The following is a 56655-nucleotide window of genomic DNA, read 5'->3' on the forward strand; positions in this document are numbered from 1 at the left end:
CGCGACGGCCGCAACCTCAGGGACGAATGGGGCTCGGACGATCCGCGGTCCTATCTCGGGGTGACATTGCCCGGCTACCCCAATTACTTCCTGACCGTCGGGCCCAACAGTGCGCCGAACCATGCTGCGGGCCAGAACCTCGTCTCCGAGGTCCAGATCAACTACATCATCGAGTGCCTGGACTGGACGATATCCAGCAAGAAGAAGGCAATCGAGCCGCGCCGGGACGCCTTCGATGCCTGGAATGCCCAGATCGACAAGCGCATGGAGCAGATGATCTGGAGCCATCCCAAGGCCAAGAACAATTACAAGAACGCGCGCGGCCGCGTGTTCCGGTCATGGCCATATCGCCTGGTTGATTACTGGAACGAGATGCGCGGGCCAAGAAAAGAGCATTTTGACCTGCTCTAAAACAGCCCGGTCCGGGGCCGGGGTGCAAGACAAGAACAACAGGGCTAAGCGGGAGTATCAAGAATGGGTCGCTTGGAAGGCAAGGTTGCCGTCGTCACGGGGGCAGGGCGGATCGGCAATATCGGGCTTGCAATCTGCGAGGCTTTTTTGCGCGAAGGCGCCAAGGCGGTTGTCGGCACCGATTTCCGGCGCGACGAGGCCGACGCGATCGTATCGCGTGTTGAAAGCGCTTATGGGGCCGGGCGTTTCCGGCTGGCCGAGCATGACGTCACCAGCGAAGAGGACTGGCGGCGCGTGATCGATGAGACGATCGGCGACTGGGGCGGCATTGATGTGCTCGTCAATAATGCCGGGATCTCCGTGCATGCCGGGATTGCCGATACGTCGCTTGAAGACCTGCGCAAGGTCATGGCGGTCAATCACGATGCCCTGTTTCTCGGCATGAAACTCTGTGCACCTGCGCTGGCGGAGGCGGCAGGGCGCTTTGCTGGCGGTGGTGCGATCATCAATAACCTCTCGATGGCGTCCTACATGCCCAATGCCAACAATATCGGCTATCATGTCTCCAAGGCGGCGGGGCGCATGCTGACGCTCTGCGGCGCGATCGAGTTCGGGCCGAGGAAGATCCGCGTCAATTCGGTCCATCCTGGACTGACGATGACACCTCTCATTTATGAGGGCCTCAATGATTATGTCGCTGCTGGCCTCTGGGAGACGCCCGAGGCCGCCGAGGCGGCCATTGCCGGAATGGGGCCGCTCAAAATTTCAAGCCAGCCTGAAGACACCGCACACGCCTTTGTCTACCTGGCATCGGAGGAAGCACGCTTCGTCACCGGTGCCTCCCTCTACCATGACGGCGGTATCGGTCAGCGGTACTGAATGAGCGTTTAGCAGAACCATGCGGGCTGCCTTGCCAACAGCCCGCAACTGGCACGGCTGATGCCAGCCCTGGGGCGGACTGAGCGAGCGGCCCCGCCCGGCAGGCATTTCATCTGTTTGCCCCCCCTATGGCGTCACCTGCGGGGGAGCAGAGGGCGCGCGTCCTGCCTGTCAGCGACGAGGACAGGGCTCGGCCGCATGACTTGAGAGCGCATGTGCCCGCCGGCAAGAGCGGATTGCACCGGACTGGTCACCCGCACCTCATGCGAAGGCCATCGGCGAAACCGGCCAGATTGGGTTGCCTTCGGCTGAGGGTTTTGCCTGTGCGCTCAAGCGGCCTGACCCCGCCAAGCCTCCTTCACCTAGTCAATTTGAATGTATTGCAGGGCTTTGGGGTACGCTAGCCTGCCCGCGTCGCTGTGCATACAGGACGAAGTGTCTGTGGTTTTGGATAGGGTAGCTGCGTGAAATCGTTTCGGCGCGACAGCGAACGACAGGGGCGTGCCACATGGCGGCATCCTGCCGTCCCGGTCACTCGGCGACTTCCACCAAATTTCACCTCAACCAAGATGGCGCATCCTCACCGGGGTGGCGCCCTGCGGTTGGCAGCGCCCTGAACCGACAGATGACAAGAACCCGCCCGAGACGCGGGCTTTGATAAGAAAACATTGGGGGAGAAACAAATGAAGATGATCAAGGCAAGCCTGCTGGCAACAATATCCCTTGCCGCTGGCGGAGCCCATGGACAAACGGTGACACCGGCTGGCGAGACCAGCGCCGTCCAGACACAGGCAACGCGCGGCCTCGAGGAGATCGTCGTGACTGCCCAGAAGCGAGCTGAGAATCTCCAGGATACGCCGATCGCGATCAGCGCCTTTACCAGTGACTCGCTTGCAAAGATGGGCGTGACCAACGTTGCAACCCTGGCGCAGAGCTCGCCAAGCCTTTACTCGGCGCCTTACCCCAGCTCTTCCAATACGGTGACGCTTTACATCCGCGGCCTTGGCGTCAACGACCCGATGCAGATCACCAAGGACGGCTCGGTCGGCATTTATCTTGATGGCTTCTACCTGTCGCGTCCGCAGACCTCGACGGTCGACCTGGCGGATGTCGAGCGCGTCGAAATCCTGCGCGGCCCGCAAGGAACGCTCTACGGCCGCAACACCACGGGCGGCGCTGTCAACGTGGTCAGCCGCAAGCCATCCGGCGAGTTCGATTTGCGTCAACAGCTGACGCTTGGAAACCGTGACCGGGTCCGCAGCATGACCAACGTCGATCTTCCGGCATTTGGCGACTTTGCCGTCAAGTTTACGGTCCTTGCCTCCAATCACAACGGCTGGGTCAAGAACGAGGGCGGCAACAGCTACGACAAGGAAGAGCAGCTGGCCGGCCGTGCAGCGGTGCGCTGGACGCCGTCCGATACCGTCACCGTGGACTACGCCTACGATCGCGGCCGGGTCGAGAGCACGCCCATCTACTACGTCAATCCGTCCCTCGTGGGCGTCATCCCCGGTTACAATGCCAATCCGCGCAAGACCTGGCGCCCGGTCGACCTGCCCGAGAGCATCACGGAGTTTGATGGTCACTCGCTCACGATCGAATGGGAAGCCTCCGATAGCCTGACGCTGCGCTCGCTCTCCGGGATGCGGGATTTGAAATTCAAGGCTTATCAGGACTATGCCGAGAACTTCGGCGTCGGTTTCGTCACCCTAGATGACATCGACAGTCGGCAGTATACGCAGGAATTCCAGGCCGTCGGTTCGATCGGCAACCGGATCGAGTATGTGGCAGGTTTGTTCTATTTCCGTGAAAAGGCAAGCCATGATCAGGTGAACGACATCGACCTGCTCGGCGCTGGCACGGTTGCCAACAACCGTCAGGTGGATGCGCTTTCCAAGTCCAAGGCAGCCTATGCGCAGGTGACCTGGACACCGGCCGTTCTCGAGGACCGCCTCGATCTGACCGTCGGCGCGCGCTACACCGATGACAGCCGCAAGGCGACCCGCAGCCTGACTTCGATCTTCACTGTGGCGCCCGGCATCTCCTTTAATGCCCGGCCGCCCGAGGCCGGCATCAGCAACGAGCAGGATTTCAGCCGTTTCAACCCATCGTTCACGGCAAACTACAAGGTGACGGATGATGTCACCGTCTACGGCAAGGTCGCGACTGGCTACCGCGCCGGCGGCTCGAACGAGTCCGGCCTCAATTTCACCCGGACCTTCTCGCCGGAGAAGGTGACGAGCTACGAAGTCGGCCTCAAGTCGGACTGGCTGGACCGCAGGCTCCGGGTCAACGTTGCCGGCTTCAGCATGGACTACAAGGACCTGCAACTCGACACGTCGCCGGTGGAAACGGATCGCTCGATCACCGATACGGTCAATGCCGGCAAGGCGCGAGTCAACGGTGCCGAAGCTGATATCACCCTGGCGGCAACCGATGATCTGACGCTGACCGCCTCCTACGCCTATCTGCATCAGAAGCTGAGCGGCATCCGCGTCGAGGCTGGCAGCGAGTTCGACCCCAACCTGAGCCCGCTTGCCGCCCAGCTTGGCTATACGATCGGCCAGGACATCTCCGGGCGCTATGTGTTGCCGTTCTCGCCCAAGCACAGCGTTTCCCTGTCCGCAGACTGGACCTTCCTGCGCTTTGACAATGGCAATCTGGCCGCCCATGTGGCCTACCAGTGGAAAGACAAGGCTTATATGACAGCCGGTGCCGGACCGGATGTTGCAGGCCGCGACTTCTACGTCCTGCCGTCCCGGGATCTGCTTGATGCGCGCCTGACCTACACCCGCGAGTTGGCAAACGATCGCGAGATCCGCTTTGCCCTTTGGGGGCGCAACATCACCGACAATCGGTACAAGGCCCATCTCATCGGCAACGGCGATATCGTGCAGGGCTATTTTAGCCAGAGCTACGCGATCGGCGAGCCGGCAAGCTACGGGATCGAGATCAGCCTCGACTTCTGATCCTTCTTCTGCCGCCAACAGGAGGCCAGGCCAGCCTGGCCTCCTGACCGGCAGGCCGGGCACCCTCGGCCGCCTTGGCTTGATCCGGGCTCACAGGTTCAAAAGCCATAGGCTTCAGGGCTGGGATTGGTGCGCGTCAGGACATTCCCGCTGCGCCGCCGATAAGCATTATCCGTCATCTCGGGATGCGTGATGATCCGGAACTGTTTTGCGTCGATACCAGCAAAGGCCAGCCGCGCGAGCCCATCGGGCGAGATCCCTGTGCCGATCGTGTAGTCCCGCATCCGACCCACGGTCGTCATGCTGTCGGCGTCGCCCGACATCGAGAGGGTTTCTTGGTAAATCTCCATTCTGACAGGTCAAGGGCGGAGAACGGATGCGGCATTTGGGGAGGATGCCACCGATAACGGCTGCTGATCGGCAGGATACCCGAACGGCTGTTCTCCAGAAGGCGACCGCTGCGTCTCCTGGCGGTGCAGGCAAAGCCTGCATCTGTTCCGCTCGCAGAGCAGAGGTCGGGAGCCTTGGCTGCTGCCGGCGCGTTAGTGAGCTGTTGTTTTCCGCCTCAGCCCGTGCTGGCGATGGAACGACCTGCAAACGGCCAGATTTGCGAAGCGGGAATAGAACTGTTGGAACGGACCGAACTCATGCCCCGGATGCCGCGCGACAGCCTTCTGGATTCAACGTTGGCACTTTATCAGGATCCCTACCGTTTTATTATGCAGCGATGCCGCCGCTTCGGGTCTGATCTGTTCGAGGCAAGGCTTCTTCTCGGGAAGACCATCTGCATGACCGGTCCGGCTGCGGCCCGGCTCTTCTATGACGCTGACCGCTTCATGCGCTTGGGGGCAATGCCCGAGCCGATCATGAGCACCCTGATCGGCCATGGAGGCGTACAGGGGCTTGACGACGAGGCGCACCGCCATCGCAAGCACATCTTCCTGTCGCTGATGCTGCCCGGGCGGTTCGAAGGATTGCTGGAGCGCCTGGCCGCGCAGTGGAACGCCAGCATAGAGGATTGGGCGAAACAGCAGGAGGTGACGCTCTACTTCGGACTTCACGATCTTCTGGCGCGCGGCGTGTGTGCCTGGGTGGGCGTTCCGCTTGAGGGCAGGGATGCACCGATGCGCATTCGGGAAATTGTCGCCCTGTTCGATCATGCGGGATCGGCAGGCATTAGACATTTGTGGTCGCGGTTTTCGCGTAAGCGGGCCGAGCGCTGGATGGCCGGCATTGTCGCCGACATCCGCAGCGGAACACTCCGGCCGCCCGAAGAGTCGATCGTCTGCGCTATTGCACGGCATCGGGACCTGGATGGACAACTGCTCCCTCCCCGCGTGGCCGCAGTGGAACTGCTGAATGTCATAAGGCCGGTCGTGGCGGTTTCGGTTTATATTCTCTTCATCGCCCATGCTCTGCACGAGAACCCGGTCGTAAGGGAGACGCTGCGAAGTGCAGCTCCAGAATATAAGGACGCCTTCGTTCAGGAAGTACGCAGATATTATCCCTTCTTCCCGGCCGTGGCAGCGCGGGCCCGGCACGCGTTCAAGTGGCGCGGCTACCGGTTCCCGGCCGGCCGACGGGTGATCCTGGATCTGCATGGAACCAACCATGATCCGCGCACCTGGGAGCGGCCTGATGACTTCGAGCCCGCGCGGTTTCTGCAGTCGGATGGTGATTTGTTTAACCTTATCCCGCAAGGGGGCGGACATCACGCCAGCGGTCACCGTTGCGCCGGTGAATGGATTACCTTGGCGATCATGAAGCAGGGGCTCGACATGCTCGTGCATCGGATCCGCTATGACGTGCCCGAACAGGATTTACGCATAGACTGGTCGCGACTTCCAGCCTTGCCGCGCAGTCGGTTCGTCGTCAGGAACGTCAGGCCAGCCTGACCGGCCCCGAGCCGGTGCCGCACGGAAGATTGGCTCGGAGCAGCCAGGGCAGGCAAGCGCTCAGGGGGCTGGAATGCGCACACGGCCCCGCAGCCTTTTCGTCGACCGGCAGCGGGCAGCAAATCCTGCGATCCTGCGTTTCCCTCCATAGCCCCAAGGGGCCTCCCGCCGTCCCGAACGGAGCGGGGGACCATGCAAGTCAAGGTGCCTGCGGCCATGAATGCCACTGGCAATGCGCGCTCCTGCTGAAATGCTGCGCTGTCCGGCATGGTGCATTCGGGCTGCTTTCCAAAGAAGCGAACCACAGCGGACCCTGATATGAACAAGGAGACCTGGGAATGACAGACGAGAAGAAAACGCAACAGCCAGCAGGCGCAGGCGATGCTTCATCGGGCGATACCACCAGACATACCGGCCGTGCCGATCCGAACCAGGCCGCCGATATGATGAAGGATAAAGACCAGAGAAAGGAAGATAAGAACAACATGACCGGCGCAAGCCCTGCGGAGGGTGCAGATACCGATGGAGCGGGAAGCGGCGGCATGGTCGAAGGCCAGGATGCAGGTGGCGGTCCTGCCGGTGCCGGCGGGTCGAGCGGCTCGGCTGGCTGAACCCGCTGGCAGATCGCCAGCAAACAGCGACCCGAGGCGGGTGAAAGCCGGGCCGATTATCTGATCGGCTGCAGGCCGGTGCGATTGGACAGGCCATGCTGAAGGTATGTCATGGACAGCCATCTGCCGCCAAGCACAGGGCACCTTAACATTGCGGGAAGCTATGGGGACTATCGGTGCTGTGCCAGGCGATGCGCCCTATCTACAGGGCTGTGGCGGATCCGAAGCGCTGTAGTCGGGCCAGCTTGTTGGGGACATGTCGCCCCAAGGTACGGATTTATTTGCCGTGCTGGGGGTGCCTGGGAGACCTTTGCAGCCCTTGAGCGCGGCGTATTCAGGGGAAGACGGAGCCCTGCCGCGTAGCCTGGCAGGCGGACGAGTGTCGCCTCAGCAATATTTTTCAAAAAATACTCCTGCCGATTGTCACGGGTGCAGGCGTATCTCACCATGATCGCCGCGCTGCAGCGGCGAGGGCAACCAGTCCGCCTTCGCTGTGTCCCAGCAGCCAGACGCAGCGAGCGCCCGTGCGTTGCCGGACAGCGGCGATCCAGGTCTGTGTATCGGGGGCGTAATCGTCCATGGTCACAGCGTTCGGGTCGGGGCTGGCTGCAGCACTTGCGAACATACCTCTTTTGTCGATCCGAACGCTGGCGATCCCCCGATCCGCCGATCCGCCAGGCCACTGGCGAGCAGTCTGTAGGGGGCGGCCCTCACGCCGAGCGGGTTGTTGCCGTCGCGGTCCGTCGAGCCGGAGCTGGGAATGATCAGGACAACGGGCCGATCCGGAGCCATGGGTCCGGCGAGCGTTCCCTTGAGCGCGCCATTTGGCCCTGGCGCCTCGATGTCGATCAGCTGGGGCTGGGCGGGTGCGGCGCCACTAACGGCCAGGGTGAGAAGCGCGGCAAGCAGAACCATTCAGAGCTTCCGGGGCAGGACTATAGGCGACGGGGTGGCCCAGGCATCCAGACATGTGCGCAGCACCTCCGGTCCGAGGCCGCTTTGATGATCTCAAACCGATCCCGACTTTGCGTCAACCGGTTCGGGCGGAGCCCGAATGCCGGAGATGTCGCGGGGGCGGCTCAGACGTGCTGAGCTGCCTCCGGTCAGGGCATGTTACTTCGCGCCGGTGCCGGGCTGTGCCTTTTCAGCCGTTGCGGTGCGCTTCAGCTCATCCCCGATAAAGCGGCGGATCTCCGCCTCCAGAACCGGCAGCGGCACCGAGCCGAGTGCAAGAATGGTATCGTGGAAGCGGCGCTGGTCGAAGTTGCGGCTGAGCTTTTCCTCAGCCTCGGTGCGCAGGCGCCGGATGGTCAGCTCGCCAAGCTTGTAGGCCAGCGCCTGGCCGGGCCAGCTGATGTAACGGTCGACTTCGGTCTCGACCTCGTGCCGCGACAGCGCGGTATGTCCGGCCAGATACTCGATCGCCTTGTCCCGCGACCAACCGTAGTGGTGAATGCCGGTGTCGATGACCAGGCGCGCGGCCCGCCACATCTCGTAGGACAGCCGGCCGAAATGTTCATAGGGCGTGCGGTAGATGCCCATCCCTATGCCGAGCCACTCGGTGTAGAGACCCCAGCCTTCGCCGTAGCCCGAGAAGTAGGTATTGCGCCGGAAGGCCGGACGCTCGGGCTGCTCCTCGGCCAGTGCCGCCTGGAGACTGTGGCCGGGCGCGCATTCGTGCAGCGTCAGCGCCGGGATGTTGTAGAGCGGCCGGCTTGGCAGGTTGTAGGTGTTCATCTGGCAGCTCCCGAGCCCGCCGCGCCCGGCAGTATAGAAGGGCGCGAGCGCGTCCGGCACCGGTATGATGGTGAAGCGGCGGCGCGGCAGGAAGCCGATTGTATCCCCGATCTTGCCGTCGACCCGCTTGGCAACCCAGGCCGAGAAGCTCAGCAGCTCGTCGGGCGTCTTGGCGTAGAACTGCGGATCGGTGCGCAGGAATACCAGAAACTCCTCGAAGCTGCCCTTGAAGCCGCTGTCCTTCATGACCTGACGCATCTCGGCATTGATGCGGGCGACTTCCTTGAGGCCGATTTCGTGGATCTGCTCAGCGGTGAGGTCGAGTGTGGTGTATTTCTTGATCTGTGCTGCGTAGAAGGCCTCACCGTCCGGCATAGCGGTGGCTGCAAGCGTGGCGCGGGCCTTGGGCAGGTACTCGTCGCGGAAGAACGTGCGCAAAGTGGAATAGGCCGGAATGACGGCATCGCGGATGGCCGCCTTCGCCTCCTCTCGCAGGGCTGCCTGCTCGTCCGCCGGAATGGTGCCCGGCATCGATGCGAATGCAGCGTAGAACGGGTTCGCCTCGACGTTCGCCTCGGCGTAGGTTGCGATCGACTGCTCGCGTCCGTCCAGGGTTGCGCGCGGCACCGAGAAGCCCCGGGCGAGGCCTGAGCGCATGTTCTGGATATGCTCGCCAAAATAGCGGGGAAGGTCCCGCATCCGGGAAATGTAACGACGGTATTCCTCTGCCGTGCGGAACGGGCGGCGGGCGTCGAGGTACGTCCAGAAGGAGCTGTCGCTGTTGAAGGGCATCTCCCATTCGCGGAAGCGCGCATCAGTGAGAGCGTGTTCGAGATTGGTGCGGAACACTGCTGCGTTCACCCGCTCTTCATCCGAAAGCTTGGCGAGCGGAACCCGCTCGAGCGCTGCCAGCATTTCCCGCCAGTGCGCGGCGCGGCGTTTCTGCGTGGCAGCATCGACCCGCGGCAGGCGGTCGGCACTGGTAAATCCTCCCTCGCCGTCTTCAATCCAGGCGTTCTCGCGCATGCTCCAGGCCCAGTCGGCCTCGTAGAGCGTGCGCAGGCTCTGGTCCGCCGAAACATCCGTTGCGGCCGCCGTGGCGGGAAGGTTGATGGAGGCCAGGCAGAGCGCCATTGAAAGGAAACTGATGCACCACCGTTTCATTGGGCAGCTAATCCTTATTCGACGGTTTATATGGAATACATGGGTGACAGGCCTTCGAAGCGGCGCGTGCCGGGGCCGGCGATCGGCGCTGGAATGCCACCGCTTCTGTCTCACCAGCCAGGACGCTGCGGCTTTCTCGAAGCGCTGCCCTGCGATGGGCTGCCGGCCAGAATTTTCAGGATAACCTGCATTTTCAAGGTCGCCCCCGTAGTCGCCCGCATGGTTCAGGGTTCATCGTCTGGAAAGACATTTATGGCGTCCGGGAAAACGGACCGTCAATGAAATACTGAGGTACTTGAAAGTGAGCAATTCAGTGCCGTCACGTCGGAGAGCCGGCAGACTGGTTGGTAGGAAAGCCTGCGCACGGCGGACATTGCCCGGCATGGCGCGGCCTGCACCATCTTCTGCGCAGGGGCGCACGACCTATGGCTGCGGTGTCCGGTGGGGCTCGCCGGTGATATTGGGATCAATGCGGGCAGCAGCTGGCGCAATCGCCCGGTAGAGCATACCGCCCAGGACGGCGCCGAGGATCGGCGCCACCCAGAACAGCCAGAGCTGTTGGAGGGCAAGGCCGCCTGCAATCACCGCCGGACCGGTGCTGCGCGCCGGATTGACCGAGGTATTGGTCACAGGAATGCTGATAAGATGGATCAGGGTGAGGGCGAGGCCGATCGCAATCGGCGCAAAGCCCTGAGGCGCACGGGTGTCTGTCGAGCCCAGGATGATGACCACAAACCCCAGAGTCAGGATGACCTCGATCAAAAAACCCGATACCAGGGAATAACCGCCCGGCGAGCCTTCGCCGTACCCGTTGGTTGCAAGGCCGTCCGTGCCCAGATCATAGGCCGGCTGGCCACTGGCGATCAGGTACAGTATCCAGGCGGCCAATATGGCCCCCAGAACCTGCGCGATGATGTAGGGCAGAATATCGCGAGCGGGAAAACGCCCGCCGACAAACAGCCCGATGGTCACGGCCGGATTGAAATGGCTCCCCGAGATATGGCCCACCGAATAGGCCATGGTCAGCACGGATAGGCCAAAGGCGAGCGCGACGCCGAGAAAGCCGATGCCAAGGTCAGGAAAGGCGGCGGCCAGGACGGCACTGCCGCAGCCGCCAAACACCAGCCAGAAGGTTCCCACAAGCTCAGCGGCGGCCCGTCGCAGCATGATCATCTGATCCTCCGTATCCGAGTGTTGGCTGTATGCTCAATCAGCGCAAATGACACATCGGCTGCGGCACGGCAGAGACCAGGCGGAACCTTGAGCGGGAAACGCAGGACCCCTGGGATCGTTGCAGCCCCCCTTGCTGCATGCGAGATCGCAGTCAGGTCGGCCCTATCAGGACTGAGGGGGACGCCAAGGCGCACAGGCAAGGTCCGGCGACGACCCGGCGTTGGCTGGGGCGCTGGCTGCTCGCCCGAGAGAGCCCGTCTGCTCAAGACAGGCCAGACGATACGCGGGCAACGCAAATTTCTGCAAGAAAAGCAGGAATTTTGTCGACAAAAACGAATTGATTAATTTTTTTGTAGGGTTTTGTCGGCTATCCGGAGGGCGGAGCGGCACGTATTAGTGCTGCGCCTTCTAGAGCCTGTCCCGAAGGGGCCGGGATCGTTGTGTAGGCTGTTCGGGGGATTTGAGCGTGCAGTGGGTTAATAAGGCGCCGTGCTCGCCGGCAGGACTTGAGGCGGACTCCCGTCCATGACGCGCTATCATTTCATCTCCGGCCTGCCGCGCTCCGGGTCGACGCTTCTATCAGCCCTTCTGCGACAGAACCCGGCCTTTTACGCCAATATTTCGGGGCCGCTGGGCTCGCTGTTCCACTCCACCCGCAATGCCATGGGCACCTGGAACGAGACGTCCGTCATGCTGACGGATGCGCATCGAGAACGCATCCTCAAGGGGCTGTTCGATTCCTACTATGCTGATCAGAGCGACAAGAGCGTGGTGTTTGACACCAACCGCGCCTGGTGCGCCCGCCTGCCGGCCCTGATGCGGCTGTTCCCCGAAGCCAAGGTGATCTGCTGCGTCCGCAGCGTTGCCTGGATCATGGACAGTATCGAACGCCTGATCCGCAAGCATCCCTTTCAGAAAAGCCGCCTGTCCAACAGCGACACCGAGCGCTCAACGGTCTTCACCCGTGTCGAGACCTTGGCGCAGCAGGATCGCTTCGTCGGCTTTGCCTGGTCGGCCCTCAAAGAGGCGGTCTACGGCGAGCATGCTGATCGGCTGCTTCTGGTGGACTTTGATCTGCTGACGGCGGCCCCCGAGCGGGTGCTGCGTCTAATCTACGAGTTCGTCGGCGAACCCTGGTTCGAGCACGACTTTGAGAATGTCGTCTTCGATGCACCGGAATTCGACCAGCAGCTTGGCCTTCCCGGTCTGCATCGGGTTCAGCCCAAGGTGCAGCCTGTCCGGCGGCAGACCGTCCTGCCGCCTGATCTCTTCGAGCGTCTGGATGCCTTGTCGTTCTGGCGAGACCTGAGCAACAGCCGCGCGCGCATGATTGTCGCGAAGCGGGAGCCGCATGCTGCGGCGGCAGAATAAGAAAACGGATTAAGCACATGGCCAAGAAGTCTCGCTCCCGCAGCTCCGCTGAACTGCCCGCAGCTAAGGACAAGCAGGGTCAGGAACGCCAGCCGCGTTTCATGATGCTGGCCCTCGAGCAGCGTTTCATGTTCGACGGCGCGGCCGCTGCAACTGCGGCCGCAGATGTCTCGACCGGCTCCGGTGATACCGGCTGGCATGACACCGGCAGGGATGTCGCTCCTGATGCCGCGGTCGAGCCAGTGCCGCCGGTCATGCAGGCCGCCCCCCGCGACCGGACCGAGATCGTCTTTGTCGACAAGCGGGTGCCAGACTATCAGGCACTTATCGACGCCGTAAACCCAGGTGCCGAGATCATTCTCCTGGGTGGCGATCAGGACGGCGTCGCCCAGATGGCTCAGGCCCTGGGGGGCCGGTCTGATGTGGATGCGATCCATATCATCAGCCATGGCGGTAACGGTGTGCTGCATCTGGGCAAAGGATCGCTCAATGCGGCTAACATGGATGCACAGTCTGAGGCGCTGGCAACCATCGGCAAGGCGCTGACGCAGGAGGGAGACATTCAACTCTGGGGCTGCGACGTTGGAGCGGACGCCAAGGGCATGGAGTTCCTGAACAAGCTGGCCGCACTGACTGGTGCCGATATCGCGGCTTCCACCGACAGTACCGGGGCAGAGCGCCTTGGGGGCAACTGGGCTCTCGAAGCCTACAGCGGCGACATTGCCGTCTCGACTGCTCTCGATATCGATCGACTCAACGAGACATACGATTATCTGCTGAGCATTCCGGACGGGACGCAGACGTTTATAGGCATTTCGATTTCGAACAACGTTGGCATTACAGCCGACGGTTATTTCAGACTGACCCGCTTTGATGGCAGCGGAGGAAATAGCAACCTCTCAGCCGATGGGTTTGGCGCTTATATTGCCGACAGCAATCCTGCTAGCAGTTCGTACATCTCCTATCTCGAGGTGACCGTCGCCTCCACTGGCAGTTTTAATATTACAACGGCAACGATTGGTGAGTATGACGACAGCTCCGACGCCAGTTTCACCGATGTCTACGTGGTCGGATTTGCAAATGGCGAGATTGTAGCGAAGACGACGCCAATCGATGACGGGCCGGGCGTCAATCCCGAATATCCAATTGACTATACACCGTTCCAGGATGTTCTGATCGACACCTTCAGGATCTATTACACGGTCTCTGTTGGCACCTCCCAAACCGCCTTCAACCTCGTCGATTTTACGGTTTCCGGTGCAACAACGGACCCGGTTCCTCCCGCCAACACCGCGCCGACGGCGACAAACCTGACTCAGCATTTGCGCGGAAATCCAGTTGGAGCTTATAGCCGCACCGAGCTTGGCGATATTGTCGTCACCGATCCGGATAGCGACGAAGTCGTGACTGCGACACTGACGATGAGCAACCCGGCGGCAGGTTCGCTCAGCACCGGTACGCACGGCTCGGCCACATCCACCTTCAATCCCGGCACCGGCGTATGGGCGGTGACGGGCTCGGTGGCGGACGTGAACGCGGCTCTGGCGGAGGTGGCGTTCGTGATGGCGGGCAGCTGGACCGGCGATGTCTTCATCACCACGCAAGTTGTTGACTCGGCGGGGGCCAGCGCAGGTAACGGCGAGATCCACCTCGACTTCACGCCGCCGGCCGCGCCGTCGACGCCGGATCTGGTTGCCGGGAGTGATAGTGGTAGTTCGCCAACGGACAATCTGACCAACGATACGACGCCGACGTTCACAGGCACGGCCGAGGCGAACAGCACTGTTACGCTCTATGATGGAAACGGCAATGCTCGCGGCTCTGTCTTGGCCGATTCAACTGGAAACTGGTCCATCACAACCTCGGCGCTTTCAGAGGGCAGCCATTCAATTGTTGTGCGCGCCGTGGATGAAGTTGGCAATGAAAGCGCGATCTCTGCTGCGACCGTTATCACGATCGACACGACTGGTCCTGTCGTCAGCCCGCCGAACATGCAGGCAGAAAGCGATAGCGGATCATCGAATACCGACAATCTGACGAATGTGGTCCGCCCCGGTTTCAGCGGAACGGCGGAGGCCGGCGCGATCATTCAGTTGTTCATCGACAATGCCGGGAACGGCGACCCCAGTGATCCTTTAAACTGGCACCTGGGCAATGCCATTGCCAATCAGAGCGGCGAGTGGTCGATCACCCCGACCTCCGATCTGCCGGAGGGTAACTGGACCATCAAGGCCCGCGGGCGCGATGCCGCCGGAAACTTCGGTATTGCATCGCCTGGGCTGAGTGTCACGATCGACACCACGCCGCCCGCTGCGCCTTCGACGCCAGACCTGAGCGCCGCAAGCGATACCGGTATTTCCAACGCCGACAATATTACAAATGACACGAACCCCACCTTCACCGGCACGGCCGGGGCCGGCAGCACGGTCGAGCTGTTCAATGACGCCAACGGCAATGGTGTCGTCGATGCGGGCGAAAGCCTGGGAACTGCGACGGCCAACGGAGCAGGCGTCTGGTCCATCACTGCAACGCTTGGCAATGGCGTGCATTTCATCAAGGCGGCTGCTCGAGACGCGGCAGGCAACGCATCTGCATCGAGCGCCCTATCGCTGCATGTCGACACCACAGCACCGGCCGCCCCTTCGATACCGGACCTGACGGCGGGCAGCGACACCGGCCTATCTGACACAGATAACCTGACCAACGATGCAACGCCGACCTTCAGTGGTACCGCCGAAGCGTATGCGCAGATGGAAATCTATGCCAACGGAACTCTGATTGGCACGACGACGGCAGCGTCGGACGGTAGTTGGCAATTTACAGCTACTGCGCTGGGCAATGGCACCTATAACATTACCGCACGCGCCATCGATAATGCAGGCAATGTAAGCGCGCAGTCTGCGCCGCTCGCCATCACGATAGACACGACCGCGCCTACTCTTGACACTGCCGCATCAGCGCCGGCGGCTAATGCCGTAGGCGTCGACCCCGACAGCGATATCTCCTTGCGCTTTGATGAGCTGGCCATAATGCCGGCCAGCGGCGGGTTCATTACCCTGTACAACGTGACCGACGGCGCGGTTTTCGAGACGATTGCGTTTGCCTCTCCCGCCATCAGCGGCTGGGGCACTGATACGATCGTGATCAGCCCATCGACAAGCCTTCCCCTTGGTAAGACGATCGCCGTCCGGTGGGATGGCACGGTATTCAGCGACACCGCCGGCAATGTCGCTGCCGCCAACACCAGCGACAGCTTCTATGCTTTCACTGTCCGCGCCAATCCTTTGCTGACAGGGGGCGGAACTGTCTCCTGGACGGAGGGCGGCGCGCCGGTGGTGATTGCGCCGGCTCTGTCGGTTACGGACATCGACAGCACAAATGTCGCGGGCGCGACCGTGCAGATTTCGGACGTTCGCGTCGGAGACACGCTGGCGCTTGGCGTGCCTGGCCCGTTCACTGCCAGCTATGATGCCGCAACCGGGCTGCTGACTTTGACAGGCCCCGGCACCCTGGCTGAAATGCAGGCTGCCCTCCGCTCGATAACCTACAGCTCCAGCAGTGACGCCCCCTCAGGTGGCGGGGCCACCCCAACGCGTGCCATTACGTTCACCGTGTTTGACGAGAGCAGCGGCGGTGCGTCCAACAGCGTGACCACCGCGGTCACCGTGGTTGACGTTAACGACGCGCCGGTGCTGGCAGATACCGATCTGACGCTGGATCCGGTCGTGGAAGACGGCGGTGCACCGGTAAACGGGGTTGCGTCAGGCACGCTGGTGTCGGAGCTGGTCGGAGGTATTTCTGACGCGGATCTGACCTTGCCGCGCGGCATCGCCATTGTCGGGGCGGACGCCAGCCACGGTACCTGGTGGTTCACCACGAATGGGGGTGCAAGCTGGTCGGCGCTCGGCACGCCCGCTGAAGCGGCGGCACGCCTGCTGGCAGCCGACGCCAACACCCGGCTGCACTTCGCGCCGAACGCCAACTGGAATGGTGTGCTGCCCGCAGCCCTGACGATCCGCGCCTGGGACATGAGCGCAGGCAGCAATGGCGGCATGGCCAATATCAGCGCCATCGGCACGGGCGGCACTGTGCCCTTCTCCACTGCAACCGACACGGTTTCGCTCAGTGTCGAAGCGGTCAACGATGCACCAGTTATTGCAGCGCCGCTCCAGATTGGTGTGGTCGAGGACGTGACCACTCCCCTGACCGGTATTTCGTTTACGGACGTGGATGCCGGCAGCGCGCCGGTCACCGTAACGCTGTCGGTGGGCAGCGGTACGCTCGCCGCCACCAGCGGGGGCGGCGTCGTGGTCGGCGGTACGGGCCAAAGCCTGACCCTGACCGGCAGCCTGGCCGACCTCAACGCCTATCTTGCCGGCGGTAATGCCGCCTACACCACCGCGCGCGACAGCACGGCCAGCCAGACCCTGACGGTCAGCATCAGCGACAATGGCAATACCGGCTCTGGCGGCGCCCTGACCGACCACACGACGGTGCAGCTGAACGTGACTGCGGTCAACGACGCGCCGGTGATCACAGCACCTGCCAGCATTAGCCTGACCGAAGACGTGGCCTCGCCGCTGACCGGCATCACGATTTCAGATGTGGATGCAGGGTCCGGCATGATGACGGTGACCCTGTCCGTGCCGGCCGGTGCGCTTTCAGCAATCAACGCGTTCAGCGTCTCGGTCGGCACCACGATCGACGCCCGGACCCTGACCCTGACCGGCAGCCAGGCCAACCTCAACACCTACCTCGCGAGTGGCCTCGTCAGCTATACGCCGGCTGCGAACGACAGCGGCACCCGGATTCTGACCGTCAGCGTCACCGACAACGGCAACTCGGGCAGCGGCGGGGCTCAGACTGACAGCACGACCGTCGCGCTTGCGATTGCCGCGGTCAACGATGCACCGACGATCACGGCTCCGGCTCAGATCGGTGTGACCGAGGATCTGGCATCACCGCTGACCGGCATCTCGGTTGCGGATGTGGATGCGGGAACAAACCCGATCACCGTGACCCTGTCTGTGCCGGCCGGCTCGCTCCTGGCCACCAGCGGGGGCGGCGTCGTGGTCGGCGGTACGGGCCAAAGCCTGACCCTGACGGGCAGCGTGGCCGACCTCAACGCCTATCTGGCCGGCGGCAACGCCACCTACATCACCGCGCGCGACAGCACGGCCAGCCAGACCCTGACGATCAGCGTCAACGACAATGGCAACACCGGCGCAGGCGGCGCCCTGACTGACCACACGACGGTGCAGCTGAACGTGACTGCGGTCAACGACGCGCCGGTCATCACGCCCGGCGGCGGGACCGCGGTCTACACGGAAGGTTCGGTGCCGGTTGCACTGGACGCAGGCCTGACGCTCTCGGATATCGACAGCCCGACCCTGGCGTCCGCGACGGTTGCGATTACCGGCAACTTTCACGCCGGGCAGGATCTCCTCGCCTTCGTCAATGATGGCACCACCATGGGCAACATCACCGGCAGCTACAACGCCGCAACCGGCGTCCTGACGCTGACCTCGGCCGGAGGAACCGCAACGCTTGCCCAGTGGCAGGCCGCGCTGCGCACCGTCGGCTATGCCAATACCGCCGGCGCGCCGGAGGCCGCGAGCCGGACGGTCAGCATCGTTGTGAGCGACGGCAGCGCAAGCTCTGCGGCAAGCACCAGAGCCGTCTCGATTGTCCTGCTCAACGATGCGCCGGTGCTGGCGGATACCAATCTGACGCTGGACCCGATTGCGGAGGACGGCGGCGCTCCTGTTGCCGGCGTCGCCTCGGGCACGCTGGTGTCGGAGCTGGTCGGCGGCATTTCCGACGCGGACCTGACCCTGGCGCGCGGCATCGCCATTGTCGGGGCGGACACGAGCCACGGCACCTGGTGGTTTACAACCGATGGCGGCGCAAGCTGGTCGATGCTTGGCACGCCAGGTGAAAGCACGGCGCGCCTGCTGGCGGCCGATGCCAACACCCGGGTGCACTTCGAGCCGAATGCCAACTGGAACGGCACGCTGGCTGCAGCGCTCACCATTCGCGCCTGGGACCAGAGCGCCGGCAGCAACGGCGGAATGGCCGATATTACGGCCTCAGGCACCGGCGGTACGTCCGCGTTCTCCGCTGCAACCGACACGGTCTCGCTGAGCGTGGAGGCGGTCAACGATGCGCCGGTGGTCACTGCTCCTGTGCTCATTGGTGTAATCGAGGACGTGGCCTCGCCGCTGACCGGCATCGTGATTGCGGATGTTGATGCGGGCAACGCGCCGATCAGCGTGACCCTGACAGTCGGCAGCGGCACGCTCGCCGCTTCGAGCGGCTCGGGCGTCGTGGTTGCTGGCGCGGGCCAAAGCCTGACCCTGACCGGAAATCTGGCCGACCTCAACGCTTACCTTGCCAGCGCCAGCGTCACCTACACCACCGCGCGGGACAGCACGGCCAGCCAGACCTTGACGGTTGCGGTGACCGACAACGGCAACACCGGCACGGGCGGGGCCAAAACCGGCCAGACCACGATCCAGCTGGATGTCACCTCGGTCAATGATGCGCCAACAGCTGATGGCCTCACCCGAACGGTGCCGTTTGTCGAGGATGGCGGCCCGGTCGGTCTCGGCGGTATCGTCGTCCGCGACGTGGATGCGGGCGAGACCGTCACCGCGACGCTGACCCTGAGCGACCCCAAAGCCGGCGTGCTCAGCACCGGCACCTTCGGCAGCGCCACGGCCCGCTTCGATGCGATGACCGGCGTCTGGTCGGTCTCGGGTTCGGTCGTCGACGTCAACGCAGCGCTGGCAGCGCTCACCTTCACCCCGGCGGCCAACCGGGATCAGAGCGTCCAGCTTGCGGTCAGCATCCGTGACAGCGCCGGCACCGGTCCGGACGGCACGCTCACGCTCGAGGCTTCGCCGGTCAACGATGCGCCAACAGCTGGCGGCCTCACCCGAACGGTGCCGTTTGTCGAGGACGGCGACCCGGTCGGTCTCGGCAGTATCGTCGTCCGCGATGTGGATGCGGGCGAGACCGTCACCGCAACGCTGACCCTGAGCGACCCCAAAGCCGGCGTGCTCAGCACCGGCACCTTCGGCAGCGCCACGGCCCGCTTCGATGTGATGACCGGCGTCTGGTCGGTCTCGGGTTCGGTCGCCGACGTCAATGCGGCGCTGGCAGCGCTTACCTTCACCCCGGCGGCCAACCGGGACCAGAGCGTTCAGCTCGCGGTCAGCATTCGCGACAGCGCCGGCACCGGGCCGGACGGCACACTCACGCTCGAGGCGACCCCCGTCAATGATGCGCCGGTGCTGACGGCACCCGAGGCCATCACCGTGACTGAGGACGTGGCCTCGCCGCTGACCGGCATCGTGATTGCGGATGTGGATGCGGGCAATGCGCCGATCAGCGTGACCCTGACAGTCGGCAGCGGCACGCTCGCCGCTTCGAGCGGCTCGGGCGTCGTGATTGGCGGCGCGGGCCAAAGCCTGACCCTGACCGGAAATCTGGCCGACCTCAACGCTTACCTTGCAAGCGGCAGCGTCACCTACACCACCGCGCGGGACAGCACGGCCAGCCAGACCTTGACGGTTGAGGTGACCGACAACGGCAACACGGGCGCGGGCGGGGCCAAAACCGGCCAGACCACGATCCAGCTGGATGTCGCCCCGGTCAACGATGCGCCGGTCAGCACCGGGCCGCTGCCGGACGTCATCTGGCGCGGCGGCGACAACAGCCTGGCGCTGCCGGGTGATGCCTTTGCCGATGCGGACGCGGGCGACACGCTGCACTATGGGGCCGCTCTGGCCGATGGGACTCCGTTGCCGTCCTGGCTGCGGTTCGATGCCGGCAGCCTGACGCTGAGCGGCCGACCGCCGGAGGGCGTGGGGGCGCTGACTCTTGTCATCACCGCCACGGACCAGCAGGGCGCGACTGCCGCCGTTTCCTTCACCCTGTCCTATGACAATCCGGCGGAGCCTGTACCGCAACCGCCCGCGCCGCCGGTGCATGTGCCGCCTGCGGCGGCTCCGGCCCCGCCGTCCGAGGCACCGGCTCCAAGCAGTCAGGTGTCCGGATCCGGGATCGGGGCGCCACGGGCGCCGATCCTGACCGTGATCTCAGGCGCGCCGCAAGGCAGCCTGTTCGGCTCGCCGTCTGACCGGGACGGCCGAAACGCTCTGGCTCCGGCCTGGGAGAGCGAGCCGCGGCTCAGCGCTTTGCAGCCGGTGCTGGATGCCCGGGTGCTGGATGGCCCGTTCGTCTTCGCCCTGCCGCTGGATATGTTCCTGCACCGGGACCCTGCGGCTGTCCTCCGTCTCGAGGCACGCCTGGCCGATGGCTCGCCGTTGCCGGACTGGCTGACGTTCGATCCGCAAACGGCCACGTTCAAGGGCACGCCGCCTCCGGGCGCTGGCACGGTGACGGTCGAGATCGTGGCTCGCGACCTGAACGGACAGCAGACGACGGCAACCCTCAAGCTCCAGCCCGGTCAGGCCGAGGCGGCAGCAGAGACGCCGACTGACGCTGCCGATGCGCCTGCCGACGCAGACCGGCCGGCCGAGGGGGAGGCACGCGCAGCATCACGAGAGGGGGCTGAGACGGCCGAGGCACGTCTGCCGGGCAAGCCCTCCTTCAGCCAGCAGCTGGCCTTGGCCCGTCAGGGCGGGCTGGCCGCCCAACACGCCGCATTGATCGAGGCCGCCCAGGTGGTGGCCAGGGAGACGCGCAGCTGAGCCTTGGCTGCGCCAGACAAAGATTTGAGATCCGAGGATTTTGTATGATGACGTATACCAAGCTGGCCCGCCGGGCCCGGCCCTTCCTGGCTTCCGCCGCGCTTGCAGCCCTGCTGTCTGCCTGCGCGGTGACGCCCAAGCCGCTCGGCCAGGCCGAGCTGGCGGCACAGGCCGAGGCCGACCGCAAACTGATGTTCGGCGATGCCGAGCCGCTTGAGGCTCCGCTGACCCTGCCCGAGGCCATCGCTCGGGTGCTCAAGCACAACCTCGACCAACGCGCCAAGCTGATGGAAGAGGCGCTGGCCCGCGGTCAGCTCAAGGTCGACCGCTTCGACCTGCTGCCCCAGCTGACCGCGAGCGCAGGCTACCGCTACCGCTCGGAATACAATGCGGTACGCAGCCGTGACCTGTTCACCGGCAAGCCCTCGGATGCCAATCCGACCTATTCGACCGACCGGAACCTGTTCGATGCGGACCTGGGGCTCACCTGGAACATCCTCGACTTCGGGGTCGGCTACTACAACGCCCAGCAGAACGCGGACCGGGCGCTGATCGCCGGCGAGCGCCGCCGCCGCACCGCGGCCAACCTGATACAGGAAGTGCGCTTCGCCTACTGGCGCGCCGCCGCCGCGCAGGCACTGAAGGACAAGGTCAGCGCCTCGATCACCCTGGCTGAAAAGGCCCTGGCCGATGCCGAGCAGGTGGAGCGCGAGGGCCTGCGGGATCCCGTAACCTCGCTCCAGTTCCAGAAGACTCTGCTCGAGAGCCTGCGCCAGCTGGAGGCGATCCAGCATGAGCTAGCGGCCGCCCAGGCCGAGCTCGCCGCGCTCATCAACGTGGCGCCGGGCACCGAGATCCGGCTGGCCGTCTCCGGCGAGACCGCGCTTGAGGTCCCTGGCTGGGCGCTGACGCCGCGGCAGATGGAGGAGTTGGCCTTCGTCAACAACCCGGACCTGCGCGAACAGGCCTACCAGAGCCGCATTGCCGCGGACGAAACCCGCAAGGCGGTGCTGCGCCTCTTGCCGGGTGTCTCGCTCAACCTGGCGCACAAGTACGACAGCAACGGCTTCCTCTACGAGAACCAGTGGAACGAGGTCGGCGTGCGGGTCAGCTGGAACCTGTTCAACCTGCTCTCGGCTCCATCCCGCATCAAGCATGCCAAGGCGCTGGAGACCGTGACCGAGGCCAAGCGGCTGGCGCTGCGCATGGCCGTGCTGGCGCAGGTGCATGTGGCCCATCACCAGTTTCAGGCGGCTGCCCGCCAGTACACTCGGGCCGAGCAGCTCTGGCAGGTGGACAGCCGCCTGGCCCAGTCGGCCGCGCGCCGCCAGGAGCTGAGCGCCCAGGGCCTGATCGAGCGGGTGGCGGCCGAGACCGCCGCCATCAGCGCCGAGCTGCGTCGCTACCAGTCCTACGCCCAGCTTCAGGCCGCGCTGGGCCGGATGCAGAGCTCGATCGGTGTCGATGCCCTGCCGGCCACCGCCGCTTCCCACGACCTGCCCGCCCTCACCAAGGCCATCGCCGCCCACCTCGACCGCTTGCAGAGCGGAGACATCTCGCCTGTCGCCGGCCATGACGGTCAGGCCCCAAGCTCTGCGGACGATCTCCGGGCGCAGGTTTCTGGCCTAGTCGGCAAGGCGAGCCAGCCCATTCCGGTGGGCATCGGTCTGATGGCGGCCTCATAGGCAGGGGCACCATCCCGCCTATACGGTCGGCACCGTGCCGCCATCGATCGTAAGCTCGGTGCCATGAATGGCGGACGCTCGATCTGACGCCACAAAGGCGATCAGCTCGGCGACCTCGTCGGGCAAGGCCGGGCGTCCGATCGGGATGCCTCCGAGCGCGTCGAGGATGCTCTGGCGTGCCGCCTCCTCGCTCGTGCCCGAGCCGGCGGCAATGCGCTTGACCATGGCCTCGGCGGCATCGGTATAGATCCAGCCCGGCGAGACGACGTTCACGCGGACGCCTTGGGGGCCGATTTCTTTTGAGAGGGCCTTGCTGTAGGTGACGAGGGCGGCCTTTGCGGCTGCATAGGCGATCGTGGCGTCGTGAAGCGGAAGCCGGTGCTGGATCGAGGCGGTATGAACAATTGCCCCCTTGCCCTGCTCGAGCATGGCAGGAACAAGAGCCCGGTCGAGCCGAACGGCACTCAGCAGGTTGAGGTTGAGTTCCTGCGTCCAATGCTCATCGCTGAGGGCGGTAAACCCTCCGGCAGGCGAGGCCGATCCGCCCAGTACATGGACGATGATGTCGACCTTGCCGAGGCGCTCCACAGCCCCTGCTGCAAACCTCGCCACCCCGTCGGCAGTCGTCAGATCGGCTTGTATGAAGCACTCGGGAGGCATGCCGTCCGGGCAGTCCGAGCGCCCGGCGGTGACGACCTTTGCACCGCCAGCCATGAAACGGCGCAAGGCGGCAAGGCCGGTGCCGCCGGTGCCGCCCGTCAGCACGACGGTCTTGCCGGTGAATTCTGCTGGGTCAGTCCGGCTCATCACAGGATCTCCAGCCGGGCGATGCGCCCGCCATCCAGGCGGAAGTGAAAGGCGAGGGTGACCGGGCTGCCCGGAAAGGATCCTGAGACCTGCGCCATGACATGATGCAGGGGCTCGTCTGACTGGATCGTCAGCGGCACGGCGATCGCCTGATTGCCAAGGCTTGCCTCCTTGATCCACGCACGGATAGCGGCGGTTCCCTGGTGGGTCCGGCGCTCGTCCTTCACGACGGCGTCAGCTGCAAAGGGCGCGAGCATGGCCTCGACATCAAGATCGCTGTTAGCGCTGAAATAGCTCCGGATCGGCGGCGGCAGCGTGAGCATGATCAATCTCCACGGGTCTGATTGGGCGATGACATTGACCGTCAGAGACGTGGCGCTATGCTCAAATAAAGACAAGTACACACAAAAAAGTAAGGTACTCACCCATGGGTAAGCGTCCGGATTATACACCGCTGACCGGCGCGCGCGGCATCCAGAATGCGCTGCGCGTGCTCGAGGGGCGATGGAAGCTCGTCATCCTGTTCCAGCTGTTCGGCGGGAAGGTGCTGCGCTTTTCAGAGCTGGAGCGGGCAATTCCCGGGATTTCCCAGAAGATGCTGATCCAGCAGCTGCGGCAGCTGGAGACGGACGGGGTGGTGGCGCGTATCGTTTATCACGAGGTGCCCCCGCGCGTGGAATACAAGCTCACGGATTGGGGCCAGGCGCTCTGTCCTGCGCTCGATGCGCTCCTGCTCTGGGCCGAGGCCGCGCCAGCCGAGACGCGGGCACGGCTGCTGGACGAAGATCCGGCCTGACGCTGCATCCCCCGGATACGGCCCCAGCGTGCGGCGCTGTTCTCAGAGCAGCTTTTCCGGCGTTATCGGCAAGGTGCGGATGCGTTTGCCCGTTGCATGATAGACCGCGTTGGCGATCGCCGGAGCAACTCCCACAATCGCAATTTCGCCGACGCCCTTTACGCCGAGCGGGTTGACGTGAGGGTCGTTCTCCTCGACGAAAATCACGTCCATCTCCGGCGGGGTGTCGGCGTGGACCGGGATGGCATATTCGGCAAGGGTGGCGTTGGGGACCCGGCCATTGCGGGGGTCGACCGCGGAATGCTCCATCAGGGCCATGCCAATGCCGCCGATCATCCCGCCGATGCACTGGCTGCGGGTTGTCTTGGGATTGATGATGCGCCCGGCGCCATAAGCGCCGACCATCCGCCGCACGCGCGTCTCTCCCAGATCCGGGTCGACCGCGACCTCAACGAAGATGGCACCAAAAGCGTGCATCGAGAAGCGCTTGCTCTCGTCGCCCGGCTTCACGTCTGCGCTCGCCTCGATGTCCTCCCCAATACGGCGCATGGCCTCTCCCAGATCATTGGCGCCGCTGCGGCTCAAAGCCATGTCACGCGCCTTTTGGCAGGCGGCCTGTACCGCATTGCCGACGCTCGCCATGGTCATCGATCCGCCGTGCGCGGGCGCCTTTGGCAGACGGCTGTCTCCGAGCAGGAATCGAACCTTTTCGATCGGCAGGCCGAGGGTATCGGCGGCAACCTGGGTCATGGACGTCCAGGTGCCCGGCCCCATGTCGCTCGCAGCGCTGGTGACGATGGCCGTACCATCGGGCATGAGACGCGCCTTGGCCGAGGCCTTCGAGAAATTCATGGGATAATTGGCGGTTGCCATGCCCCAGCCGATCAGCCACCGCCCGTCGCGCATCGCCCCCGGCTTGGGGTCGCGCCGGCTCCACCCGAAGCGCTCGGCCGCCGCCCGGTAACACTCTCGTGTGGCGCGGCTTGAAAACGGCAGGTTCTCGTGTTCGTCCATGTCGGGTTCATTGCGCAGCCGCAGCTCGACAGGGTCGATCTCGAGGGCCGAGGCCAGCTCGTCCATGGCGCACTCAAGCGCAAAATTCCCGCTCACCTCGCCGGGCGCGCGCATATAGGTCGGGGTGTGGATGTTCAGCCGGGCCAGGCGATGGCGCGTGTAGACGTTGGGGCAGGAGTAAAGGAAGCGGCTCGTATCCAGAAGCGCCTCCGAATATTCCTCGTAGGTCGAGGTCTCCTGATGCGCATCGTGGATGATGGCTGAAAGCTGCCCCTCGCGCGATGCGCCCAGTGCCACCGTCTGGATCGTGTGCGGCCGGCAGCCGACGCTGTAGAACATGTCCCGCCGGGAGAGCATGACCTTGACCGGACGCTTGGCGATGCGGGCGCCAAGGGCTGCCAGCGTCACGTGCGGCCAGGCGCGCAAGGCCGAGCCGAACGCGCCGCCGACGAACGGCGAGATGACCCGGACGTTCTCTGCCGGAAGGCCAAAGACGGCGGCGATCTCGCTTGCGGTGTTGTGCACCCACTGCGTCTTGTCCCAGAGCGTCAGCTGGTCGCCTTCCCAGGCGGCGATCGTTGTATGCATCTCGATCGGATTGTGGTTCTCGCGCGGGATCACGTATGTCTGCTCGACCCGGACCGGGGCGGCGGCAAGCGTCTCCTCGGGCTCACCGCGCCGGGTCTCGGGCGGGCGGCGCGCGCCCTGATCGGTCTGCTGCTGGGTCGGCAGCACCGGCTCGGCGCGCCCGATGTCCGTTGCTCCCCTTTCGGGCGCGTAGGTTGCGCGCACCAGCGTTGCGGCAAAGCTGGCCTGTTCAAGAGTATCGGCAATCACCAGCGCGATCGGCTGGCCCTGATGGTTGACCTGGTCATCCTGGAGGACATGCAGCCGCTCGCCGACGGCCGGGTCCACCCCGGCCTTGTGCTTGCGGTACGCCAGCTCTGGCGCATTCTGGTGCGTCAGGATGGCGATGACCCCGGGGACACGCTCCGCCGCTGCAGTGTCGATGGCAAGGATGCGGCCACAGGCAATGGTGCTGCGTACGATCGCGCCATAGGCATGGTCCTTCACATCGAACTCTGCGGCATAGGTGGCGCGGCCGGTCACCTTCTGGCGGCCGTCGATACGGCTGATCGGTTGCCCGATGACAGCTGTCGTCATGCGCGTCCTCCTGCGGTCTCGACGGCACGCACGATGGCGCGCTGCATGAGTTCGATCTTGAAGGTGTTATGCCCGTATCCTCTGGCGTTCTGCGCGGCGAGGGCCGCCGCCTGCCGCAGGCCGTCCGGATCGAGGCTGGCCCCGCTGAGGGCCGCCTCCACTTCCGGCGCCCGCCAGGGCTTGGTGCCGACGCCGCCCAGCGCGACACGGGCCTCCTTGATCCGCTCGCCCTCCATCTCGAGGGCAACCGCCGCCGAGACCACCGCGAACTCGAAAGAGGCGCGGTCGCGCACCTTGAGATAGTGCGAGCGCCGTGCCGCCGGGCTGGCGGGCACCACGATCGCCGTGATGACCTCCCCGGGCTGCAGCGTCGTCTCGATGTGGGGCGCGTCGCCCGGCAGGCGGTGAAGCCTGGCAACCGGAACGCTGCGCTCCCCGTCCGGGCCGCGCAGTTCAACGACAGCATCGAGCGCGACGAGCGCCACGGCAAGGTCGGACGGGTGCGCGGCAATGCAGGCCTCGCTCGTGCCAAGGATCGCGTGCCAGCGGTTCTCGCCCTTCAGCGCCGCGCACCCCGAGCCGGGTGTGCGCTTGTTGCAGTCAGCATAGCCAATGTCCCGGAAATACGGACAGCGGGTGCGCTGCAACAGGTTGCCGCCCATGGTTGCCTGGTTGCGCACCTGCGGACTTGCGGAATTGAGCAGCGCCTCGGCGATGACGGGAAACTCGCGCGCGACGACGGGATGGGCCGCAACATCCGCCATCGTGGCGGCCGCGCCCAGCCTCAGGCCCTGCTGCGTGCTTCCGATACGGTCATCAAGGAGGCCTGCAAGGCTGACCACCCGGTCGGGCCGGCGCACATATTCCTGAAGGAGCTGCACCATGTCCGTGCCGCCGGCAATGTATTCGGCTGGCGCATCGTTGCGCCCGGCCTCGGCCCGCAAAATCAGCGCTGCTGCCAGATCGCGCGGACGCTCGAGTGTGAATGGGTGCATGGCTCAGGCTTCCTTTATGGCGCCGGTGGCGCGAGCGGCATCCTGAATGGCGGCTATGATGTGATCATAGGCACCGCACCGGCAGAGGTTGCCGCTCATCCAGTCGCGGATCTCCTGAGCCGAGGCGGCGTGGCCTTCGGCAATGCAGGCAACCCCGGCCATGATCTGCCCGGAGGTGCAGTAGCCGCACTGGAAGGCGTCGCGTTCGATAAAGGCGGTCTGCAGCGGATGAAGCTCGTCGCCTTGCGCCAGTCCCTCGATCGTCGTGATCTCGCGGCCCTCTGCAAGAGCGGCAAGCCAGAGGCAGGACTTGACCCGCTTGCCGTCCATCAGCACCGTGCAGGCGCCGCACTGGCCAAGACCGCAACCCTTCTTCGAGCCGGTCAGGCGCAGATGCTCGCGCAAAGCATCCAGCAGGGTGGTTCGAGGATCCAGCCGCAGCCGGTGATCCCCGCCGTTGACGCGCAGCACGACATCGAGCGGCTCTGGCATCACTTCAGTTCCTCTTGTCGCCGTGGCAGGGGCCAGGTGGGCAAGCCCCGGTGAAGCCGATAGAACGCTGATGGCAGCCGTTGTCTCCAGAAGTTCTCGACGCGTCACGCCATCGCCGGGCATCGGCAAGCCTCCCTCACCAGGTTGACACCGCTCCGGCGGCCGGCAGGAGCAATCAGACGGGAAGGAGACCGGCCCCCTGCATCCTCGCTGCCACCCCCGTCATGCGCCGTCACCTGCGCCGCCTGTCCGTTGCGGCCAAGTCATGGATCACCAAACGAGTTCAAGCCGGGCTTTGCTCCCTGCAATCCTGCACCTGCCGCATCGGTCATGCCTGAGGCGCAAGCCGGCGCGCAGCGATGCTCCGGTCAGGGAAAAGGGCGCCGCTGTGCAGGCGTCGCCCTTTGGTGTGGTCGATGCGGAGCCCCGGCCTGACCGGGTCAGATCGGGGCTCTTAAATCTATTTGTTGGTCGCACTTTTGTTCACCGCAGGGTTCTTCACCCTGCTCGACAGCTGATGCTAGTGGTCTGAGCTGGAAGTCCGTTTGCAGAAGCGTGCGACCTTGGCGAGAATGTCATCGGCAGATTTGGTCCAGATGAAGGGTTTGGGTCCCGCGTTGTTTTGCTCGATTTAACTGTGGATGGCCTGTTCAAGATCCGCCGTACTGGTAAAGACCCCGCGCTCGAGACTGCGGCGGCTCAGTACTGCAGCGCGGCGATCAAGGTGAGACAATGCGCCCTCGGCGTCATGGATGAAGCCCTTGTCGCGGCCCAGATGCACCCGATCGATCTGGGTCGTGACCAGCATCACCGGCGACGAGGCCGACCAGCTCGACATCGTCCTCGAGGATACGGACGGCGGTCTTGCCCCGCCCGGCGCTGTGCTGACCTTGGCACTGGGCTGGAAGCAGGGCAGCGACGTCACGCCCGGCCTCTCGGTAAAGGCAGCTTCAAGGTGGACGAGATCGAGCACACTGGCCCGCCCGATGAGATCCCGCTGCGCGCCCGGGCGGCCGACTTCACCAGCGCCATTCGCCTGCGGCGCGAGCAGAGCTGGCACGACACGACGCTCGGCAACGTCCTGACCGACATCGCCGGGCGCAATGGCCTTGCCGCCCGCATAGCGCCTGCTCTGGCGGGCGTTGCCGTGCCGACCCTCTGTCAGGAGCCGGGGGAGCGACACGGCCCTCCTGCGCCGCTTAGGAGCCGAACACGATGCCGTGGCGACCATCAAGGCTGGCTGTCTGATCTTCACCCGCAAGGGAGCCGGTACGACGCCGGGAGGACAGCTGCTTCCTCTGCAGGCCATCCGTCGCAAGGATGGTGACCGGCACCGTTGGTCCCGCCAGACTCGGGACGAGCAGGCAGGCATGACCGCCTACTGGCACGACAAGGGGGCGAGGCAAAACGCCAGTTGGTGACCGTAGGAGAAAATCAGGGAGTCAAGCGCCTCCGCAAGACCTGCGCCAGCGAGGCCGAGGCCAAACAGGCCGCTATTGCCGAACGTGACCGCCTGAAGCGCACGCCGGCCAGCCTCGATCTGACCCTCGCCCTGGGCCGGCCGGACGCCTGCCCGGAACAGCGGGTGAAGATCTCGGGCTTCAAGCCGGAGATCGACGCCATCACGTGGCTCATTGCCGAGGTGAGTCACCGGCTGGACAGCAACGGCGGCTTCACCACGGATTTGCGGCTGGAGACTGCGCCGTAGTCAGAGGCTGCGCGCCGCCAGCGCTACCCGGGCGGCGTCGGACAGAAAGCCTGACCGATTGCCTGCCACTCGATCAATGGCGGCAAGCAAGCCTTCATCCATGGTGATCTGCACCCGCACTGACCGACCCGGCTTCTCAGCACGCACCAATACCCGTGCTGCCTCTTCAACCTCCGGGTCATGCGGGATATCGTCCAGATCGCTAGGGGCCGGGATCGGATCTCCGTGCTCGATTGAAAGAACCAGGTGGGCCGACAAGGCCTCTTCGGCCGCACGAGCAGCTTCCTGAACGGTCTCACCCGCTGATACGCAACCCGGCAGATCAGGGAAAAAAACGCTGTAGCCGTCGCTCGCGCGCTCGATAATCGCTGGATAGTAAACAACTGCCATTTCTACCTCCGCCGTATCGGTTGGTGAAGCTGGTCAGACCAGCTTCACCCCGCTTTGCTTCTCGATGCTTTTCAGTGTGCCTCTTGCGAGGTCTGCCTTCGGGTGCGGCACTGTCACCGTGCCGGGGCGGCCGGGATGGCGGAACTGTTTATGGCTGCCCGTCTGTCTCACCTCTACCCAGCCTGCGGCTTCCAGCCGCTTAATCACTTCCCTACTTCGCATTTCCGCCCCCCTTATCTGTGTATTTATACACACCGTCCAGGAGAACGGCAAGAAGAATATACACACCAATACACACTAAAGAGCCCCGGCGATTGACCGGGGCTGGAATAGCAATTTCTAGAATTCGCAGTCGCTTCGGATGATCATTTTGCTGCCGTACCGCAAGCTGCTTGAGATATTGCCCGGCGTAGAAACTCCACTCGACCTCAGACTCGTGGCGGTAGCCATCAGCGTCCACGATTTGGCTAGCACCTTCAAGGACCAGCCGCGCAATCTGAGAGCCTGATTTCAGTTTTGGGAGAGCCTTGAGGCTGCTGATAAAAGTCTGTCCAGTCCGGCGCCAGGGAGTCGCAGCGGTTGAGCAAGCGCTCAATGTCAGCGCATCGCCGCCAAACCTCAGCATATAACGTCCAGAACAATGCTCCAGAGCATTGCGTTCTGGTTGTGGAGTCTCAACAGGTTGTTCATTGGCTGGGCCAGTCGGCTGATGGGCGGCATGGAGTGTAGACTGTCGTGAGGACGGTGCCAGTTATAATTATGCACCCATGACTGGAGGGCGCCTTTGTGTGTTCCGAGGTCGGATAGGCCCTGGCATAGGCCCACTCGCGCAGGCTGGTCTGGATGAAGCGCTTGGCCTTTCCGTTGGTCTGGGGAGTGCAGGGTCTGGTGCGGATGTGCCTGAGGTTCAGGGCCTTGCAGGCTTCGCGGAAGGCGTAGCTTTTGTAGCATAAACCGTTGCCGGTCATCACGATGCGCACGGTGATGCCGAGGGACTAGTGGTCTGAAGCGGAAGTTTCTGTGCAGTGGCCCTTTCCTGTCGGCCTGAGCGTTTTTCCGGTTGTGTCTGTTATGGCTGGAGGCGTCGATGCCCGGTCCTTCTGCAACCCCGCTCAGTTTGTCGGCTGAGGATCGCCAGCGTCTTGAGGCATGGACGCGGCGGCATAAGACCAGTCAAAGTCTGGCCCAACGCGCCCGGATCGTTCTGGCCTGCGCCGAACCGGGCGCTACCAACAGTCAGGTTGCCCGCGCCCTGGGCGTCAGCCATCCAACGGTTGCGCTCTGGCGGGATCGCTTTGCCGGGCAGGGTCCGGACGGACTGCTGGATGCGCCCGGATCCGGGGCGCCGCGCACGATCAGCGATGAGGCCATCGACGAGCGGCTGATCGCCCTGACGCTGGAGACAACACCAGGGGTGCAACGCATTGGTCGACGCCCAGCATGGCGGCCAAAGCTGGCATGACCTAATCGGCTGTCAGTCGTATTTGGCGCGCCTTCGAACTCCAGCCCCACCGGACGCAGGACTGGAAACTCCCGACAGATCCGTTGTTCGTGGACAAGGTGCGGGATATTGTCGGGCTCTATCTGAATCCGCCGGATCGCGCTCTGGTTCTATGCATGGATGAAAAGCGGCAGATCCAGGCCAACGAGCGAACAGCGCTGGTTCTGCCTATGCAACCCGGCCAGCCCGAGCGCTGGAGCCATGATTATCGGCGCCATGGCACCACGGACCTGTTCGCCGCCCTGGACGTGAGGACCGGCAGGATAATCGGCCGGTGCAGGCAGCAGCACCGCAGCATCGTGTTTCGCAGTTTTCTCGACGAGGTCGAGACGCTTGTGCCATCCGATCTGGAAGTCTACCTCATCCTGGACAATCTGGTGACCCATAAGGCCCCGATCATCCGGGACTGGCTCGTAAAACGCCCACGCAGGCATCTGCACTTCACACCAACCGACGCGTCGTGGCTCAATCTCGTTGAATGCTGGTTCTCTGTGCTGACCTGCCGCAGGCTCGAGCGCACCGTCTTTACCAGTCCGGCAGCTCTGGAACAGGCCATCCACAGTTATATCGAGCAAAACAACGCGCGACCAAGACCCTTCACCTAGACCAAATCTGCCGATGACATTCTCGCCAAGGTCGCACGCTTCCGCAAACGGACTTCCAACTCAGACCACTAGCGCAGGTGAATATCCACCCGCTCGATGCTGCCGCCCGTGAACGGGTAGCCGATGGCGTCGTCGGAGGGATAGCGCCCGGCCGCCGAGCCGGTATCGACGCCGACGTCGAACGTCTCGCTGATCGAGAAGAAGGCCGGCGGGCTGGCCGGCAGGCGTTCCTGGCCGGCGGCCTGGCCATTGACCTCCAGTTTCAGATACCCGCCCTTGGCATAGCCGGTGCCGTCGTAGTCGAAATCGACCTTCAGCACGTGCCGGCCGGCGGGCAACGGCGTGCTGCCGACCAGATCGACCGTCTTCACGTCAAACAGGCGGTAGGTGAAGGTGGGCTTGCCGTCCTTACCCAGATAGAGCGACCAGCCGGCTGCCGTGCCGCCGATCGTTGCAATGACGCCGCGTGCGCCGCCTTCGGGAATGTCCACGGTTGCCGAGAGGCTCCACGACCGGTTCAGCATCTTGGGCGCGCCGACTTCGGGTATGCCGACCGCGCCGGGGTAATAGGTGAACTGGGTACGCTTGCCGGTCAGGCTCGGCAGGGCCGTGTCTCCCACGCTTGGACCCTTGAGCGGGAGCACCTGGTTGGCGGCCGCCTCGCGCAGGAACAGCGCCTTCATCTCCTCCAGCCGCTGCGGCTCCAGGGCAGCCAGATCCCGGGCCTGGGAGAAGTCCGTGCGCAGGTCATAAAGCTCCCAGGTGTCCTCCTCGAACGGCTTTTCCTTGTACTGCATGCCGGTCGCCCAAGGCAGCCGGTTATGGAAGGCCGACGCCATCCAGCCGTTGTGGTAGATCGCGCGGTGCCCGAACACCTCGAAATACTGCGTGGTATGCTTCTCGGGCGCCTTAGCATCGTTGAAGCTGTAGACGAGGGAGGTGCCGTTCATCGGTTTTTGCGCGATGCCGTTCACCTCACCGGGGGCCTCAATCCCAACGGCCTCAAGGATGGTCGGCGCAATGTCATTGACGTGCCCGAACTGGCTGCGCAAGCCGCCCTTGTCGGTAATGCGCTTGGGCCAGGTCACCACCAGCGGATTGCGCGTGCCGCCCAGATGCGAGGCGACTGTCTTTGTCCACTGGAACGGGGTGTTGAGGGCCCAGGCCCAGCCGACGGGGAAATGCGGGTAGGTATCCGGCCCGCCGATGTTCTCCAGACGCCGCAGGTTCGCCGCCTGGTCTTCTGCCAGCCCCTGCAGAACGCCCATGTAATTCAGGCTGCCCGACAAGCCGCCTTCAGGCGAGCCGCCGTTGTCGCCGACGATATAGATGAACAGGGTGTTGTCGTACGCGCCGCTGTCCTTGAGGCTCTGGACGAGGCGGCCCACCTCATGGTCGGTATGGGCGAGAAACCCCGCATAGGTCTCCATCAGGCGCGCGGCGATCTTCTTGTCATTGGCGCTCAGGCTGTCCCAGGCCGGCAGCCCTTCGGGTCTGGGGGTAAGCACCGTATCCTTCGGGACGACGCCCAGCTCTTTTTGCTTGGCAAGGATCTCCTCCCGCAGCCGGTCCCAGCCCTGATCGAAGCGGCCGCGATACTTGTCGATCCACGCCTTGGGCACCTGCAGCGGCGCATGGGTGGCGCCCGGTGCGAAATAGAGGAAGAACGGCTTGCCCGGCGTGATCGACTGCCGGGCCCGCATCCATCGGATTGCCTGGTCCGCCAGGTCCGTCGTCAGGTGATAGTCCTTGCCCTCGGGCCGCAGGATCGGCGTTGTGCCCTCGATCAGCGTCGGCTCGAACTGGTCGGTCTCGCCGCCCATGAAGCCGTAGAACTTCTCGAAGCCCATGCCGGTTGGCCAGCGGTCGAACGGCCCTGACTGGGAGATTTCCCAATCCGGCGTCTGGTGCCACTTGCCAAAGGCGGCGGTGTTGTATCCTTCCTGGCGCAGGATCTCGGCAATGCTGGCCGCATCCCTTGCATGCATTCCGGTATAGCCGGGGCGGCTGTCGGCGGTGTTCATCACCGCGCCGATGCCAACCGCATGGGCGTTGCGCCCCGAAAGCAGCGCAGCGCGCGTGGGCGAGCAGATGGCGGTGGTGTGGAACCGGTTGTAGCGCAGCCCTTCGGCGGCCAGCTGGTCCAGTGCCTGTGTTGCCGCCGGGCCGCCGAAGGTCGAGGCGGCACCAAAGCCCACGTCGTCCAGCAGCACGACAACCACGTTGGGCGCGCCCGCAGGCGCCTGGCGCTGCAGCGGCGCTGCCGGCGTGACGGGCGTCTCCTGCGCCGGGGCGGCAGTTGCAGGCAGGACGGCGGATCCAAGAGAGGCGGCGAGTGCGAAGACGCCTGCTGACGGGCGGATCTTGATCGTTTTCATTTATTCCCCCTGTGCGAAGCCCCGTGGTCTGGCGCCGACGAAGGCACGGCTGGATGTCAGGCAACACGACTGGACGCAAAACACGGTGTCGCGGCGCGAACGCCGTCTGCAAACTGGGCAGGGCGATGCGCTTTGCTTTGAGGGCACATCCGTCTTGCCGCCGCGCAAGGTGACGGCGTGCGCAGTGACGGCCCGGGGCTTGTCCCTTTTCAGGCGTCGGATCTCCCGAACCTGAGTTTTAAGCAGGCAGAATTCCTACGGCCCTGCTGAAAATAAGGCAACTGCATTAAATGAGAGGTGTGGCCAATCTCTTCAGGCGCTGCTACGCGCTGGAGCAAGGATCATACGGGCTGGAGGCAGGCCGTGCCGGGAGTGGGGATGACGGGGAGCGGACAAAGAGCAAAGGCGGTGCCCGCCGCGCGGCAGGGCTACGCAACCTCTGCTGAGACGCGGCTGAAGCTCATGCTGGCAGCCGAAGAACTGGCAGCCCGGCAAGGCCTTGCCATGCTCTCGGCCCGCGAGATCGCCAAGCAAGCCGGGCTTCGAAACAACGTGGCCGTGCAGTACCACTTCGGCTCTCTTGAAAACCTGCTGCGCGATCTTGTGCGGTACCGCCAGCTCCAGCTCGATGAAATCCGCTCAGCGCTGATCAATGAGGAGGGGCGCAATTTTGCGGACTTCGATCTTTATACCCTGCTGAAGATTTTCCACATGCCCCACCTTCACCTGATCCGGGAAGCGGGCAATGCGCATTATGCATCGTTTATGTCTCAGTACATCCTGGCCATGGACCCGCAGGACTATCGTCAGCTGAACGAGCACGGCAATGACTTGCCGGCTTTGACGAAATTGCTGCAAGCGATCCGCCAGAAGATGGAGGGGATCGACGCCGAGATCATCAGCCGGCGCATCGGGAACTGCACCATCCTGTTCCTGAACGTTGTCCGTTCACTGCCGGTGGCAGCATTTGGCCCCAGTTGCATCGGCGAGACGGGCCGGGTGATAAAGGACACGCTCCTGCAATGCGTCGCCGTTCTCGGCGCACCGCAAAGTGACGAGGCGCAGGACGTGGAAGCGGCAATGCTCCAGCGCGCATCGTCTGGATAACGTGCGCTCAAGGCAGGCAGTCCTCCTTGTTAGGAGCGCTGCCTGCCCCTTGAGAACAGGAGGGCGATGCACCAGCCCGCAACCGCACTGCCCCCGAACCAGAGGAAGAAGGCAGCGCCGTCTGCGGCCAGCGCAAAGGCAGCGCCCGGTAACAGAGCGCCCGCAATCAGGGCGTTGCGCATTGCACTGGGGAATGCCCGGCTCTGCGCGCCATAAGCCCTCTGGCGCTTGGGATCGCGCAGGCAAAGGAGGGCGACAAGCGCAGCCGTGAAGCCGATCGCGGCAAGAGTGAGCGCGCCCATTTATTCTGCAGCTCCCAGAGACAGGACGCTGCTGGTCCGGCGGCCCCGGTTCGGCTGCAGGGTCCACCAGAGCATCCAGATGCCGGCAAGCACGAAGGCGATGTCGAGCGCGGGGATCACCGGCTGCCCGGTTGCAAGCGCCGTCTGCCAGCCGGGCCCGTCCATGAGCAGGCGCAGGGGGGCAAGGGTCAGCAGCGCAAGGCCGCCCGCCACCTGAAGAGACTGGCGGAACGCCGCAGGGGAGGGCCAGAGCGCGCCGCCCAGCACGACAACGGCCGAGGCGATGAGGAATCCGGCCGGCGTCCAGTAGGTGGCGGTGCCCAGAGGCATCGTGATCAGGAAAGCGACGGCCGCCGCTGCCAGAGCAACGGGCAGGCCAAAGCCCACGATCGTCACGCTGCGCTCCAGCCAGCCAAGCGCGCGGCTGCTGCCCTCCCGCCGGGCCAGCCAGAGGCGCAGGCCGGTCAGCGTCACATAGCAGGTCGCAAAGCCGAGCCCGAACCAGATCGCCTTGGAGAGGAGACCGGCAAAGTTGCCGAAATGGAGCGGGGACATGACGGCCGCCAGCGTGCCGCCTGCCGAGGGGCGCGCGCCGACCAGCGGCTTGGTGTGGAGGAAGTCGCCGCTGACGCCGTCATAGACGAGGCTGATCGGCGCAAGGCCGCCTTCCGTGGGCGGGTGATAGGTCGTCAGCCTGGCATCGGCGCGGCCGAAATTCTCGAGGGTCGCAAAGGTCGGAATTGCGCCGGCGCGGTTGATTGCGTCCGCCGCGCTGCGATCCAGGTTGCCGATGACGAGCGGCCGGGGATCGGGCGTGCCCGGGTTGCCGAAGACGGCCTCGTTCAGTTGCTCCACATCGCCGGCAAAGACGGCCATGGCCACGATGGGCACGCCGATCGACCCGAAGAAGGAAAAGAAGCTGCCCGTGAACGCCAGGATGAACCCAAAGGGCAGGCTCCAGGTGCCGGCCACGCTGTGCCGGTCCCGCTGGACGAGCACCGGATTGGCTTTGCGCCGCAGCGTGAAGATGTCCTTGAACAGGTGCCGGTGGATCAGCAGGCCCGAAATGGCGGCCACCAGCATGGCGAGCCCCAGAATGCCGGTCAGCAGCAGGCCCCAGGGATCCGGCACGTGCAGCTGGACATGGGTGTCGACCAGAAAATGGCGCAGCGCATTGTCGTTGCGCGGCCCAAACACCTCGTCGCTGGTGCCCGGCCGGCGGTCGATGACCTGCCCGTCCTTGCCGAGCTGGTAGAAGATGCCCCGGCTGATGATCGTGCCGGCGGCATCCAGTTCATGCCGGTGAAAAAAGACGCCCAGATCATGATCCCCAACCTCAAAGAGGTCGATGTCGCCATGAAACTCTTTGGGCGTCTGCGCCCCCAGGCGGCGCAGATCATCGGCAAAGGGCCGCTCGAACGCTGACTGGGTCGTTCTGTGCCCGGCGGACCAGGTGCCGATCTCCTCGGCGAAGACCGCAACCGTGCCGGTCAGGACCACGGCATAGAGCAGCAGGCCAAGGACGATGCCTGACCATCCGTGGATGGCCACCATCAGCTTGGTTTCGGTCTTCGGCAGCTCGATCATGGATGCGCCTCCGTTGTGGCTGGCTCAGGGTCCAGGAATTTTTGGGCGATCAGGCCGCCGTGGACGGCCAGCAATCCGGCAGCAATAAGCGCAACACGCACCAGTTTGCGATCAAGGCAGGCGTGGAAGAACAGCACGGCCCAGATCAACGGGGCGAGCACCAGCGGCAGCACGAGGTTGTCGATGCCCGCAGCCCCGCCCGGCAGCCACAGGGCCATGCCCGCCATCACAATGACCGCGACAATGACGGCGCCGGGTCCGGCAAGAAAAATCCTTATCCATCGGCGTGACGTAGCAGACATATCCTGTCCCATCTCCGCTGGGTGATGACGGCTCACTGCCTCAGTACTTCAGGCCGATGGTGCCCAGCACGGTGCGGGGCGCGCCATAGTAGCCCTGATCGAAATTCAGCGCCGTCAGGTGCTTGGTGTTCGTGACGTTCCTGACGTTCACGCTCAGCGTCAGATTGTCGGTCACGGCATAGCGCGCGACCAGATCAAGCAGCGCATAGCCCTTCTGGGTGATGCGGATGGGCTCGCCCGTTGTAGACGAGACCGCGCCCGGCTCCAGATAGATGCGGCTCTGGTACTGGAGCGACGCGCCGAGCTTGAGGGCGGCGAGCGCCGGCGGCGAATAGCTCAGGTTCAGGCGCACGGTATTGCGGGGAACGAACGTCCTGACCGCTTCGTCGTCTTCGCCCCGGATGCGCATCAAGGTGTAGCCGCCGGTCGCCTGCAGGCCCTCGATGATCTGACCGCCGAACTCGAGCTCGATGCCCTGCGACTTTGCGTCGACCCCGCGATAGACCGTCTGGCCGATGGTCGGATCAAAGCCTGCCGCCTCGGCCGTGTTCTTCTGGCGCGCCTGGAACACAGCAACGCTGGCGTTGAGCCGTCCGCCATACCATTCGCCCTTGAGACCGGCCTCAAGATTGTCACCCTCGATCGGGTCGATCAGCCGGCGGTTGATGTCCGTCTCGGTCTGCGGATTGAAGATGGTGGCAAAGCTGGCATAGGCGCTGAGGTTGGCTGACAGGTCATAGGTCGCCCCGACGAAGGGCAGGAACCGCGTCAGCTTGTATTCGGTCGGCGCGCCGTAGGAATAGCCGTCGCTGATCGCCCGGGTGACGTTGCCGCCCACCATCACCTTCAGCGGATCGGCAAGGTGAAGGCGCACGAGGCCGTAGCCCGCTTCCCGGCGCGTATGAGTATTGAGGCTGAGATCATAAACGTCCGGAAAATCCGGCAGCGGGAAGCTGCCGGCGAGGGCATCTTCCAGCGATATTGGGGCGCTGATCAGGCTGGTGACATAGCTGGAATACTGTTTGTATCGCTGGGCGCTGCGGTTGACGCCGAGCATGATGTCATGCTTGCGCCCCCAGAGGCTGAACTTGCCCGCCACATAGGCATCCAGCGAGAGATTGCGCGTCTGGGCGCGGAACGCCCCGGGATAGATGAACAATCCTTCGCCCGTTGCGCGGTCAGGAATGCCAAAGACATAGAACAGCCTGTCTTCCTCGCTGATCGCGCGGCGATTGGCTGTGATCTTGAGGTGCCAGTCCTCATCGAAATGATGAACGATGTCGCCGAAGATCTGCCGGTCGATGACGTTGTAGCCCGCCCAGTCCGGCCCGGTGCTGGCGCTGCGATCGTGCTCTATGCGGGTGCCGTCGGTGTAATAGAGCGGCAGCGCGCCCCACATCGCCCCATCGCTGTCATGGTCCTGATGGCCGTAGCCCAGCGTCAGCGTGGTCTGCGGGCCGAGATCGGCCTCAACGATGCCGTAGCCGGTCCAGCGCCGGAGTTGATACCGGTCAAGATAGCTGTCGGTGTCGACGAAGGCCCCGACCGCGCGGGCGCGGATGCTGCCGTCGCCCGTCAGCGGGACGCTCACGTCGCCATCCAGGCGCAGGTTGTCGTGAGAGCCGTACTGCGCGGCGCCTGAGGCCTGAAAGGTTTTCAGCGGCCGCTTGCGGATGAAGTTGATGACGGCGGATGGATTGCCCGTCGAGGACAGGAGGCCCGGCGCTCCGCGCACCACGTCGATATGATCGTAAACGGCAGTGTCGATCGAGCCGGTCTGGATCTCGAAGGCAAAGGGCAGGCCGATGCCGTCGATCTGGAAGGTCTGGATGTCGAAGCCGCGCGCCGAATAATAGATCCGGTCCGTCTCGGCCGCCTGAACCTGCACCCCGGGCACGGTGCTCAGAAGGACATTGATGTCGTTGAGCTGGAAATCCTCGATCTGGGCGCGGGTGACGACGCTGACCGACTGGGGCGTTTCGCGCTGGGAGATGGGAAAGCGCGTCGTCGTCGTCTGGGCGGTTGTCGTGTAGTCCACGTTGGACTCGGTCCGCTGGCCGGTCACGATGATGTCGTCGGCACTGCGCGCCTCGGCGCTGGCGGCACTGCGCGCTTCTGCGGTATCGGAACTGTGTGCGGCCAGTGCGGTGGCTGCCGCCAGAACTGCGACAAATGCTGCCATAAAACGAATTTCCCCCATCGACACAGAACGCTGAGGCGTACTGAGGACTAACGCCACTATGGCAACTGCGAGTCATTTGCAATCTCTTTTTAGTCTAAATGTCGTGGTCTGCAGGTCGTTGATTTCTATGGTTTTTTCATTAGCGCCCATGGTCCGCATACGGGCGCATAGGGGGGCGAAGCGCCGGTCCGCCCGCGACTCCTGCAAGCGCGAGTCATTCGCGACAAATAGAATGGTTCTGATAAACGGGTCTCTGCCGTTGCCGGGGCGATCAGCCGTGAAGAGCACCATCAAGGTCAATTGCCGAGGGGGCAGGTCCGTCCGTCAGCGCGGCTTGAGCGGGTGCTGCAGGGCGTCTTGCCTCGCGCCATTCCCGCAAGGTGTCCGGGCGTTTCTCGGCAAGCAGTGAATTACTGTCGGCCCTCGAGGCCGTTTAGCAACTCATCAAGGGCATCGTCATAACCGTCAGCCGGAACCGGGCCGTCACGCGCGCCCATTGCGGTTGCAACAGCAGCGCCGTGAGTGAAGTCGACGAGGATGTGAACCCAGAGCCGGGATTGCTGCGCCGTCAGGCCCGCCTCGACCAGAAGCCGGGCGATGCTCTCCGTGATCCGCCGCGCCTGTTCCGGAAAGACGGTCCGCCGGCTGAACAGAAGGAGGGTGAGGCCGGGGTGGCGCAGCACCTGTGCATGGTAGGCCCGCATGAGGGCTGCAATCCGGTCGCGGGGAGTGCCGGTCTGCGGCGCGCAGACGGTGCCGTACACCCGCTCCGACATGGCGCGGATCAGTCCGTCGCGATCGCCGAAATGGTGGTAGATCGTCATCGGATTGATCTGAAGCCGTTCGGCGAGCGCTCTCATGGTGAACGCATCGACGCCCCTTGCGTCCAGAAGATCAAGGGCGGTGGCCAGCATGTCCTCGGGCGAGACCGCGGCCTTGCTGCGGGGCGGGCGCCCGCGCGGGCGCTTCATGGCGCGATCCGGTAGCGGGACTGCACAAGACCGGAGGCAAAACTCCGGGTCCCCTCGTGGATGAGGGAAATGTCCGAGGGAAGCGGGCCGAAAAGGCGGCGGCCCTGCCCAAGCAGCACGGGGACGCTGGTGATCACCATGTCAGAGATCAGCCCGGCGCGCAGGAAAGACTGGATCACGAGGCCGCCATCCACATAGACCCGCCGGCTCCCCTCGGCCTCCAGCATCGCCATCGCCTGCTCCGGGGATTTGTCTGAGAAACGCACCTTTCCTGCAAGGTCATCCGGCATCTGATCATCCTTGAGAGAGCCCGACAGGACCAGAACCGGGCGCGTATAGGGCCACGGCCGCACCGCCTGCATGGCCTCAAAGGTGCCGCGCCCCATCAGGATGACATCGATGTCCTTGATGAAGTCATCATAGCCATGATCCTCGGATGGGTCGTCTCTCTGCAAGAGCCAGCCGATATCCCCGTCGGCGCGCGCAATGAACCCGTCCAGGCTGGTTGCGATGAAGACATGCCCGCTGATCATCTTGGCCCCCTTAATTATACGTTGTATAAATAATTAAGGGCAGGAACGGCTCACGTCAACCCGCCGGATCCATCGCGTCCTCCGCAGTCAGAAGCGGGAGGTTGTTGCGGTGCGCCGGGAACTTTAGCCCGTTCCCCTGCGTCCCCGCTCCACACGTCAACGGACAGTGTCGGAACCGCCATCGGGCCTTTGCTTATCTTTATCCAGGAGACCATGACGGTCGACCTGTCGCCCGCCGGGCTCGCCCGGGGCATGGACGCGCTGCGCTGACCGGGCCATTGGCGGCCCATCGGCTGCAACCAGCGCTCAATCAGCGGCGAACGCCGTGGAGCAGGATCTCGGTCGCAGAGCGGATGTAGATCAGGAACCGCTCGCGGTTCACATCGTCATGCTCGGCGAAGATCCGGGTGATCTCGCCCGTCACGATCATGCACATCATGCGTGCCGCCGTCATCGTATCGACGTCGCGGCGCTGTCCGGCCAGCGCCCGGACCAGATAATCGTTCAAAGGAATGAGGATGTGCTCGTTGAAATGCCGGCGATGGGAAATCTCGATCTCCGGAAAACGCTCCGCCTGCCCGAGCATCAGTTGAATGAAAGCGGAGACCTTCGGGCGCGTGTAAAGATCCAGCAAGGCAAGGCTGAAGCGCACCAGTTCCTCCTCGATCGGCCGCTGCGCGTCCAGCAGCGCGACCGGATGCGCCAGCTCCCCGCTCAGCCAGGTAAGCACGGCCTCGAACAAATGCGTCTTTGACGGATAGCGCTCGTAAAGCGTCCTTTTGGAGACGCGCGCAGCAGCGGCAACGCCGTCCATGCTGGCCGCAAAGCCGTCCTTCATGAACAGGTCCGTGGCAGCCTCGAGAATGGCCTGCTCGATGTCCCTCGCCTCGGCCCTTGCCGGCCGTCCGCGCCGTACCTGTGCGCCTGTCCGGCGATCCGCCTCGGTGCGGGAAGGTTTTGCAAGACCCAAGGCACGCTCCTCTTAAAACGCCAGAACTACAGTCACGCCGCCATGGCGCGGCGCAGTATGGAAGACCCGGTTTGACATGTAAACGGAATCGTACCATTTTCTCGAGGGTACGGTTTCGTACCATAAAATGGAGGGGGAGGCTTCATGCGCATTATCGATGTCGACAGTCATTTCAACGAGCCGCACGACTGGTTCGAGAAAGCCAACCCGAAGCTGGCGGCCAAGCTGCCCCGGCTGACGCCCGCCGAGCTGCTGATCGATATCGTTGCAGGCGATCTTTTCGCGTCCGTGCCCCCGGCGCTCCGGCCCGATCCGCTGACGCTCATCCCGCAGGCGGTTCGCGATGCCTACGAGCGCCATCTGGCCGGCGGCGATCCCCCGCAGGTGGCGGTCGATGCGGGTGCCTTCCTGCCGGCGGCCTACGAGCCCGAGGCGCGCCTTCGCTGGATGGACGAGCGCGGCATCGACACGCAGATCCTGCTGCCGTCGAACGGCTACCATCCCTACCGCCATGCCATGCGCAAGGATCCCTCGCTCGCGCTTGACGCGCTGGGGACATACAACCGCTGGGCGCTCGAGCAGGTCCACGGCTATACCGAGCGCCTGATCCCGGCGGTGGTCATCGATCTGCTGGACGTCGACTGGTCGGTCGCTCAGGTGATCGAGGGCCGCAAGCGCGGCGCGCGGGCCGTCTTCGTCAAGGCCGATCCGCATGACAACAAGGCGCTCAATCATCCGGATTTCGAGCCCTTCTGGGCAACCTGCGAGGACTTGGGCGTTGTCGTACTCTTCCACGTCGGTGGGGGCCGGGCGGCGCTGCACCCCGGCTGGGCCAACAACGGCGGCGATCTCAGCGCCTTTTATACGCTGACCTCCATGTCGCGGCGCATGGTGCCCCAGCTGGCGCTGGGCGCGATGATCTTCGGCGGCGTGCTTGAGCGCTACCCGCGGCTCGCCATCATCGTCTCCGAACTGGGGATCGACTGGCTGCCCGACTTTCTGGAGACCATCGACCGCGAAGCCGACAACAGCCGTCCCCGGATGCTGAACTTCGCGCCCTACACCCTGCCGCTGAAGCCGAGCGAATATGTGCAGCGCCAGGTCCGCGTCTCGGTCGTGCACCAGCAGGATGTCCTGAGGCCGACGCTTGACCGCATCCCGGAGGGAATTGTCGTGTTCTCGTCGGACTTCCCGCACATCGAGGGCCATCAGGAAGCCGTTGCGCTCTATGACCGGCAGCTGGACGGCCTTGGTCCGTCCGCGCGCGAGAGCTTCTTCGGAAAATCCGCCGCCGACCTGCTCGGCCTCTAGGCACTCAGAGTGAGGCACCGCTGCAACGCATCTGGCGTGTTGCAGCGGTGCCTCTCAAGAAGCAGTGAGCTGCGCGGCGATGTGCTCTATAGTCTGTCAGAAGAGCAGGGCGGCCTAGAGCAGCTTTCGAGCAGGGTGGCATACACTGCGCTTAAGAAAGTGCGACCAACAAAGAACTTGGAGCCGCGATCTGATGCAATCAGATCGGAAAAGGCTCTAATGCTTAGAGTTTCAAGTGCATCCCAGGCGCTGACGGAGACCGAAGATGAGCGCGCAGCAGAGCAAGGACGCGGGCTTCCGCAGCGAAATTGCGGGCGCGGTCCATGAAATGATGAGGGCAGCCCATGATGCAGGCGTGGTCTCTCCGGCAGCGCTGCATACCTTTGAAGAGGCATGGCTTGCTCCGGCCCGCCCGAGTGCTGCCTGTCCGCCGTCCAGCCGAAAGACGTGAAGGCGCCGCTGCAACGCGTCTGGCGTGTTGCAGCGGCGTCTTTTCCTGACTTAGGCCGCCATCGCCTCTTCCGGTTCGGGCGGAAAGATCGCGGGCGTGCCGGGGTCGTAGACCTTGATCAGCAGGCTGATGAACGTCTTGTCCGTCAGCGGGTCGCTCGGCATGTCGAAGGAGACCTTGCGGGCGCGCAGGTCGGCGATGATCGTGTCGAACACCTGCTCATGGGTCAGGTCGTCCGTGTGATCGAGCGCGCGCTTGAGTTCGGCATAATCCATGTAGATGTCCGCGCCCCAGTGAACGAGGAACCGGAACTCCTCTTCCGGCACCTGCTGGATCACCCGTCCGTCGGTCGTGATCTGCCAGCCGCCCGGCGTCGTCGGGTCGGGCTCCATCAGCGAGTTGATCGCCAGGCCCTCGGGCCGGCGCATGGAGGAGGGGCCGTTGGACTCGGCGGTGTGGAACATCATCTCGTTTTCAACGACGACGGCCCGGCCCCACATCGGGGCCTTGATCTGCTGGGGCTGCTCCTTGGGGCCGTCCGGCCAATAGGTGAAGCCGCCGCCCACCTTGCCCTTGTAGTACCAGGTGATGACCTGCGCCTTCTTGGCGCGCCAGCGCTCGAACAGGCCGGTCTTGGTCATGGTGTTCATCAGCCAGATCGGCGAATTGTGCATGGAGATGCCGCGATAGCGGGTGGCATCGACGTGCGGTGAGCCGCCGCCCTGGCACGGGCCCTGAATGTTGAACAGCATGTTCTCGGGCGTCGCGTAGGCCGCGCCCCAGTAGCCGCGCACCAGGTCGAGGAACTTGGTGTTGAAGAAGCAGTCCTCGATCTCCGGGTGCAGCATGGTGTGCGCCTTGGCGAAGTAGCCGCGAAAGACCGGGGAGAGGAACATGTCCCACGTCGGGGTGAACCCTTCGGGCACCGAGCCTGAGGTGGTGGCGATCACTTCCTCGGGCGACTTGAAGTGCTGGGCCAGAATCAGGGACCACGGACCGTTCTTGCGCACCACATTCAGCATGCGCTCGTGCTGGTCCTGGGTGAATGCGTTCTCGATGATCTGCGGTGGTGCCACAGGTCGGAAATTGCTCGTCATGTCTGCTCCCCGATGCCTTGCTTGACTGTTCCGGTGGTCTGCGCGGCAGAGCTCCCGTCGCCGGCCGGGCAAGAGTTTGAAACAGGCAGGGCAGGGAGGCAAGCTAATAATTGAGTTAGCACTTACAAATATAAAGCCGGGCTCCGGCACCTCCAGGGGACAGCGCGCCGATGCCTCGCCCGGCAGCGCAATGTCTTGTCGGGGGGGATGGCCTCCCACTGCGTGACGGACTTATGCTGCAGGGCGAGGGGAGCGGGCGAGCCGCAGCCGCGGATTTCCGCCATTAAAAGGCCTTCCTGCACCGGATGATCGGGGGCGGAGCGATGCTCAGGCCTTGTCCGGGCGCATGGCCCCTCATGCTTTGCGCAGGGTGTGGGCTGATACCCGCCGTCCTATACCGAAATCTTGACTGCTCGCCAGCAGGCTCCCCGCGCCCAGAGGGTGCCAGCTGTTGCGGCCCGTCGTCAGGACGCGGTTGAACGAGAAAAAGAAAGGGGAGGATATGAAATTCTGGCTGTCCATGATGGCGGTTCCGGAGCTTGATCAATTGCCCGAGCTTGCCCGCTGCGCCGAGGAGTGCGGCTTTTATGGCGCAACCTATGCCGATCATCTGGTGATGCCGGCCAACATCGCCAGCAAATATCCCTACACGCCCGATGGCGAGCTGTTCTGGCCGCTGGAGACGCCCTGGCCGGATCCCTGGATCACGCTGACGGCAATGGCTGCGGTCACGACCCGCTTGCGCTTCGCCACCAACATCTATCTGGCCGCCCTGCGTGATCCCTTCACGGCCGCGCGCGCCGTCTCGACGGCGGCCACCTTCTCCAATGACCGCGTCGTTTGCGGTGTCTCCGTGGGCTGGCTCAAGGAAGAATACGATGCTGCCGGCGTCGACTTCCACACCCGCGGCCGGCGTCTGGATGAACTGATCACCGTGATGCGCAAGCTGTGGACCGGCGAGGTCGTCCGCCATGAGGGCGAGTTCTTCCGCTTCGATGACGTCATCATGCGCCCGGCGCCCGGCAAGCCCGTCCCGGTCTGGTCGGGCGGCATGGCCAAACCGGCCCTGCGGCGTGCAGCGACCAACGACGGCTGGCTCGGCCTTCCCCTGAACGTCGAGGACAACCTCGCCATCGTTGCCCAGCTGCGCCAGATGCGCAGCGAGGCCGGCCTTCCCGAGACCGGCTTTGATCCCTGCATCTCGCTTGCCGCACCGCTGGATGGCCGCGCGATTGACCAGCTCCGCGCCGCCGGCATCGAGCACATGACCGCCATGCCGTGGATGCCGTCCCCCTGGGATGTCACCCGCTATGTCGATGACGGCGCGGACGTGAGCAGCCTCGAGGTCAAGAAAACCGCGCTGCGCCGGTTCTCCGAAGCCGTCATCCAGAAATACGCCTGAGCCTGCCCCGGCAGGCCGGGCCGCCCCGTTTTGCAAAAAAGGATACACCGCACATGGAAAGACAGTATCCCGCCAAGACCGCCGCGCTGAAATCGCGCGAATATGTCCACAGCCACAACAAGGAAGGCTGGCTCGGCCTCTTTGCGCCCGAGGCCGTGATCGAGGATCCGATCGGCCCCTCCTATCTCGACCCGGCAGGCAACGGCCACCGCACTCCGGCGGAACGCGAGGCGTTCTGGGACAACAACATCGCCAATTCCGATATCCGGATCACCATCCACCAGTCCTATGGCGCGGCAAATGAATGCGCCAACCATGTGACGCTGGATATCAGGAACGTCATCGACGGGAAGCCGAGCCATATGCGCGTCAATGGCGTTTTCACCTACGCGGTGAATGAGGAAGGCAAGCTCCTGTCCTTGCGCGGATACTGGGAGCCGGAGAACGCCGAGGTTCTGACCGACAAGGCCTGAGCCCTTGCCACGGATCCGGTCTCGCCGGGCTTTGTCTGCGGCGCGGCCGGATCCTGCCCATGAGACAGCAAAGAGCGGCTGCAACATCACGGGAGATCTCCAGATGACGTCGAACAGCAAGACAGGATCCGGTCCCGAAGCTGACGCAGGCCCGTCCGTTTCCCGGCGCGCCGTCATGGGGATGGCGGGCGGCGTCATCGCCTCTGCCGGCATGGCGTCTGCCGCAGGCGCTGCGGCACAAGCTCCGGCGTCCCCTCCCGCGCGGTTCGCCGGCAAGGTGGCGGTCATCACCGGCGCGGCGCGCGGGATGGGCCGTGCCCACGCGGTGCTGCTGGCGCAGAACGGCGCAACCATCCTTGGCTGCGATATCCTCGAGCCGATCGCAACGCTGGATTATCCCCTCGCAACGCAGGCGGACATGGACGAAACCGCGCGCCTCGTGCGGGAGGCCGGTGGCCGGTTCGTCGGGGTCAAGGCGGATGTGCGCGATGCCGCTGCCGCCACCGGCGTCATTGAGCGCGCCCTCAAGGACTTCGGCCGCGTCGATTTCCTGCTGGCCAACGCCGGCATCTACGCCAGCGCGCCTCTGGCCCAGATGACCGACCAGCAGTTCGATGACATCATCCGCACCAACCTTTACGGCGTCTTCAACATCATGCGCGCCGCCGTCGCGCCGATGACCCGGCAGGGCTACGGCCGCATCGTTGCAACCTCCTCGGCCGCGGGCCGCATGGGCATTGCGGGCAGCGCGCATTACTGCGCCTCCAAGTGGGGCGTCATCGGCCTCGCCAAGGCGCTGGCGCTCGAGGTCGCCAAACAGGGCGTCACCGTCAACTGCGTCTGCCCGACGGGCGTCAACACGCCGCTCGTCAACAATCCGGCCGCCTGGCGTCGCGCGCTCCCCAATGATCCCGCCCCGACACGCGAGAAATTCGAGGCCAGGATGCGCGAAAATCCCCACACCCCGCAAGGCGTGCCCTGGGTCGAGCCGGAGGATGTGGCAGCGGCTGCCCTGTTCCTGCTGTCGGACGATGCCGCCCACATCACCGGCACGGCCCTTGATGTTGCCGCAGGCGGCGCTGCGACCACCATGGCCTGATCTCTGCCCCCTTCCGGGGCCAGCCCTTGCGCTGACAGGCGGACCTGCGCGTCCGTTGCAAGCCGCCGCCTTGAGGCTGCGCGGGTGCTGGGCAGTGGCCATTTGCCATTGACAAGGCGGCGCACGGTTTTATCTTTCCTGCGTGGCGTGTGCTGCGTGCGCCCGGGAGCGTTCGTTCCCGAATACGGAGAATTTGTTCAACCGTATTCCGCAGGAGTATCCCTGTGTCATCGCAAGATGATTTCTCTGCCACTCGCAGCCGCTCTTTCTCGGCGCTTCGGAATTTTCTCAGTGACAGCGCATCAGGAGGACTGATCCTGATGGGCGCAGCCGCGCTTGCGCTGATCGTGGCCAATTCGCCGCTGGGCCCGACCTATTTCGGTATCCTGAGCAGCTACCTTGGGCCGCTCAGCGTGCTTCACTGGATAAACGACCTTCTGATGGCGGGCTTCTTCCTGCTGGTCGGGCTGGAGATCAAGCGGGAGATGCTTGATGGCCAGCTCTCGACATGGAACCGCCGCATCCTTCCCAGCATCGCGGCGGCGGGCGGAATGGCCGTGCCTGCGCTTGTGTTCCTGGCCTTCAATGCCGGAGATCCTGTGACGGCTCAGGGCTGGGCCATTCCTGCGGCCACCGATATCGCATTTGCTCTGGGTGTGCTCTCACTCTTGGGCAGCCGCGTTCCAGTCTCGTTGAAGATATTTCTGACGGCGCTCGCCATCATCGATGATCTGGGGGCGGTCATTATCATCGCCCTGTTTTATACGAATAACCTGTCCCTGCCTTATCTCGGCTTCTCAGCCCTGGCCATGATCGTCCTCATCGCCATGAATCGCATGGGTGTGCTGCGCCTGGCCCCCTATCTGATCGTCGGCGCAGTCTTATGGTATCTCGTGTTGCGATCGGGCGTCCATGCAACGATCGCCGGGGTCCTGCTGGCACTCGCTATTCCTTTGCGGGTACGACGCGCCTCGGCGGATGAGCCTTCGCATTCGCCACTTCACCGGCTCGAGCATGGCCTTCACGGCTGGGTTACGTTCCTTATCATTCCCATCTTTGGTTTCGCCAACGCCGGCGTGTCATTCTCGGGCTTGACCACCGATATTCTCACCGATCACCTCACGCTCGGCGTGGCCCTGGGGCTGCTTGCCGGCAAGCTGATCGGCGTTTTCGGCTCCGCCACCCTCGCCATCAGGTTCGGGCTCGCTGACATGCCGGCAGGCGCGTCCGGCCGGCAGCTGCTGGGCGTCTCGTTCCTGTGCGGCATCGGTTTCACCATGAGCCTTTTCATCGGGCTTCTGGCCTTTGCCGACAATCCGATCCTGCAAGAAGAGGTCAAGATCGGCATCATCGGCGGCTCGCTGCTGGCCGGTGTGATCGGCTGGAGTGTATTGCGGTTCTCCGGGCCGCCCGCACGAGACTCCGCTGCCTGAAACTGAAATTCGCCACCGAAAGGGCTCTCGATGAACCAGTCACCAGAAATTTTGTTGGCGAGCGATTTCAGCGCGCGCTCCGATCGTCCGCTGGACCGGGCAATACTGCTGGCGGAACAGCTGGGGGCGGGTCTTGCCATTGCCCACGTCCTCGAGAAGAAGGCAGATCCGGTTGACGACCGGCAGATCGAGCGCCTGCGCCTTGATCTGCCGGAGCAGGCGCAGTCAGCGGAACTGGTTATCGAGCAAGGGTCCGCTCCGAAGGTCCTGAGCGAGATCGCCCGCGCGCGCGGCAGCGATCTGATCGTGACCGGCGTGGCGCGCTACAACAGCCTTGGCGACTACCTTCTCGGCACAGCCGTCGAACATATCATCCGCAATGTGCCGACCCCCGTTCTCGTCGTGAAGCGGCGCGCCTTCCGGCCTTATGAGCGCCTGCTTGTGGCAACGGATCTTTCGGACTGCTCGCGCGCCGCGCTGCTCAGGGCGATGCGACTCTTTCCCCATGCGGAAATCGCGCTGCTGCATGCCTTCAATATCCCGTTCGAGGGATTTCTGAAATCAGACGAGGTCAGGCAGGATGTACGCGCACAGGCCCGTCGCGAACTGGACGCGTTTCTGGCGCATTCCGAAATCCAGTCCGGCCCGCGCGAGAGGATTGTCGACCTTCTGGAAGAAGGCGAGATCGGAGACGTCATCATAAAGGCAGTGCAGGAGCGCGGGGCCGATCTGCTCGTGATGGGCACGCGCGGCCGCAGCAGCTTCTTTCATGCAACGATCGGAAGCCACGCGGAGGATCTGATGGAAATCGTCCCGTGCGACGTGCTGGTCATCCGGGAAGATACGGCGGCATAACCCGGCGCCTGCGCACGCTCGGCGCTCCGCTCGCGCCGCGTGCCGGCGGGCAGGGCTATGAGGAGGACGAGCCGGTCCATTTGGCAGCGACGGACGCGGATGCCACCCGAGAGGCCGTTCCGGCGCGTTCCTCCGCTATGGCGACGGGCTGATGGTGGACGCAGATCACGGTCAGGTAATGGGTCTCGCCGTCGTGTTCCGCAATGATGCGATCGCCGGGCGATGGCAGCGCAAGAAAATCGAACAGGCCCCAGTCTTCGGAGCGATCACGCAACGAGCCGCGTTCCACAAGGAGCCTGCTGGCGACCATGATGTCTCTCCCGAGAGTTGCCTTCCAGATGCGGAGAACTATTGATTACATGTTCCGGTGCGCGAGGCAATCAACGCTCCCTGATGCACCTGCACAGGGAACAGTCATGCGGGCAGTCCAGCGTCGGCGTCGTGACGTGATCGGAGAGCGGGAATGAAAGTCGTCATCTGCGGCGCCGGTCAGGTTGGGACGACGATCGCGCGGCAACTGGCATCCGAGGGCATCAACGTCACGGTCATAGACCTCGACCCGGAACAGGTCCGGCGCGTCGATGAAAGCTACGATGTGCGGGGGCTGGTCGGGCACGCCTCCCATCCCGAGACACTCCGCGAGGCCGGGGCCCGGGATGCGGACATGCTAATCGCCGTGACGCGATCGGACGAAGTCAACATGGTTGCCTGCCAGGTCGCGTATTCGCTCTTCAACGTCAAGCGACGTATCGCCCGGCTGCGCCATGCCGGTTACCTCGCGCAGGACAAGACCGGGCTGTATGCGGCCGAGCATCTGCCGATTGATATTATCATTTCGCCCGAAATCGAAATCGCCGAGGGCATAGCCCGCCGCCTGCGCACGCCCGGCGCGTTTGACCGGGTGCCGATGGCGGGCGGGCGTGTCGAGCTGCTGGGTATTCACAGCAACCCGGGCAACGCCGTTATCGGCCGGACGTTTTCTGAAATTGCCGAGGGCCTTTCGGGTGCGCGGATGACGGTGCTCGCCGTTGTCCGCGCCGGTCGCAGCTTCATGCCGGACAAAGGCGATCATCTCGCGGCGGGCGATGATGTCTATGTTCTGACGGAAAGCGAGCAGGTCGAGGCAGCGGTTCGCACGTTCGGACATCAGGCCGGCGCTGCGCGGAAAGTCGTTATCGTCGGCGCTGGCAATGTCGGGTCGCATCTGGCGCGCAAGATCCTGCGCGTTGCCTCAAGGATCGATCTCAAGCTCATCGAACGAAACAAGGACCGCGCCGAGGAGATCGCACGCGAGCTTGGCGACAGGGCCGTTGTCTTGCAGGGCGATGCGCTTGACCGGCAACTTCTGGCAGAGGCTCAGTGCGGCTCGGCCGATACGATTGTTGCCGTGACGGATGATGACGAGACCAACATCTTCACCTCGGTGCTTGCCAAGCAGGCCGGATGCCGCCGTGCGATCACGCTCGTCAACAAAAGCAGTTACGAAAGCCTGATCCCCACGCTCGGCATCGATGCCGTTGTCAGCCCGAGCGCCGTCACTGTCTCGACCGTCCTGCGCCACGTCCGCCACGGCGCGATCTATGCGCTCTACACCCTGCGCGAGGACTTCGGCGAGGTGATCGAGGCGGAGATATGCGAAGGCTCGCGCCTCCTGCGCCGTCCGCTCGGCCAGCTCGGTCTGCCGCCCGGCATAAAGGTCGGTGCGGTGGTCCGTGACCGCCGTGTGATCCTTCCCGATGACGAGACGGCCCTGCGGGTCGGTGATCATGTGATCGTCCTGGTCACCTACAGCTATCTCAGGCTCGCCGAGGCTTTGCTCGGGGCGCGCAGGGGCCTGTTCGGATGACGGGCGTCGAGATGGGCACCCGCGTGCGCGGGCAGCCGCACACGCTCGGCCTGAAGCCGGTCCTTCACCTGATAGGGCTGATGCTGCTGTCGACAGCGGGCATGATGCTGTTTCCAATGTTGGCCGATCTCTATTTTGCCAACAGCGACTGGCAGTCCTTTGCCAGCGCAGCCGTTTTTTCCGGTGCGATCGGCCTGCTTCTCCTGCGCAGATCCCGCGGGGCGTTGCACGCCGGCCTCACGCTCCGGCAGGCATTCCTCCTGACGCCGTTGAGCTGGCTCAGCGTCAGTCTGGTCAGCGCGCTCCCCTTCTTCTTCTCAGATTACGGCGCCGTCTCCCGCAGTCTGCCCGATGCCTTCTTTGAGGCCGTCTCCGGCATTACAACAACCGGAGCCACCGTCATCTCGGGGCTTGAGCGGGCTCCGCCCGGCATGCTGCTGTGGCGCGCGATCCTGCAATGGATGGGCGGCATCGGGATTATTGCAACTGCCATCGCCATTCTGCCGGCCCTTGGCATCGGCGGCATGCAGCTCTTCCGCACGGAGTCCTCTGACCGCTCGGAGAAGGTCATGCCCCGGGTGCGCCAGATGGCGATGGCCATCGGTGCGGTCTACCTGGGCCTTACCGGTATCGCGATCGTCGTCTATCGGCTTGCTGGCATGAGCGCCTTTGATGCCCTGATCCATGCCCTCACGTCCATTGCAACCGGCGGCTTCTCGACCTCGGACAGGTCGTTCGGAAATTGGGAGGCGAACGGGATCCAATGGTTCGCGACGGTGTTCATGCTGTCCGGAAGCGTGCCCTTCGTCCTTTATGTTCGCTTCATGGCAGGCGATTACCGAGCCCTTTTGGACCGGCAGCTGAGGACGATGCTGAGGCTGCTCGCAGTCGCCATCCTCCTCGTTGGGACATGGCTGGCGGCCTCAGGGCAATACGGTCTCGAGGCTGCGTTCCGACATGCCGCGTTCAACATCGTGTCCGTGATCACGACAACGGGCTTTGCCAGCGCCGACTATGCGCTGTGGGGGAATGCCATTGTCGGCCTGTTCTTCGGGCTGATGTTCGTGGGCGGATGCACGGGCTCCACCTCCGGCGGCATCAAGATCTTCCGCTTCGAGGTGATGGCGATCATGCTCAAGGCGCACTTCTCGCGACTGCTGCATCCGCACGGGATCTTCCCCAGGTCCTATGGAGACCGCGTTCTGGACGACGAGGTGGTGGGCTCCGTCGTTGCGTTCTTCGCGGTGTTCTTCCTGTGTTACGGCGTGCTGACGGTTGCTCTCATGGCGCTTGGGCTTGATTTTCTGACCAGTGCCAGCGGCGCCGTCACTGCGCTTTCCAATGTTGGCCCCGGCCTGGGGGAGATCATCGGCCCTGCCGGCAACTTCGGCCCGCTGCCGGATGCGGCCAAATGGCTCCTGTCCCTTGGCATGCTGCTCGGGCGCCTTGAACTCTTCACAGTGCTCATTCTGTTTGCGCCGCGCTTCTGGCGCGGATGAACCGGTCGCTGCCGGAGGATGTCATTTGCGCAGGGCGTGTTTCCTGCGCCGCCACTGCCGGGAAAGCGATATGCGCCACACCAGGTGGACGGCGCAGAACGCTAGAAGACTGGAGCCGATTGCAAAGATCAGTAGGCCGGTCATGGTGGCAAGCGATGTGCCGGTGAAGGCCTGCCACAATCCGGCGGAGGCCCCTGATGCGCCGTCGGGAACGGCCACAGGCCCCTCGGCCCTTGCGCCCAGAATGAAGGACCCCGTGCGATAGGCAGCATAGTAGATCGGCGGGAAGGTCAGCGGATTGGTCACCAGCGTCGCTGCAGCCGCAATCAGGACGTTGGCGCGCGCCGAGCCCGCAAGAAGCGCAGCCAGCACAATCTGCCCGACCGGCAGCAGGAACCCTGCAAACAGGCCAAGCGCAATTCCACGCGAGACGCTGCGCCGGTTGAACTGCCAGATCTCTGTCTGAGCCAGCCGGTGAGCAAAGGGCGCAAGCCAACGGGTTCGGAGCAGCTTATCCCGGTCGGGCGCCATCCTCATGAACCATTTTCTCATGGCCGTACTAACTTACCCGACGCCTGGAACACATTGCCGGTAGCAATGGATGTTGCTGATAGAATCTCTCGCTGTTTAACTAGCAGCATTCTCGCTTGTCGGAAAGGGAAGGCGGGGTGAATACCCTGCCAGATCGGGCAGCTTGCAGTCCGCCCGTCTGGCCTGCCGCTGCAGCGAGGGGCCGAAGCCGAGCCCTTCTGCCCCGCCTGTCCGGGATCAGCGAGCCTGCTAAGGGCTGAAGCCTTGGCGGTTGTTCTGAACCCTGACGGAATATCCGCGTTGTCTTCCTTGAGTAACGTCTGGCCAAGCCGCCGGTCTAATGATTGTGCTCGCGACTTCCCTGGAGACGAGGGTCAAGGTGCAAGGCAACCTGGGGAGCAAAGGGATGGCTTGTGGCGGCGCCTGGTGGGCCAGCCTGCTTGTACGCAGCCTTGCGTTCCTGGGGGTTTGGTATGTCCTCACCCGGGGAGAGCTGTCGTCCCTGCCATATGGCCTGCCCGTCTCGGTTGCAGCGGCGGTCATTCATGGCCGTCTGGCTCCGGCCTCCGGCCGTGTGGGCTGGCTGGACCTTGCAATGGTTGTACCCCGCTTTCTCCAGCTGATCTTTCTGGGCGGCGCGGATGTGGCCATAAGGGCACTGCGTCCCCGCCTGCCGATCAACCCGGGGTTTCTCGAGCATACGCTGCCCGATCCCGGGAGCCGTTACGGGGTGGCGACGTCTTACATTCTCAGCTTGCAGCCCGGAACGCTGGTTGTGCGTTTTCAGGAAAATGGCCTGTTGCTTCACGCCATCAATCTCGACAGCCCGGTCCTCTGGCTGACTCATCAGGACACCAATGACCGACTGAAGCGAGCCCTGCTGCAGGAGACAGGAGCCAATGACCGAATTTGACATGGCCGTGGCGCTGTTTCTCCTTCTGACGGTGGTCGCCGGCCTCGTTCGCGTCTGGCGCGGGCCGACTGACACCGATCGGATGCTGGCGGCACAGTTGCTGGGCTCGACGGGCATCGGAATCCTGCTTCTTCTGGGGTCTGCAATGAAGGAAGCCGCTGCCCTGAATATTGCGCTTCTCTTTGCTCTCCTGGCATCGCTTGCCGGCGTCGCGTTTGTGCGTCGGCTGCGCGTTCGCGCCCTCGGCGCGGGGGAGGAGGAGTAGCCGTGAACGCTGCTGAACTCCTGTCCGTGTTCCTGATCCTCTGCGGCGCGTTTTTCTTCCTTGCCGGCACGGTTGGCATCTTGCGTTTTCCAGACGCATACACGCGTCTCCATGCCCTGACGAAGGCGGACACGCTCGGGCTCGGATTTGTCGTGCTGGGATTGGTTGTCCGGGCCGGTCCGGGCCTGGTCATGTTCAAGCTGGCCCTGATCTGGACTTTGGCGGCCGTTGCATCGGCCAGCATCGCCCACCTGATCGCCGAGGCGGCGCACCGTCAGGGCCTCAGGCCATGACCGAAAACCTCGGTCTGGCCTTTGATGCAACTCTTGCAATGCTTCTGGTCTGGGCGTCGGCACAGGCGACCTCCCGCGACCTGTTCCGCGCGGTCGTCATGTTCATTGTTCTTGGTCTCTTGGCCTCGCTTGCATGGCTGCGGCTCGGCGCGCCGGATCTGGCAATGACGGAAGCTGCGGTCGGGGCCGGTCTGACGGGCGTGCTGCTCCTGGATACGCTGGGCCGGTTGCGCTGGAAACGGCAGAAGCGGGGCGGGCCGCAATGACCAGAGGCGCGGCAGACATCCTTGTCAGCCTCCTCGCGACGGCGCTGGCCGCGGGGCTGGTCTGGAGCGCCGTTCATCTGCCGGCCGCTCCCGGCCTGGCCGGGCTGGTTGAGCGGAACCTTGAAGCCAGCGGCGTTGAAAGCGCTGTCACGGCCGTACTGCTCAACTTCCGCGCATACGATACGCTGCTCGAGATCGGCGTTCTTCTGCTTGCCGTTATCGGAGCGTTGTCGCTTCATCCCGGAGAGGAGCTGTCCCCGGCCGCGACCGAGGCCTTGAGCAGCGGCCCGGAGCCCAGCCCGATGCTGATGTGGTTCGTCCCCTATATGGTTCCGGTCGCCTTTGTCATTGCCGGTTACCTCTGGTGGGCAGGCTCGACGATCCCGGGAGGGGCCTTTCAGGGGGGAACGGTGCTTGGGGCGGCGTTGGTCCTGCTGCTGCTCTCGGGTCGCAAATTCAGCATCCGTCCCGAGGCTGTGGCGACGCGTCTGTGGCTTTCCGGTGG

48 protein-coding genes and 4 pseudogenes (1 of these 52 only partly in view) are annotated in these 56655 nt (G+C 64.0%); 26 read left to right on the top strand and 26 right to left on the bottom strand.

Annotation, left to right across the window (positions count from 1 at the left end; translation table 11 throughout):
- The 3 genes and pseudogenes from VIG90_RS02610 to VIG90_RS02620 all read left to right on the top strand — a co-directional run.
- Positions 1 to 411 (top strand): annotated as a pseudogene (locus tag VIG90_RS02610) (NAD(P)/FAD-dependent oxidoreductase); the annotation flags it as partial.
- A 63-nt stretch (positions 412 to 474) separates the two neighbouring features.
- On the top strand, positions 475 to 1290 hold the full coding sequence (locus tag VIG90_RS02615; RefSeq protein WP_331591873.1) for an SDR family NAD(P)-dependent oxidoreductase: 816 nt from the start codon (positions 475 to 477) through the stop codon (positions 1288 to 1290).
- Between the two features lie 683 nt (positions 1291 to 1973).
- Entirely contained in the window at positions 1974 to 4259 is a 2286-nt protein-coding gene (locus VIG90_RS02620) for a TonB-dependent receptor (RefSeq protein ID WP_331591874.1), read from the top strand.
- A gap of 98 nt (positions 4260 to 4357) precedes the next feature.
- Here VIG90_RS02620 and VIG90_RS02625 read toward each other — a convergent pair whose 3' ends face one another.
- Complete coding sequence (locus VIG90_RS02625; RefSeq protein WP_331591875.1) at positions 4358 to 4609, bottom strand: hypothetical protein; 252 nt, start codon at positions 4607 to 4609, stop codon at positions 4358 to 4360.
- Positions 4610 to 4888: 279 nt separating this feature from the next.
- Here VIG90_RS02625 and VIG90_RS02630 point away from each other — a divergent pair, with 279 nt between their 5' ends.
- Both VIG90_RS02630 and VIG90_RS02635 read left to right on the top strand, forming a co-directional pair.
- Positions 4889 to 6154: a cytochrome P450 gene (locus tag VIG90_RS02630; protein WP_331591876.1), complete on the top strand. Its 1266-nt coding sequence runs from the start codon at positions 4889 to 4891 to the stop codon at positions 6152 to 6154.
- Between the two features lie 338 nt (positions 6155 to 6492).
- A complete protein-coding gene (locus VIG90_RS02635) occupies positions 6493 to 6765 on the top strand; it encodes a hypothetical protein (protein ID WP_331591877.1) in 273 nt (90 codons plus the stop codon).
- Between the two features lie 442 nt (positions 6766 to 7207).
- Here VIG90_RS02635 and VIG90_RS02640 read toward each other — a convergent pair whose 3' ends face one another.
- From VIG90_RS02640 to aqpZ, 4 genes are all read right to left on the bottom strand, one after another.
- On the bottom strand, positions 7208 to 7390 hold the full coding sequence (locus tag VIG90_RS02640) for a hypothetical protein (RefSeq protein WP_331591879.1): 183 nt from the start codon (positions 7388 to 7390) through the stop codon (positions 7208 to 7210).
- Positions 7348 to 7680 carry a hypothetical protein gene (locus VIG90_RS02645; RefSeq protein ID WP_331591938.1) on the bottom strand — a complete coding sequence of 111 codons (333 nt, stop codon included), beginning with the start codon at positions 7678 to 7680 and terminating at the stop codon, positions 7348 to 7350. The genes VIG90_RS02640 and VIG90_RS02645 overlap by 43 nt, the downstream gene beginning before the upstream one ends.
- Positions 7681 to 7878: 198 nt before the next feature.
- Positions 7879 to 9666, bottom strand: a complete 1788-nt coding sequence (locus VIG90_RS02650) for a DUF885 domain-containing protein (protein WP_414695462.1) — start codon at positions 9664 to 9666, stop codon at positions 7879 to 7881.
- Between the two features lie 423 nt (positions 9667 to 10089).
- A complete protein-coding gene (gene aqpZ / locus VIG90_RS02655) occupies positions 10090 to 10833 on the bottom strand; it encodes an aquaporin Z (RefSeq protein ID WP_414695463.1) in 744 nt (247 codons plus the stop codon).
- A gap of 531 nt (positions 10834 to 11364) precedes the next feature.
- On the opposite strand from aqpZ, the gene VIG90_RS02660 reads away from it, so the two are divergent.
- The 3 genes from VIG90_RS02660 to VIG90_RS02670 are packed head-to-tail and all read left to right on the top strand — an operon-like array spanning position 11365 to position 22612.
- On the top strand, positions 11365 to 12210 hold the full coding sequence (locus VIG90_RS02660; protein ID WP_331591881.1) for a sulfotransferase: 846 nt from the start codon (positions 11365 to 11367) through the stop codon (positions 12208 to 12210).
- Positions 12211 to 12227: 17 nt separating this feature from the next.
- Positions 12228 to 20927 (top strand): Ig-like domain-containing protein, encoded by an 8700-nt coding sequence (locus VIG90_RS02665; protein WP_331591882.1) that lies wholly within the window; start codon positions 12228 to 12230, stop codon positions 20925 to 20927.
- A gap of 47 nt (positions 20928 to 20974) precedes the next feature.
- Positions 20975 to 22612, top strand: coding sequence for a TolC family protein (locus tag VIG90_RS02670; protein ID WP_331591883.1), 1638 nt, complete (start codon positions 20975 to 20977; stop codon positions 22610 to 22612).
- An 18-nt stretch (positions 22613 to 22630) separates the two neighbouring features.
- On the opposite strand, the gene VIG90_RS02675 is transcribed toward VIG90_RS02670, so the two are convergent.
- Entirely contained in the window at positions 22631 to 23419 is a 789-nt protein-coding gene (locus tag VIG90_RS02675) for an SDR family oxidoreductase (protein ID WP_331591884.1), read from the bottom strand.
- Entirely contained in the window at positions 23419 to 23742 is a 324-nt protein-coding gene (locus tag VIG90_RS02680; protein ID WP_331591886.1) for a nuclear transport factor 2 family protein, read from the bottom strand. The genes VIG90_RS02675 and VIG90_RS02680 overlap by 1 nt, the downstream gene beginning before the upstream one ends.
- Positions 23743 to 23846: 104 nt before the next feature.
- Here VIG90_RS02680 and VIG90_RS02685 point away from each other — a divergent pair, with 104 nt between their 5' ends.
- Positions 23847 to 24215, top strand: a complete 369-nt coding sequence (locus VIG90_RS02685; protein WP_331591887.1) for a winged helix-turn-helix transcriptional regulator — start codon at positions 23847 to 23849, stop codon at positions 24213 to 24215.
- A 42-nt stretch (positions 24216 to 24257) separates the two neighbouring features.
- Here the strand turns inward: VIG90_RS02685 and VIG90_RS02690 are convergent, their stop codons facing one another.
- The 4 genes and pseudogenes from VIG90_RS02690 to VIG90_RS02705 form a co-directional block, all read right to left on the bottom strand.
- On the bottom strand, positions 24258 to 26393 hold the full coding sequence (locus VIG90_RS02690) for a xanthine dehydrogenase family protein molybdopterin-binding subunit (protein ID WP_331591888.1): 2136 nt from the start codon (positions 26391 to 26393) through the stop codon (positions 24258 to 24260).
- On the bottom strand, positions 26390 to 27388 hold the full coding sequence (locus tag VIG90_RS02695) for a xanthine dehydrogenase family protein subunit M (RefSeq protein WP_331591889.1): 999 nt from the start codon (positions 27386 to 27388) through the stop codon (positions 26390 to 26392). Before VIG90_RS02695 ends, VIG90_RS02690 begins: the two co-directional genes overlap by 4 nt.
- A 3-nt stretch (positions 27389 to 27391) precedes the next feature.
- Positions 27392 to 27880, bottom strand: coding sequence for a (2Fe-2S)-binding protein (locus tag VIG90_RS02700; protein ID WP_331591890.1), 489 nt, complete (start codon positions 27878 to 27880; stop codon positions 27392 to 27394).
- A 520-nt stretch (positions 27881 to 28400) separates the two neighbouring features.
- Positions 28401 to 28589, bottom strand: a pseudogene (locus VIG90_RS02705) (IS630 family transposase); the annotation flags it as partial.
- A 708-nt stretch (positions 28590 to 29297) separates the two neighbouring features.
- Between VIG90_RS02705 and VIG90_RS02710 the strand changes: the two are divergent.
- Positions 29298 to 29588, top strand: a complete 291-nt coding sequence (locus tag VIG90_RS02710) for a hypothetical protein (RefSeq protein ID WP_331591891.1) — start codon at positions 29298 to 29300, stop codon at positions 29586 to 29588.
- Here the strand turns inward: VIG90_RS02710 and VIG90_RS02715 are convergent, their stop codons facing one another.
- The 4 genes and pseudogenes from VIG90_RS02715 to VIG90_RS02730 all read right to left on the bottom strand — a co-directional run.
- Positions 29589 to 29978 carry a type II toxin-antitoxin system HicB family antitoxin gene (locus tag VIG90_RS02715; protein ID WP_331591892.1) on the bottom strand — a complete coding sequence of 130 codons (390 nt, stop codon included), beginning with the start codon at positions 29976 to 29978 and terminating at the stop codon, positions 29589 to 29591.
- Positions 29979 to 30011: 33 nt separating this feature from the next.
- Positions 30012 to 30200, bottom strand: coding sequence for a type II toxin-antitoxin system HicA family toxin (locus tag VIG90_RS02720; protein ID WP_331591893.1), 189 nt, complete (start codon positions 30198 to 30200; stop codon positions 30012 to 30014).
- Positions 30190 to 30603, bottom strand: a complete 414-nt coding sequence (locus tag VIG90_RS02725; protein WP_331591894.1) for a hypothetical protein — start codon at positions 30601 to 30603, stop codon at positions 30190 to 30192. Before VIG90_RS02725 ends, VIG90_RS02720 begins: the two co-directional genes overlap by 11 nt.
- Positions 30597 to 30973: pseudogene (locus VIG90_RS02730) on the bottom strand (integrase core domain-containing protein); the annotation flags it as partial. The gene VIG90_RS02725 and the pseudogene VIG90_RS02730, both read right to left, overlap by 7 nt.
- A gap of 92 nt (positions 30974 to 31065) precedes the next feature.
- Between VIG90_RS02730 and VIG90_RS02735 the strand changes: the two are divergent.
- Positions 31066 to 32156: pseudogene (locus VIG90_RS02735) on the top strand (IS630 family transposase).
- Here VIG90_RS02735 and VIG90_RS02740 read toward each other — a convergent pair.
- Positions 32153 to 34462, bottom strand: a complete 2310-nt coding sequence (locus tag VIG90_RS02740) for an arylsulfatase (RefSeq protein WP_331591895.1) — start codon at positions 34460 to 34462, stop codon at positions 32153 to 32155. The pseudogene VIG90_RS02735 and the gene VIG90_RS02740 sit on opposite strands and share 4 nt — an antisense overlap.
- 378 nt (positions 34463 to 34840) lie before the next feature.
- Between VIG90_RS02740 and VIG90_RS02745 the strand changes: the two genes are divergently transcribed.
- Positions 34841 to 35569, top strand: coding sequence for a TetR/AcrR family transcriptional regulator (locus tag VIG90_RS02745; RefSeq protein WP_331591896.1), 729 nt, complete (start codon positions 34841 to 34843; stop codon positions 35567 to 35569).
- Positions 35570 to 35598: 29 nt separating this feature from the next.
- Here the strand turns inward: VIG90_RS02745 and VIG90_RS02750 are convergent, their stop codons facing one another.
- The 7 genes from VIG90_RS02750 to VIG90_RS02780 all read right to left on the bottom strand — a co-directional run bounded on the left by VIG90_RS02750 (position 35599) and on the right by VIG90_RS02780 (position 42416).
- Positions 35599 to 35871 (bottom strand): hypothetical protein, encoded by a 273-nt coding sequence (locus VIG90_RS02750; protein WP_331591897.1) that lies wholly within the window; start codon positions 35869 to 35871, stop codon positions 35599 to 35601.
- A complete protein-coding gene (locus VIG90_RS02755; protein ID WP_331591899.1) occupies positions 35872 to 37458 on the bottom strand; it encodes a PepSY-associated TM helix domain-containing protein in 1587 nt (528 codons plus the stop codon). It abuts the gene before it with no gap.
- Positions 37455 to 37676: a hypothetical protein gene (locus tag VIG90_RS02760; RefSeq protein WP_331591900.1), complete on the bottom strand. Its 222-nt coding sequence runs from the start codon at positions 37674 to 37676 to the stop codon at positions 37455 to 37457. Before VIG90_RS02760 ends, VIG90_RS02755 begins: the two co-directional genes overlap by 4 nt.
- A 124-nt stretch (positions 37677 to 37800) precedes the next feature.
- On the bottom strand, positions 37801 to 39942 hold the full coding sequence (locus VIG90_RS02765; RefSeq protein ID WP_331591901.1) for a TonB-dependent siderophore receptor: 2142 nt from the start codon (positions 39940 to 39942) through the stop codon (positions 37801 to 37803).
- 410 nt (positions 39943 to 40352) lie between these two features.
- Positions 40353 to 40913, bottom strand: coding sequence for a TetR/AcrR family transcriptional regulator (locus VIG90_RS02770; protein ID WP_331591902.1), 561 nt, complete (start codon positions 40911 to 40913; stop codon positions 40353 to 40355).
- On the bottom strand, positions 40910 to 41446 hold the full coding sequence (locus VIG90_RS02775; protein ID WP_331591903.1) for a dihydrofolate reductase family protein: 537 nt from the start codon (positions 41444 to 41446) through the stop codon (positions 40910 to 40912). Before VIG90_RS02775 ends, VIG90_RS02770 begins: the two co-directional genes overlap by 4 nt.
- A gap of 310 nt (positions 41447 to 41756) precedes the next feature.
- On the bottom strand, positions 41757 to 42416 hold the full coding sequence (locus tag VIG90_RS02780; RefSeq protein ID WP_331591904.1) for a TetR/AcrR family transcriptional regulator: 660 nt from the start codon (positions 42414 to 42416) through the stop codon (positions 41757 to 41759).
- A gap of 144 nt (positions 42417 to 42560) precedes the next feature.
- Here VIG90_RS02780 and VIG90_RS02785 point away from each other — a divergent pair, with 144 nt between their 5' ends.
- Both VIG90_RS02785 and VIG90_RS02790 read left to right on the top strand, forming a co-directional pair.
- Positions 42561 to 43727: an amidohydrolase family protein gene (locus tag VIG90_RS02785; RefSeq protein ID WP_331591905.1), complete on the top strand. Its 1167-nt coding sequence runs from the start codon at positions 42561 to 42563 to the stop codon at positions 43725 to 43727.
- Positions 43728 to 43992: 265 nt separating this feature from the next.
- Entirely contained in the window at positions 43993 to 44178 is a 186-nt protein-coding gene (locus VIG90_RS02790) for a hypothetical protein (RefSeq protein WP_331591907.1), read from the top strand.
- Positions 44179 to 44228: 50 nt separating this feature from the next.
- Here VIG90_RS02790 and VIG90_RS02795 read toward each other — a convergent pair whose 3' ends face one another.
- Positions 44229 to 45275, bottom strand: a complete 1047-nt coding sequence (locus tag VIG90_RS02795; protein WP_331591908.1) for a hypothetical protein — start codon at positions 45273 to 45275, stop codon at positions 44229 to 44231.
- 502 nt (positions 45276 to 45777) lie between these two features.
- Here VIG90_RS02795 and VIG90_RS02800 point away from each other — a divergent pair.
- The 5 genes from VIG90_RS02800 (at position 45778) to VIG90_RS02820 (ending at position 50537) form a co-directional block, all read left to right on the top strand.
- The gene (locus VIG90_RS02800) at positions 45778 to 46677 is read left to right on the top strand and encodes a TIGR03619 family F420-dependent LLM class oxidoreductase (RefSeq protein WP_331591909.1); all 900 of its coding nucleotides are present in this window, start codon (positions 45778 to 45780) and stop codon (positions 46675 to 46677) included.
- Positions 46678 to 46730: 53 nt separating this feature from the next.
- Positions 46731 to 47150 (top strand): nuclear transport factor 2 family protein, encoded by a 420-nt coding sequence (locus VIG90_RS02805; protein ID WP_331591910.1) that lies wholly within the window; start codon positions 46731 to 46733, stop codon positions 47148 to 47150.
- Between the two features lie 103 nt (positions 47151 to 47253).
- A complete protein-coding gene (locus VIG90_RS02810; RefSeq protein WP_331591911.1) occupies positions 47254 to 48249 on the top strand; it encodes a mycofactocin-coupled SDR family oxidoreductase in 996 nt (331 codons plus the stop codon).
- Positions 48250 to 48473: 224 nt separating this feature from the next.
- A complete protein-coding gene (gene nhaA, locus VIG90_RS02815) occupies positions 48474 to 49682 on the top strand; it encodes a Na+/H+ antiporter NhaA (protein ID WP_331591937.1) in 1209 nt (402 codons plus the stop codon).
- A 30-nt stretch (positions 49683 to 49712) separates the two neighbouring features.
- Entirely contained in the window at positions 49713 to 50537 is an 825-nt protein-coding gene (locus tag VIG90_RS02820; RefSeq protein WP_331591912.1) for a universal stress protein, read from the top strand.
- Positions 50538 to 50592: 55 nt separating this feature from the next.
- On the opposite strand, the gene VIG90_RS02825 is transcribed toward VIG90_RS02820, so the two are convergent.
- On the bottom strand, positions 50593 to 50847 hold the full coding sequence (locus VIG90_RS02825; RefSeq protein WP_331591914.1) for a hypothetical protein: 255 nt from the start codon (positions 50845 to 50847) through the stop codon (positions 50593 to 50595).
- Positions 50848 to 51000: 153 nt separating this feature from the next.
- Between VIG90_RS02825 and trkA the strand changes: the two genes are divergently transcribed.
- On the top strand, positions 51001 to 52383 hold the full coding sequence (gene trkA, locus VIG90_RS02830; protein WP_331591915.1) for a Trk system potassium transporter TrkA: 1383 nt from the start codon (positions 51001 to 51003) through the stop codon (positions 52381 to 52383).
- Entirely contained in the window at positions 52380 to 53882 is a 1503-nt protein-coding gene (locus tag VIG90_RS02835) for a TrkH family potassium uptake protein (protein WP_331591916.1), read from the top strand. The genes trkA and VIG90_RS02835 overlap by 4 nt, the downstream gene beginning before the upstream one ends.
- 21 nt (positions 53883 to 53903) lie before the next feature.
- Here VIG90_RS02835 and VIG90_RS02840 read toward each other — a convergent pair whose 3' ends face one another.
- Positions 53904 to 54419 (bottom strand): DUF2062 domain-containing protein, encoded by a 516-nt coding sequence (locus tag VIG90_RS02840; protein ID WP_331591917.1) that lies wholly within the window; start codon positions 54417 to 54419, stop codon positions 53904 to 53906.
- A 400-nt stretch (positions 54420 to 54819) separates the two neighbouring features.
- Between VIG90_RS02840 and VIG90_RS02845 the strand changes: the two genes are divergently transcribed.
- The 5 genes in view from VIG90_RS02845 to VIG90_RS02865 are tightly spaced (at most 2 nt apart) and all read left to right on the top strand, a layout consistent with a single transcriptional unit that may run on beyond the window.
- Positions 54820 to 55326: a Na+/H+ antiporter subunit E gene (locus tag VIG90_RS02845; protein WP_331591918.1), complete on the top strand. Its 507-nt coding sequence runs from the start codon at positions 54820 to 54822 to the stop codon at positions 55324 to 55326.
- Positions 55313 to 55591 carry a monovalent cation/H+ antiporter complex subunit F gene (locus VIG90_RS02850; RefSeq protein WP_331591919.1) on the top strand — a complete coding sequence of 93 codons (279 nt, stop codon included), beginning with the start codon at positions 55313 to 55315 and terminating at the stop codon, positions 55589 to 55591. Before VIG90_RS02845 ends, VIG90_RS02850 begins: the two co-directional genes overlap by 14 nt.
- A 2-nt stretch (positions 55592 to 55593) precedes the next feature.
- Entirely contained in the window at positions 55594 to 55884 is a 291-nt protein-coding gene (gene mnhG / locus VIG90_RS02855) for a monovalent cation/H(+) antiporter subunit G (protein WP_331591920.1), read from the top strand.
- Positions 55881 to 56150 carry a Na(+)/H(+) antiporter subunit B gene (locus VIG90_RS02860; RefSeq protein WP_331591921.1) on the top strand — a complete coding sequence of 90 codons (270 nt, stop codon included), beginning with the start codon at positions 55881 to 55883 and terminating at the stop codon, positions 56148 to 56150. The genes mnhG and VIG90_RS02860 overlap by 4 nt, the downstream gene beginning before the upstream one ends.
- On the top strand, positions 56147 to 56655 hold the 5' portion of the coding sequence (locus VIG90_RS02865; RefSeq protein ID WP_331591922.1) for a Na(+)/H(+) antiporter subunit B. The gene runs 202 nt beyond the window's last position; only the first 509 of its 711 coding nucleotides appear in the window; it begins with the start codon at positions 56147 to 56149; its stop codon lies off the right edge, out of view. Before VIG90_RS02860 ends, VIG90_RS02865 begins: the two co-directional genes overlap by 4 nt.

It is taken from the genome of Pedomonas sp. (genome assembly GCF_036515995.1).
In the GTDB taxonomy this organism is placed as follows: Bacteria; Pseudomonadota; Alphaproteobacteria; order Sphingomonadales; family Sphingomonadaceae; genus Pedomonas.

Excerpts from the sequence above, each read along its gene's own strand:
- VIG90_RS02790 (WP_331591907.1), top strand. The coding sequence starts at position 43,993 with ATGAGCGCGCAGCAGAGCAAGGACGCGGGCTTCCGCAGCGAAATTGCG.
- VIG90_RS02690 (WP_331591888.1), bottom strand. The coding sequence starts at position 26,393 with ATGACGACAGCTGTCATCGGGCAACCGATCAGCCGTATCGACGGCCGC.
- VIG90_RS02670 (WP_331591883.1), top strand. The coding sequence starts at position 20,975 with ATGACGTATACCAAGCTGGCCCGCCGGGCCCGGCCCTTCCTGGCTTCC.
- VIG90_RS02625 (WP_331591875.1), bottom strand. The coding sequence starts at position 4,609 with ATGGAGATTTACCAAGAAACCCTCTCGATGTCGGGCGACGCCGACAGC.
- VIG90_RS02615 (WP_331591873.1), top strand. The coding sequence starts at position 475 with ATGGGTCGCTTGGAAGGCAAGGTTGCCGTCGTCACGGGGGCAGGGCGG.
- VIG90_RS02795 (WP_331591908.1), bottom strand. The coding sequence starts at position 45,275 with ATGACGAGCAATTTCCGACCTGTGGCACCACCGCAGATCATCGAGAAC.
- VIG90_RS02805 (WP_331591910.1), top strand. The coding sequence starts at position 46,731 with ATGGAAAGACAGTATCCCGCCAAGACCGCCGCGCTGAAATCGCGCGAA.
- VIG90_RS02785 (WP_331591905.1), top strand. The coding sequence starts at position 42,561 with ATGCGCATTATCGATGTCGACAGTCATTTCAACGAGCCGCACGACTGG.
- trkA (WP_331591915.1), top strand. The coding sequence starts at position 51,001 with ATGAAAGTCGTCATCTGCGGCGCCGGTCAGGTTGGGACGACGATCGCG.
- VIG90_RS02775 (WP_331591903.1), bottom strand. The coding sequence starts at position 41,446 with ATGATCAGCGGGCATGTCTTCATCGCAACCAGCCTGGACGGGTTCATT.
- VIG90_RS02665 (WP_331591882.1), top strand. The coding sequence starts at position 12,228 with ATGGCCAAGAAGTCTCGCTCCCGCAGCTCCGCTGAACTGCCCGCAGCT.
- VIG90_RS02685 (WP_331591887.1), top strand. The coding sequence starts at position 23,847 with ATGGGTAAGCGTCCGGATTATACACCGCTGACCGGCGCGCGCGGCATC.
- VIG90_RS02700 (WP_331591890.1), bottom strand. The coding sequence starts at position 27,880 with ATGCCAGAGCCGCTCGATGTCGTGCTGCGCGTCAACGGCGGGGATCAC.
- VIG90_RS02850 (WP_331591919.1), top strand. The coding sequence starts at position 55,313 with ATGACCGAATTTGACATGGCCGTGGCGCTGTTTCTCCTTCTGACGGTG.
- VIG90_RS02725 (WP_331591894.1), bottom strand. The coding sequence starts at position 30,603 with ATGCTGAGGTTTGGCGGCGATGCGCTGACATTGAGCGCTTGCTCAACC.
- VIG90_RS02845 (WP_331591918.1), top strand. The coding sequence starts at position 54,820 with ATGGCTTGTGGCGGCGCCTGGTGGGCCAGCCTGCTTGTACGCAGCCTT.
- VIG90_RS02760 (WP_331591900.1), bottom strand. The coding sequence starts at position 37,676 with ATGGCCCTGTGGCTGCCGGGCGGGGCTGCGGGCATCGACAACCTCGTG.
- VIG90_RS02645 (WP_331591938.1), bottom strand. The coding sequence starts at position 7,680 with ATGGTTCTGCTTGCCGCGCTTCTCACCCTGGCCGTTAGTGGCGCCGCA.
- VIG90_RS02620 (WP_331591874.1), top strand. The coding sequence starts at position 1,974 with ATGAAGATGATCAAGGCAAGCCTGCTGGCAACAATATCCCTTGCCGCT.
- VIG90_RS02820 (WP_331591912.1), top strand. The coding sequence starts at position 49,713 with ATGAACCAGTCACCAGAAATTTTGTTGGCGAGCGATTTCAGCGCGCGC.
- VIG90_RS02770 (WP_331591902.1), bottom strand. The coding sequence starts at position 40,913 with ATGAAGCGCCCGCGCGGGCGCCCGCCCCGCAGCAAGGCCGCGGTCTCG.
- VIG90_RS02720 (WP_331591893.1), bottom strand. The coding sequence starts at position 30,200 with ATGCGAAGTAGGGAAGTGATTAAGCGGCTGGAAGCCGCAGGCTGGGTA.
- VIG90_RS02680 (WP_331591886.1), bottom strand. The coding sequence starts at position 23,742 with ATGCTCACGCTGCCGCCGCCGATCCGGAGCTATTTCAGCGCTAACAGC.
- VIG90_RS02740 (WP_331591895.1), bottom strand. The coding sequence starts at position 34,462 with ATGAAAACGATCAAGATCCGCCCGTCAGCAGGCGTCTTCGCACTCGCC.
- VIG90_RS02695 (WP_331591889.1), bottom strand. The coding sequence starts at position 27,388 with ATGCACCCATTCACACTCGAGCGTCCGCGCGATCTGGCAGCAGCGCTG.
- VIG90_RS02640 (WP_331591879.1), bottom strand. The coding sequence starts at position 7,390 with ATGTTCGCAAGTGCTGCAGCCAGCCCCGACCCGAACGCTGTGACCATG.
- VIG90_RS02835 (WP_331591916.1), top strand. The coding sequence starts at position 52,380 with ATGACGGGCGTCGAGATGGGCACCCGCGTGCGCGGGCAGCCGCACACG.
- aqpZ (WP_414695463.1), bottom strand. The coding sequence starts at position 10,833 with ATGCTGCGACGGGCCGCCGCTGAGCTTGTGGGAACCTTCTGGCTGGTG.
- VIG90_RS02755 (WP_331591899.1), bottom strand. The coding sequence starts at position 37,458 with ATGATCGAGCTGCCGAAGACCGAAACCAAGCTGATGGTGGCCATCCAC.
- VIG90_RS02765 (WP_331591901.1), bottom strand. The coding sequence starts at position 39,942 with ATGGCAGCATTTGTCGCAGTTCTGGCGGCAGCCACCGCACTGGCCGCA.
- VIG90_RS02650 (WP_414695462.1), bottom strand. The coding sequence starts at position 9,666 with ATGAAACGGTGGTGCATCAGTTTCCTTTCAATGGCGCTCTGCCTGGCC.
- VIG90_RS02635 (WP_331591877.1), top strand. The coding sequence starts at position 6,493 with ATGACAGACGAGAAGAAAACGCAACAGCCAGCAGGCGCAGGCGATGCT.
- VIG90_RS02745 (WP_331591896.1), top strand. The coding sequence starts at position 34,841 with ATGACGGGGAGCGGACAAAGAGCAAAGGCGGTGCCCGCCGCGCGGCAG.
- VIG90_RS02860 (WP_331591921.1), top strand. The coding sequence starts at position 55,881 with ATGACCGAAAACCTCGGTCTGGCCTTTGATGCAACTCTTGCAATGCTT.
- VIG90_RS02675 (WP_331591884.1), bottom strand. The coding sequence starts at position 23,419 with ATGAGCCGGACTGACCCAGCAGAATTCACCGGCAAGACCGTCGTGCTG.
- VIG90_RS02660 (WP_331591881.1), top strand. The coding sequence starts at position 11,365 with ATGACGCGCTATCATTTCATCTCCGGCCTGCCGCGCTCCGGGTCGACG.
- VIG90_RS02840 (WP_331591917.1), bottom strand. The coding sequence starts at position 54,419 with ATGAGGATGGCGCCCGACCGGGATAAGCTGCTCCGAACCCGTTGGCTT.
- VIG90_RS02800 (WP_331591909.1), top strand. The coding sequence starts at position 45,778 with ATGAAATTCTGGCTGTCCATGATGGCGGTTCCGGAGCTTGATCAATTG.
- VIG90_RS02810 (WP_331591911.1), top strand. The coding sequence starts at position 47,254 with ATGACGTCGAACAGCAAGACAGGATCCGGTCCCGAAGCTGACGCAGGC.
- VIG90_RS02825 (WP_331591914.1), bottom strand. The coding sequence starts at position 50,847 with ATGGTCGCCAGCAGGCTCCTTGTGGAACGCGGCTCGTTGCGTGATCGC.
- VIG90_RS02715 (WP_331591892.1), bottom strand. The coding sequence starts at position 29,978 with ATGGCAGTTGTTTACTATCCAGCGATTATCGAGCGCGCGAGCGACGGC.
- VIG90_RS02750 (WP_331591897.1), bottom strand. The coding sequence starts at position 35,871 with ATGGGCGCGCTCACTCTTGCCGCGATCGGCTTCACGGCTGCGCTTGTC.